Consider the following 52,029-nt stretch of genomic DNA (forward strand, 5'->3'; position numbering starts at 1 on the left):
CCTCCCCCCTCTCCCCTCGGGAAAAGTGGCGAGCCCCTCCCGCAAAAAACAGCCCCCCCCCCCCCCCCCCCCCCCCCCCCCCCCCCGCTCGTATGTCAGGTCACTTGTCCGCGCACTCCGCGCAGGTGCCGAAGATCTCGACGGTGTGGGCCACGTTCACGAAGCCGTGCTCGCTGGCGATCGTCTCGGCCCACTGCTCCACCATGGGGCCCTCCACCTCCACGGCCTTGCCGCAGACGCGGCAGACGAGGTGGTGGTGGTGGTCGCCGGTCGAGCAGCGGCGGTAGACCGTCTCGCCCTCGCTGGTGCGCAGCGCGTCCACCTCGCCCGCGTCCGCCAGGGACTGGAGCGTGCGGTAGACGGTGGTGAGGCCGACCGAGTCGCCGCGGTGCTTGAGCATGTCGTGCAGCTCCTGCGCGCTGCGGAACTCGTCCACCTCGTTCAGTGCCGCCGAGACGGCGGCCCGCTGCTTGGTCGAGCGGCCGCGTACGGGGGGTCCTGCCGTCACCACGGGGGCCTCCTTGAATGCTTGTCTGCCCCGCCATTCTGCCAGCCCCCCGTGCCCCCGCGGTCAGACCGGGATCAGACCTTCACGTCGTCGGCCGGCCGCCGGGTGGCCGGAACCGGTGCGTCGCAGTGCGCGGCGCCCGCCTCGGCGGCACGGGCCCGCCGCTTCGCCAGCGGGGCGGCGAGCAGGGTCAGCAGGACGAAGACGCCGATCGCGTACAGGACGATCGTCGCGCCGGGCGGCACGTCCTGGTAGTACGAGGTGACCGTGCCGGCGACGGTGACCGTGATGCCGGTCGCCACCGCGAGGACGAAGGTCGCGCGGAAGGACTTCGACAGCTGCTGGGCGGCCGCGACGGGCACCACCATGAGGGCGCTGACCAGGAGCAGGCCGACGACCCGCATGGCGACCGTGACGGTGACGGCGGCGGTGACCGCGATCAGCAGGTTCAGGGCGCGCACCGGCAGGCCGGTGACGCGGGCGAACTCCTCGTCCTGGCTGACGGCGAAGAGCTGCTTGCGCAGGCCGACGGTGACGAGGACCACGAAGGCGGCGAGGAGGCTGATCGCGGTGACGTCCGAGGCCGAGACCGTGGACAGCGAGCCGAAGAGGTAGGAGCTGAGGTTGGCGTTGGAGCCGGTCGGCGAGAGGTTGATCAGCAGGACGCCGCCGGCCATGCCGCCGTAGAAGAGCAGGGCGAGCGCGAGGTCGCCGCGGGTCTTGCCGTACGCCCTGATCAGTTCCATGGCCACGGATCCGGCGACGGCGACGAGGGTCGCCATCCAGACCGGGCTGGAGTTCAGCAGGAAGCCGAGGCCGACGCCGGTCATGGCGACGTGCCCGATGCCGTCGCCCATCAGCGCCTGGCGGCGCTGGACGAGGTAGATGCCGACGGCGGGGGCGGTGACGCCGACGAGGACGGCCGCGAGGAGCGCCCGCTGCATGAAGGGGAGCTGGAGGATTTCCATGGTCAGGTCGGCTTCCTCAGGTCAGCAGACCCGTACGGAGCGGCTCGCCGGCCGCGTGCGGATGGACGTGGTCGTGGCCGGGCAGCGCGTGCTGGCCCAGGGCCTCGGGCGGCGGGCCGTCGTGGACGACGCAGCCGTCGCGCAGGACGACCGCCGTGTCGATCAGCGGCTCCAGCGGGCCGAGCTCGTGCAGGACGAGGAGGACGGAGGTGCCGCCCGCGACCTGCTCGCGCAGGGTGGCGGCGAGGATCTCCTGGCTGGCGAGGTCGACGCCGGCCATCGGCTCGTCCATGATCAGCAGTTCGGGCTCGGAGGCGAGCGCGCGGGCGATCAGGACGCGCTGGTGCTGGCCGCCGGAGAGGGCGGAGACGGAGTCGCCGGCGCGGTCGGCGAGGCCGACGAGGTCGATGGCGCGCGCGACGGCGGCCTTGTCGGCCCGGGTGGCCCAGCCGAACTTCCGGCGGGAGAGCCGGCCGGAGGCGACGACCTCGCGGATGGTGGCCGGGACGCCGCTGGCGGCGGTGGTGCGCTGGGGGACGTAGCCGACGCGGGCCCAGTCGCGGAACCGCCGGCGCTCGGTGCCGAACAGCTCGATCGTGCCGCCGGTCAGCGGCACCTGGCCGATGACCGCGCGGACGGCGGTGGACTTGCCGGAGCCGTTGGCGCCGAGCAGGGCGACGACCTCGCCGCGGCCGACGGTGAGGTCCACGCCCCGCAGGACGGGCCGGGCGCCGAGGGCCGCCGTGGCCCCGCGGACGGAAAGGACGGGATCCGGGGCTGCCATGGCTCGTGCCTCCTGCTGTGCTGTGGTCACTTGGCGCCGAGCGCCTTCTGCAGCGCGGCGAGGTTCGACCGCATGACCTCGAGGTAGTCGGCGCCCCTGGACCTGTCCGTGATGCCCTCGAGCGGGTCGAGCACGTCCGTCCTGAGGCCGGTGTCGCCGGCCAGGGTCTTCGCGGTCTTGTCGCTGGCGAGGGTCTCGAAGAAGACGGTGGAGACCTTGTCCTTCTTCGCGACGTCCTGGAGTTCCTTGATGCGGGCGGGGCTCGGCTCGGACTCGGGGTCGACGCCCGTGATGCCCTCCTGCTCCAGGTGGTAGCGCTCGGCGAGGTAGCCGAAGGCGGAGTGGGTGGTGATGAAGGTGCGGGTTGCGGTGTTCTTCAGGCCGGTCTCGAACGCGGTGTCCAGGTCGGCGAGCTTCTTCACCAGGGCGTCGGTGTTCTTCTGGTAGTCGGCGGCGTGGGCCGGGTCGGCCTTCTCCAGCGCGCTGCCGACGCCCTTGGCGACCTCGGCGTACTTCACCGGGTCGAGCCAGACGTGGGGGTCGGCGCCGGCCTCGGAGCCGTGGTCGTGGCCGTGCTCCTCCTCGGCGGCGTGGTCGTGGCCGACCTCGGCGCCGTGCTGCTCGAGCGTGGTGAGGGTGGCGGCGTCGACGGTGTGCGCGACGCCGGCCTGGGCGATCGCCTCGTCGACGGCGGGCTGGACGCCCTTGAGGTAGAGGACGACGTCGGCCTCGCCGAGCGCGCCGATCTGCTTCGGCTTGAGCTCCAGGTCGTGGGGTTCGACGCCGGGCTTGGTGAGGGTGTCGACGGCGACGTGGACGCCGCCTATCTGCTCGGCCAGGAACTGCATCGGGTAGAACGACGCCACCACGTCCAGCTTGCCGCCGCTTCCCTTGCCGGCCGCGTCGGAGGTGCCGGCGCAGGCGGAGAGGGTGACGAGGCCGAGCGCGACGGCTCCGGCGAGGGCGGTGCTGGGTATGAGGCGACGTACGTTCATGACACTCATTTTCAACAAAAGTGGAAACGGTTGTCAATTGCCTTCCGGGTGGCCCCCCTCACGGGACGCGCCCGGAGCCCTCGCGCACCCCGGCCACCGAACCGATTTGATACGGGGGGTGCGGGCGCCGGTAACCTGAGGCATTCGCACTTCGTCGTCGTAATGAAGAGAGCACCGTGGCCGCCGACAAGATCGACACCATCGTCAGCCTGAGCAAGCGCCGTGGCTTCGTCTACCCGTGCAGCGAGATCTACGGCGGTCAGCGTGCCGCCTGGGACTACGGGCCGCTGGGTGTCGAGCTGAAGGAGAACATCAAGCGCCAGTGGTGGCGTTACATGGTCACCTCGCGCGAGGACGTCGTCGGCCTCGACTCGTCGGTCATCCTTGCCCCCGAGGTCTGGGAGGCGTCCGGTCACGTCGCCACCTTCACCGACCCGCTGACCGAGTGCACCTCCTGCCACAAGCGCTTCCGCGCGGACCACCTGGAGGAGGCGTACGAGGCCAAGCACGGCCGTCTCCCCGAGAACGGCCTCGCCGACCTCAACTGCCCCAACTGCGGCAACAAGGGCACCTTCACCGAGCCCAAGCAGTTCTCGGGCATGCTCTCCACGCACCTCGGCCCGACCCAGGACTCCGGCTCCGTCGCCTACCTGCGCCCCGAGACCGCCCAGGGCATCTTCACCAACTTCGCCCAGGTGCAGCTGACCTCGCGCAAGAAGCCGCCGTTCGGCATCGCGCAGATGGGCAAGTCCTTCCGGAACGAGATCACTCCGGGCAACTTCATCTTCCGCACCCGTGAGTTCGAGCAGATGGAGATGGAGTTCTTCGTCAAGCCGGGTGAGGACGAGGAGTGGCAGGAGTACTGGATGCAGCAGCGCTGGAACTGGTACACCGGCCTGGGTCTCCGCGAGGAGAACATGCGCTGGTTCGAGCACCCGAAGGAGAAGCTCTCCCACTACTCGAAGCGCACCGCCGACATCGAGTACCGCTTCTCGTTCGGCGGCAGCGAGTGGGGCGAGCTGGAGGGCGTCGCCAACCGCACCGACTACGACCTGAAGGCGCACTCCAAGGCCTCCGGCACCGACCTGACGTTCTTCGACCAGGAGGCCGGCGAGCGCTGGACGCCGTACGTCATCGAGCCCGCGGCCGGCCTCGGCCGTACGCTCCTGGCGTTCCTGCTCGACGCGTACATCGAGGACGAGGCCCCCAACGCCAAGGGCGTCATGGAGAAGCGCACCGTGCTGCGCCTCGACCCGCGCCTGTCGCCGGTCAAGGTCGCCGTCCTGCCGCTCTCGCGCAACGCGCAGCTCTCCCCGAAGGCCAAGGGCCTCGCCGCCGACCTGCGCCAGAACTGGAACATCGAGTTCGACGACGCCGGCGCCATCGGCCGCCGCTACCGCCGCCAGGACGAGATCGGCACCCCCTTCTGCGTCACCGTCGACTTCGACACCCTCGACGACAACGCGGTGACCGTGCGCGAGCGCGACACCATGAAGCAGGAGCGCGTCTCCCTCGACCAGATCCAGGGCTACCTCGGCAGCCGCCTCCTCGGCTGCTAGTCACCACGCCGCCACGCGAAAGCCCCCGGTTCCGACGCGGAACCGGGGGCTTTCCCGTGCCGTCAGGCGGCCGCGGCCGCCGCGGCGGCGTCGGCCTCCGCCTGGCGCCGGGCGCCCTCGGCGGCGCGGCGCCTGCCGAACCAGGCCGTCCAGACGCCGAGGGCGCCCAGGGCGCCGTAGATCATGACCGGGCTCAGGGTCACCATGGTCTTCGTCGGCAGGACGTAGGCCAGCCCGATCCGGACCAGCGCCTCGGTCACGTACGCCACGCCCCAGACCAGCGTCATCGTGCGCATGGTGGAGCGGAAGCCCTCGAACTGCCACATGCCGTTCCACCACGCCGTGCTCTCCGGGGTCCCGTCGGTCGCGAACTTGCGGCCGAAGTAGAACATCAGCGGGCGCGGCGCCAGCAGGGTGGCGAGGCAGAGCAGGCCGAACAGGCCCGTCACGCACGAGTCCTTGACCAGCAGCGCGCGGGCGGTGTGCGCGCCGACGAGCGAGACCACGGCCGTGATCACCAGGAAGACCAGGGTGACCAGCGCGAACTCGTCCACCTTGCGGCGCCAGGCCACCATGATCGCGGTGTCGAGGACCGGCCAGGCGCTGCTGAGGAGCAGGGCGGAGAACTCGGACCAGCCGTGGTCCTCGGTCAGCGTGTTGTACGTGAGGATCGGCGCGACGACGTTGAGACCGATGGTGAGGACCCAGCCGAGCGCGGAGGCGGCGCCTGATCGGGCCGGTGGCCTGGCGGGTGCGGACATGGTTCCCCCTGGGAGCTCTTACGGTCGAGGTGCGGGGGAACGCTAGTCACGCACCGGACAGGGAAGGGGAAACTCCAAGCCAAATGATCTTCAAGTGGGCCGGTGAGGCCGAGGGGCGCCGTGGCCCTCGCCGCTCAGGCCCGCAGCGCCCGCTGCACCAGGGAGACCACCGAGGCGAACGCGTCCTCCGCGCCCGGCTCCGACCAGTCGGCGGCGTGCGCCGGGTTGTGGAAGCGGTCCGTGGCGTCGAAGACCGCGCGGGCCGTCGCCGTCGCGTCCCGCTCCGGCTCGGCGAACCGGCCCTCCCGGCGGCCGTCCGCCAGGATCCGGGCGATCTGCTCCACGAGGTGCTCCTCGTGCCGGTCCACCACCGCGCTGTTCTCGCCGATGAGGACCTGGAAGGTGGCCATCAGCTCCGGGTCGCCGCCCGCCTTCCTCCGCTTGAGGGAGAAGAGGGCCGTGAGCCAGCCGGAGAGCCGCTCGTCCGCCGGGCCCCCAGCCTCCACGTACGGTTCCAGCGCGACGATCGTCCGCTCCAGCCACCGTTCGGTGACCGCCTCGCGCAGCGCCGCCTTCGTGCGGAAGTGGCGGTAGACGCTGCCGTGGCTGACGCCGAGCACCCGGGCCACGTCCACCACGGTCGCCTTCGCGGGACCGTAGCGTCGCAGCACCTCCTCGGTGGCTTCGAGGATGCGCTCTGCGGTCAGGGTCTCGGTGGCGGCCATGGAAGGACAGTACCCGTCAGTGCTCGCTGTCCAGGTGGGCCATCTGCGCCGCCGGGTAGCGCTCGCCGGCCGCCGCGCCCGCCGGGACGGCCTCCTCGATCGCGGCCAGGTCGGCGACGTCGAGCGTGACCTCCAGGGCACCGAGCGCCTCCGCGAGCCGCTCGCGGCTCCGGGCGCCGACCAGCGGGACGACGTCCACGCCCTGCCGCTCGCGCTGGGCCAGGACCCAGGCGATCGCCGTCTGCGCGACCGACACGCCCTTCGCCTCGGCGAGCGACCGCAGCCGGTCCACCAGGTCCAGGTTCCGCTGGAGGTTCTCGCCCTGGAACCGCGGGCTCATGCCCCGGAAGTCGCCCGGCGCCAGTGCGCGGTCCCGGCCGAAGTGGCCGCTGATCAGGCCGCGCGACAGGACGCCGTACGCCGTGACGCCGATGCCCAGCTCGCGGGCGGCGGGGAGGATCTTCTCCTCGATGGAGCGGGAGATCAACGAGTACTCGATCTGCAGGTCGGCGATCGGGGCGACGGCCGCCGCCCTGCGCAGGGTGTCCGCGCCGACCTCGGAGAGGCCGATGTGCCGGACGTGGCCCGCCTCGACCAGTTCGGCGATGGCGCCCACGGTCTCCTCGATCGGCACGTCGGGGTCGACGCGGGCGATCCGGTAGATGTCGATGTGGTCGGTGCCCAGGCGCTGGAGCGAGTACGCCGCGAAGTTCTTCACTGCCGCCGGACGGCCGTCGTAGCCGGTGAAGCCGCCTTCGACCGTGCGCAGCGCGCCGAACTTCACGCTGGTCAGGGCCTGCTCGCGGGCGGCGGCCGGTGCGCCGCGCAGGGCTTCCGCGATCAGCAGCTCGTTGTGGCCCATGCCGTAGAAGTCGCCCGTGTCGAGCAGCGTCACGCCGGCGTCCAGGGCGGCGTGGATGGTCGCGACCGACTCGGCGCGGTCGCTCTCGCCGTACAGCGCGGACATGCCCATGCAGCCGAGGCCCAGGGCGGAGACGGCGGGGCCGGTGGTGCCGAGCGAGCGGGTGGGGACGGGGTTCCGTGTCGTGGTCATGGGACAACCATGACATGTGCGATGACAGATTTCAATATTTGTCATTCGAATGGGGGTGCCCCGGGGTGCGGCCCCCTGGCGCACCAGGGCGAACGAAAACCGGATGCCCGCGGCACGGGGCCCCGGGTAGCGTCACCGGCATGTCCTCTTCGTTCTTCCAGATCTACGAGTGAGCGCGCCGAGCAGGCAGGCGACCGACCACCGCACACCCCCCTGACGGGAGAACCCATGGCCAAGCGCAACAACCTCCTCGGCGTCGGCGGACAGCGCAGGAAGCTGTCCCGCACCGACCGGCAGGGCACCGCCCAGGGCGGCTCCGCCGGCCGCGGCGCGGCCGACGAGCGCAAGCAGGAGCTGCTGGACCGGATGCGCGCCCGCACGCAGGGCACCGGCGCGGACAGCGGATCCGCCGACGCGTGACACCACCCGCACCACGGAGGGGCCCGGGGCGATCACCGCCCCGGGCCCCTCGCGTGCGCGGCGGCCCCGGCGGCCGCGAGCCCGGCACCCGCGGCCGGACGCCCCCTACGCCGCAGGCCGCGGCAGACGGACCGAGAGCGCCGCCGTCACCGCGATCATGATCAGCTGGACCAGCAGGGTCGCGACCAGCGGGGTCGCCGAACCGGCGGGGGAGGACTCGGTGAGGCCGAGGTAGAGGGAGCCCAGCGTCACCACGCCGAGGACCAGCGAGGACTGCTGCGTGGTCACCATGACGCCGCTGCCGACGCCCGCCCGCTCGGCCGGCACCTCGGAGAGGATCACCCGGAAGATCACCGGGAGCTGGAGGCCCTGCCCGAGCCCGGCGACCGCCATCCCCGGCAGCAGGAGCCCCACCGAGAGATCCGGCCAGGCGTCCCGGACCGTCAGCGCCAGCAGGCCGATCCCGAGGCCCTGGACGAGCGCGCCCGCCGTGACCACCCGCGTGCCCCAGCGCCCCACCAGCCGGGGACCCGCGAGGGAGGCCGCGAAGAACGCCAGCGCCATCGGCACCAGGGCGAGGCCCGAGGCCACCGCGCCCAGCCCCAGACCCTGCTGGAGCGCGACCGCGATCACGAACATGAAGCCGCCGAAGCCCATGCAGAGCGGCAGCAGCAGGACCAGGCCGCGGCGCAGCGAGACCAGGGCCAGCAGCCCCGGCGGGACCAGCGGGACCTCGCCCCGCCGGTCCGCCCGCCGCTCCGCCCGCCAGAACGCCGCCGCCACGAACGGGAACACGCCCAGCGAGACCCACGTCCAGGCCGGCCACCCCGCGGCCCGCCCCTCGGTCAGCGGTGCGAGCAGCGTGACCAGCGCCAGGGCGAGCAGCAGCGTCCCCGGCACGTCCACCGGCGCCGGGCGGTCCGAGCGGGTCTCCGGGACGCTCCGCGCGGCGAGCAGCAGGCCCGCGGCGGCGATGGGGACGTTCACCAGGAACACCGCCCGCCAGCCGGTGCCCGCCACGTCCGCGGCGACGAGCACCCCGCCCAGGATCTGGCCGCCCGCCATCGAGAGGCCGGCGGTCGCGCCGTACAGGCTGAGCGCCCTGGCCCGGCGCGGCCCCTCCGTCGAGGCGTGGATCGTCGCGAGCACCTGCGGCAGCATCAGCGCCGCCGCGGCGCCCTGCGCCACCCGCGCCGCCACGAGCGTCCAGGCGTCCGGCGCGACCCCGCACGCGAGCGAGGTCAGGCCGAAGGCGGCCATGCCCGCCAGGAAGAGCCGCCGCCGGCCGAAGAGGTCGCCGAGCCGGCCGCCGAGGACGAGCAGGACGGCGTACGGCAGGGCGTAGCCGGCGACGACCAGCTCCAGCAGCACCGGTCCGGCGGCGAGGTCGTGGTCGATGGCGGGCAGGGCGACGTTGACGATGAAGAAGTCGATCAGCGGCAGCGAGGCGCCGAGGAGGACCGTGAAGAGCCCCGCCGTGCCGAGCGCCGGCGGGCCGCCGCCCGGTGGGGCCTCCGTGCGGGCGGCGTGGGCCGGCGGGGCCACGGGGGCCGACCGGGTCGTCGGGGCGGTCGTACGGGCGGGGGCCGCGCCGCCGCGGCGGGAGGCGGGAGCGGGGGTGCGGCCGGGAGTCGGTGTCGTCGTCACGCGTCAGACGATCCGCCCCCGCTCAGCCTGGTACCAGAGTCTTCTTATCCTGGTACGACGAATACCTGGCAACGGGCTGACGGGCCCGGCACCCTGGGAGCGTGACGACAGCGATGACGGCGGCACCCGACACCCGGCGGCACGAGCTCGCCGCCTTCCTGCGCAGCCGGCGCGAGCGCATCGCCCCCGAGCAGGTCGGCCTGCCCCGGGGCCGCCGCCGGCGCACCCCCGGGCTGCGCCGCGAGGAGGTCGCCCATCTCTCCGCCGTCGGGGTCACCTGGTACACCTGGCTCGAACAGGCCCGGGACATCCAGGTCTCCCCGCAGGTGCTCGACGCCCTCGCGGACGCCCTCCTCCTCGATCCGACCGAGCGCAGCCACCTCTTCGCCCTGGCCGGCCAGAGCGATCCGCACCCCGGCGCCGCCTGCCCGGCCGTCACGCCCGCGCTGAGGGCGCTCCTGGAGCAGCTGGAGCCCGTCCCCGCCGCCGTCCAGAACAGCCGGTTCGACTTCCTGGCCTACAACCGCACCTTCGGGCAGCTCTTCTGCGACCTGGACGCCCGGCCGCGCGAGGACCGCAACTCGCTCTGGCTGGCCTTCACCGACGAGGACTTCCGGGCCGCGGCCACCGATCTGCCCGACCTCCTGCCCGTCCTCGCCGGGAAGTTCCGGGCCTCGATGGCCGAGCACCTGGCCGAGCCCGCCTGGAAGGCGCTGGTCCAGCGCCTGGAGGGGGCCTCGCCGGCGTTCCGGGAGATCTGGGCCCGGCACGACGTGGTCGCCCCGGGCGGCCGCACCAAGGTCATCCACAACGCCCACGTCGGCCTGCTCCGGTTCGAGCACACCAACCTGTGGCTGGGGCCGAGCACGGGCCCCCACCTCGTCACCTACGTCCCCGTCGACGCCGAGACCCGGGCCGGGGTCGAGCGTCTCCTCGACGTGGTGGCCCACGGGCGCGCGGCCCCCGCGGCTGTGAGCTCCGCCATGGCGGACGGCACGGCCGCCTGAGGCTCCCGGCGGTGCGCGACAATGGAGCGCATGACCGCGTTCACCCCTCTCGCCATCGGGCCGCACATCGTGCAGCCGCCGGTGGTGCTCGCCCCCATGGCCGGCATCACCAACGCCCCCTTCCGTACCCTCTGCCGCGAGTTCAGCGGCGGCAAGGGGCTGTTCGTGAGCGAGATGATCACGACGCGCGCCCTGGTCGAGCGCAACGAGAAGACGATGCAGCTCATCCGCTTCGACGAGACCGAGAAGCCGCGCTCGATCCAGCTCTACGGGGTGGACCCCGTGACGGTCGGCAAGGCCGTGCGGATGATCGTCGACGAGGACCTCGCCGACCACATCGACCTGAACTTCGGCTGCCCCGTGCCCAAGGTGACGCGCAAGGGCGGCGGCTCGGCCCTCCCGTACAAGCGCCCGCTGCTGCGGGCGATCCTGCACGAGGCCGTGACCAACGCCGGCGACCTGCCGGTCACGATGAAGATGCGCAAGGGCATCGACGACGACCACATCACCTTCCTCGACGCGGGACGGATCGCGGTCGAGGAGGGCGTCACGGCGATCGCCCTGCACGGGCGCACGGCGGCCCAGCACTACGGCGGCACGGCGGACTGGGACGCGATCGCGCGCCTCAAGGAGCACGTGCCGGAGATCCCGGTCCTCGGCAACGGCGACATCTGGTCGGCCGACGACGCCCTGCGGATGATGCGGGAGACGGGCTGCGACGGCGTGGTCGTCGGGCGCGGCTGCCTGGGCCGTCCCTGGCTCTTCGCCGACCTGGTGGCGGGCTTCGAGGGCACCGGCGCCTACGCGCAGCCGGGCCTGCGGGAGGTCGCGGACGCGATGGTGAAGCACGCGCGGCTGCTCGGCGAGTGGCTGGGTGACGAGGCACGCGGTGTCATCGACTTCCGCAAGCACGTGGCCTGGTACCTCAAGGGCTTCGCGGTCGGTTCGGAGATGCGCAAGAAGCTGGCGATCACCTCGTCCCTGGACGAACTGCGCGCTCAGTTGAGCGAGCTCGACCTGGACCAGCCGTGGCCGGTGGGTGCCGACGGCCCTCGGGGCCGTACGTCCGGAAACAACCGGGTTGTCCTGCCGGACGGCTGGCTGAAGGACCCGTACGACTGTGCGGGAGTGAGCGAGGACGCCGAGCTGGACACGTCCGGCGGCTGAGATCCGGCCTATCCTGGGGAGTGATCCTCGCCACCCCTGAGGGGGGTGCCGCTCACATGAGCAGGTTACGAGCGGCTGCACCGCCTGAAGGGGTGGCACTGGGTGCCACCCCTTTTGCGTTCAAGACTTGAACACACTTGCTCGAATGGATGCTCAAACGAGCGCCTTCCCGCCGATTCGAGCCAGGGAGCCTTCGGGCCGTGAAAGCGGAAGCTTCCGGTCGGTAACTTTCGAAGTGCTGGCGGACGGGTGGTTAAGACCGAGTGTCCGGTAGGCGTACCTCCCCAGAAGCCTTCGATCTGGGTATGTTCCTCGCCGTCAGGGCAGCCAACCGAGTCATCGAGGAGTCGGGACCCGTGTCGGAAAACAATGATCAGAAGTTCGTGTACGACTTCACCGAGGGCAACAGGGACCTGAAGGACCTGCTCGGTGGCAAGGGCGCGAACCTCGCCGAGATGACCAACCTCGGTCTTCCGGTCCCTCCCGGCTTCACGATCACCACCGAGGCGTGCAAGGTCTACCTCGAGAGCGGCTCGGAGCCGGTCGAGCTCCGCGACGAGGTCAGCGCGCACCTCGACGCCCTCGAGCGGCAGATGGGCAAGAAGCTCGGCCAGGCCGACGACCCGCTGCTCGTCTCCGTCCGCTCCGGAGCCAAGTTCTCCATGCCGGGCATGATGGACACGGTCCTGAACATCGGCCTCTCCGACGAGTCCGTGGCCGGCCTGGCCCGCCAGGCCGACAACGAGCGCTTCGCGTGGGACTCCTACCGCCGCCTCATCCAGATGTTCGGCAAGACCGTCCTCGACGTCGACGGCGAGCTCTTCGAGGAGGCCCTCGACGAGGCCAAGGCCGCGAAGAAGGTCGCCAGCGACACCGACCTGGACGCCGCCGACCTCAAGAAGGTCGTCAAGCACTTCAAGAAGATCGTGAAGGCCCAGACCGGCCGCGACTTCCCCCAGGACGCCCGCGAGCAGATGGACCTCGCCATCGAGGCCGTCTTCAACTCCTGGAACACCGACCGCGCCAAGCTGTACCGCCGCCAGGAGCGCATCCCCGGCGACCTCGGCACCGCCGTCAACGTCTGCTCGATGGTCTTCGGCAACCTCGGCCCCGACTCGGGCACCGGCGTCGCCTTCACCCGCGACCCCGCCTCCGGCCACGCCGGCGTCTACGGCGACTACCTGCAGAACGCGCAGGGCGAGGACGTCGTCGCCGGCATCCGCAACACCGTGCCGCTGGCCGACCTGGAGTCGATCGACAAGACGTCGTACGACCAGCTCATGCACATCATGGAGACGCTGGAGACCCACTACAAGGATCTCTGCGACATCGAGTTCACCATCGAGCGCGGCCAGCTCTGGATGCTCCAGACCCGCGTCGGCAAGCGCACCGCCGGTGCCGCCTTCCGCATCGCCACGCAGCTCGTGGACCAGGGCCTCATCGACGAGGCCGAGGCGCTCCAGCGCGTCAACGGCGCCCAGCTCGCCCAGCTGATGTTCCCCAAGTTCGACGAGGACGCCAAGGTCGAGCAGATCGGCCGCGGCATCGCCGCCTCCCCGGGCGCCGCCGTCGGCAAGGCCGTCTTCGACTCCTACACCGCGGTCAAGTGGTCCCGCTCGGGCGAGAAGGTCATCCTGATCCGCCGCGAGACCAACCCGGACGACCTGGACGGCATGATCGCCGCCGAGGGCATCCTCACCTCACGCGGCGGCAAGACCTCGCACGCCGCCGTCGTCGCCCGCGGCATGGGCAAGACCTGTGTCTGCGGTGCCGAGGAGCTGGAGGTCGACACCAAGCGCCGCCGGATGACCACCTCCGACGGCCAGGTCGTCGAGGAGGGCGACGTCGTCTCCATCGACGGCTCCACCGGCAAGGTGTACCTCGGCGAGGTCCCCGTCGTGCCGTCCCCGGTCGTCGAGTACTTCGAGGGCCGCATGCACGCCGGCGCCGACGACGCCGACGAACTCGTCGCCGCCGTGCACCGGATCATGGCCTACGCGGACCGCGTCCGCCGGCTCCGCGTCCGCGCCAACGCCGACAACGCCGAGGACGCCTCGCGCGCCCGCCGCTTCGGCGCCCAGGGCATCGGCCTGTGCCGCACCGAGCACATGTTCCTCGGCGAGCGCCGCCAGTACGTCGAGCGCCTCATCCTCGCCGACACGGACGAGGAGCGCGACGCGTCGCTGAAGGCCCTCCTGCCGCTGCAGAAGCAGGACTTCATCGAGCTCTTCGAGGCCATGGACGGGCTCCCCGTCACGGTCCGGCTGCTCGACCCGCCGCTGCACGAGTTCCTCCCCGACATCACCGAGCTGTCGGTGCGCGTCGCCCTCGCCGAGTCCCGCAAGGAGCCGCACGAGAACGACCTGCGCCTGCTCCAGGCCGTGCACCGGCTGCACGAGCAGAACCCGATGCTGGGTCTGCGCGGCGTCCGCCTCGGACTGGTCATCCCCGGCCTGTTCACCATGCAGGTCCGGGCGATCGCCGAGGCCGCAGCCCAGCGCGTCGAGGCCAAGGGCGACCCGCGTGCGGAGATCATGATCCCGCTCGTCGGCACCGTCCAGGAGCTGGAGATCGTCCGCGAGGAGGCCGAGCAGGTCATCGCCGAGGTCCAGGCGCAGACCGGCGTCGAGCTGAAGCTGGCGCTCGGCACCATGATCGAGCTGCCGCGGGCCGCCGTGACCGCCGGCCAGATCGCCGAGGCCGCGGAGTTCTTCTCCTTCGGCACCAACGACCTGACCCAGACGGTCTGGGGCTTCTCCCGCGACGACGTGGAGGCCAGCTTCTTCACCGCGTACCTGGAGAAGGGCATCTTCGGCGTCAGCCCCTTCGAGACCATCGACAAGGACGGCGTGGGCGCCCTGGTCCGCAGCGCCGTCGAGGCCGGCCGCGCCACCCGCCCCGACATCAAGCTCGGTGTCTGCGGCGAGCACGGCGGCGACCCGGAGTCGGTGCACTTCTTCCACGAGGTGGGCCTCGACTACGTCTCCTGCTCGCCCTTCCGGATCCCGGTGGCGCGCCTGGAGGCCGGCCGCGCGGCGGCCGAGGCGAAGGGCAGCGACAGCCGCTGAGCCGTGCTGAACGACGGTTCAGCAGCGGCCATCGAGTCCTGCTGAACCGGCGGTCAGGAGCGACGGTCGGGTCCTCCTGACCCCCGGTTCAGCAGCGGAACCTCAGGACCACCGGGGCCGGCGCCGGTCACTTTTCGACCCTCACCGGCGGGCGGCGGCCCCGGAATCACAGCGACGGGACGGACACCTTTGTGCAGAGGTGTCCGTCCCGTCGGCTTTCGTCCCGCTCATTTCGCGAGGCCGTCGATCGGATGTGAGTTCCTGTTCAATTGCGGCCGATTGAATTATTCGCTATTGAACTTTTCTGTTCCGCGCCGCAAAGAACGGGACGGGCGCGACCCCCGGATCCCCACCCGGAGGCCGCGCCCTTTACCGATGCCGGGCAGGTGAGCCGCAACCTCGCCGACCGCCGCCAGACGCGCAAAGCCCCCCACGGTCTTCGACACGTCACCTCGGTCCTGAAGGTTTCCTGCCCGACCCGCACAGCTTTTCGTTTCCGCCCCGATTGCCGCGATGCCTTTCAACTGTGGCTGAAACACCCTGGTAACGTGCAGTGATGCTGTGCATACTCGTTGTCGGGGGTGGTTGCGAGTGCACAGGTGGGGACGTCATGCTGCGGATTCATTTCACCGGAAACGACTTGGCGGGGGTGCGGACCGCCGCCCGGCCGGATGTTCTGTGGGAAACGATTCTCAGCTTTCACCGTTTAAGGGACCGGCGCGGACCCGTGGTCTACGGGGAATGGCGGTCGGATACCCGCACCAGACTCGGCGGTGAGACCCGGCTGCTCGCCGCGCTGGTGCCCAGCCGCGGCTATTTCCCCGACTTCCTGACGCCCGCGGAGGGCGTCAGCGGCCTCGACGAGGGGCTCCAGGCGATCCGCGCGACCGACGGCGGACGGCTCCGCGGAGAGCTCTCGCTGCTCGCCGCCGACCGCTCCGGCGGCCGGACCGTGCCCCACTCGCTGCGGGCCCTCGCCGACGGCGGAGCGGAGCCCTTCGACCGGCTCGTGGGGGCCCTGCGCGGCTACCACCGGGCCGCCATCGAGCCGTACTGGCCGCACATCCGGGCCCAGGTGGAGGCCGACCGGGCCCGGCGCGGCCGGGCCCTGCTCGACGGCGGGGCCGACGAACTCCTGGCCTCGCTGCCGCCGATGCTGCGCTGGCGGGCGCCCGTCCTGGAGGCCGACTACCCGGTCGACCGGGACGTCCACCTCGACGGGCGGGGGCTGCTGCTCCAGCCCTCCTACTTCTGCCGCGGGACCCCGGTCGTGCTGCGCGACCCCGCGCTGCCGCCGGTCCTGGTCTACCCGGTCACCCACGGCGAGGCGCCGACCGTCCGCTCGCCGGGCGGCTCCTCGCTGGCCAAGCTGGTCGGCCAGACCCGCTCCGCCGTCCTGCACGCCATCGGTGACGGCGGGACCACGAGCGAGCTCGCGCGCCGGGCCGGCGTGTCCCTCGCCTCGGCGAGCCAGCACGCGGGCGTCCTGCGGGAGGCCGGGCTCATCGCGACCCTCCGCAACGGCAACGCGGTCCTGCACACCCTGACGCCGTTGGGCGCCGCCCTGCTCGGCGGCGCCCAACGGCCGGTGGACCTGCGCTGCTACACGGGCGACTACGCCCGGAACGGGCCGGTCACCTCGTAGGTGATGCCGCCGGAGGAACTGCCGCTGGTGCCGCGCTGGCTGGAGAAGTACAGCCGTGTGCCGTCGGGGGAGAAGGCCGGCCCGGTGATCTCGGAGGAGGACTGGCCCGTGATCCGCAGGAACGGCGCGACGACGTCGTCCGGGGTGATCACGCAGATCTCCATGCTGCCGCCGTCCTCCGCGACGAACAGGTCGCCGGAGGAGGTGCCCGTGATGTTGTCCACCCCGGTCAGCGGGGCGCCGCCGCCGGTGACCAGCGAGTCGTCGTAGGCCAGCTCGTACGTCCCGGCCGCCAGGTTCACCTGCCAGACGCGGTTGTCGCCCTTGGTGGTGAACCAGACGGTGTCGTTCGCGTAGTAGCAGCCCTCGCCGCCGTTGAACCGCTTGGCGCCGGAGACCTGGTTGCGGGTGACGGTCGGGGAGCCGTCCGGGTCGGGCACGTTCTGCCAGGTGAAGGTGCCGGAGGTGGCGGTGGACGCCTTGAAGACCTGGAGGGTGCCGGAGGAGAGGTTGCCCCAGGTGGTGGGGAGGAAGCGGTAGAAGCAGCCGTCCGTCTCGTCCTCGGTCAGGTAGACCGCCTTGCGCACCGGGTCGGCCGCCGCCGCCTCGTGCTTGAAGCGGCCCATCGCGTCCCGGCGGGTCGCGGTGCCGCCCCACGGATTCGTCTCGTAGACGTAGCCCAGGGACACCTCCTCGCAGGACAGCCAGGTGTTCCACGGCGTCTTGCCGCCCGCGCAGTTCTGCCGGGTGCCGGAGAGGATGCGGTAGGCGCCGGTGACCGTGCCCGCCGCGTCGAAGCGCACCGCGCTCGCGCCGCCGCTCGGGTTGATCTCCGAGTTCGACACGTAGATCCAGCCGGTGCCGTCGACGAAGCAGGCCCCGCCGTCGGGCGCGCTGTGCCAGGCGTACGAGGTGCCGGTCACCGTCTGGCCCGACCGGGCGATCACCCGGCTGGTGAACCCGGCCGGAAGCTGGATGCCGTTCGCGTCCGCCGCGCCGAGCGCCCCGTAGGGGCCGGCTCCGGGCTGGGCCGGGGCGGCGAAGGCCGCTCCGTGCCACAGGCTGCCGCCGAAGGCGGCGACCGACGTGCCGATGACCGCTCCACGCAGGAAACTGCGTCGCTCCACGTCTCACTCCTGAGAAGGGTGGTGAACCGCCCCGCCATGCCGGTCGGCGACGGGGTCGCGCGCTTCCGGAACCTAGGAGTCTGGCGTTGACAGGGCATCAACAAGCGGTGAAGCGGAGGCGGCGGGAGCCGGGACCTTCGGCACTGGGGGAGCGCAGCCGCCCGGGGCACACTGGACGGCATGAACGCCACCCGGGACACCGCCGGCCGCGACGGGCTCCGCGGCCGTGAGGACATCGGAGGCCGCGAGGACCTCGACGTGCTGCTGCGCCGCTTCTACGGCGCCGCCTTCGCCGACCCGCTCATCGGGCCCTTCTTCACCGAGATCGCCGGCACCGACCTGGAGGTCCACCTGCCGCGCATCGCCGACTTCTGGGAGCGCGCCCTCTTCCGCACCGCCGCCTACGGGCGGGACGCGTTCGCCCCGCACGCCGCGCTCCACACCGCCCGGCCGCTGACCGCCGCGCACTTCGGCCGCTGGGTCCAGCTCTGGCACGCGAGCGTCGACGGGCTGCACCGGGGGCCGCGGGCCGAGCGGGCCAAGGCGCAGGGGGAGCGGATCGCCCTGGCGATGCTGCGGCGGCTGGCCGGGCCCGCGGCGCCGACCGGCGGCGGGGGCGGCGGGTTCGTACCGCTGGCCGCCCTGGAGCTGCGCTCCGTCGCCTGAGCGAAAAGAATTTCCCCGGAGAGCGATGAGTTCCGGGGGCGGGTCCGTCCTACCTCTCGACAGCACCGCACGATGGAGGAGAGAGCACCATGGCCCCGCAGATGATCTTCGTGAACCTGCCCGTCAAGGACGTCGACGCCAGCAAGGCCTTCTTCGAGAAGCTCGGCTACTCGTCCAACCCGCAGTTCAGCGACGACACCACCGCGTGTGTGGTCTTCAGCGACACGATCTTCGCGATGCTGTTGGAGGAGCCGAAGTTCGCTTCCTTCATGGCGCCGGGCAAGGAGATCGCCGACGCCATCCGGACCACCGAGGTGCTGGTGACGCTGAGCGCCGAGAGCCGCGCCGAGGTCGACCGGCTGGCCGACGCCGCCCTCGCCGCCGGCGGCGGCCCGGCGAAGGAGCCGATGGACCTCGGTCACATGTACGGCCGGTCCTTCACCGACCTGGACGGCCACCACTGGGAGGTCTTCTGGATGGACCCGGCGGCGGTCGCCCAGGGCTGAACCGGCGGGGGATCAGGCCGACACGCCGCCGTCGATCACCAGGTCGGTGCCGACGGCGGAGGCCGCGTCGTCCGAGGCGAGGTACAGGACGGCCGCCGCCACCTCGGCGGCGGAGGAGATGCGGCCGAGCGGCGACTGCTCCTTCATGCGGACCTCCCGCTCGGCCTCGGACTCGCCGGGCAGCAGCGACATCGAGGACTCCGAGGCTCCGGGGCTGACCGCGTTGATCCGGACCCCGTCGGCGATGTGGTCCAGGGCCGCGGCCCTGGTGAGCGCCGAGACGGCCGCCTTGGAGACCTGGTAGCCGAAGACGCCGGGGACCCGGACGTGCGGGCCCAGGTTGGACGCGATGTTCACGATGGCACCGCCGCCGTGCGCGCGCATGTGCCCCACCTCGGCCTGGAGGGCGTGCAGCGTCCCCGTCACGTTGGTGTCCAGCAGCGTCCGCCAGTCCTCCAGCGGGAAGTCGGCGGCGCTGTGTCCGCCGCGGAAGACCCCGGCGTTGTTCACGGCGACGTCGAGGCCGCCGTAGAGGGCGACCGTGCTGCGCACCAGCTCCCGGGTCGACTCGGCGCTCGCCACGTCGGCGGTGACGGCGGCCGCGGTCCCTCCGGCGGCCTCGATCAGCGCCACGGTCGCGGCGAGGGGTGCGGCGGTGCGGCCGGCGACGACGACCCGGGCCCCCTCGGCGGCGAAGGCGAGCGCGATGGCCCGGCCGAGGCCGGAGCCGGCGCCGGTGACGAGGACGGTGCGGCCGGTGAAGCGAGCGGACATGAGGGGCTCTCCCTGGAGTGGTGTGGTGAACTTGACCGTACGTTCCATAATGAGGTCCGAGAAAAGGCGCCCCGGTGGGCGCCCGTCCCTCAGTCCAGCAGGCGCAGTGCCTGTTCCGCCGCGTCCCCGACCCGTCCCGGGTCGCTCGACGCCTTGCCGACCACCCGGATGCCCTGCATCAGGACGAGCAGCATCCGTGCCAGGGCCCGCGGATCGCGGTCGGCCGGCAGCTCGCCCCCGGCGCGCGCCCGGGTGAGGGCCGCGTACAGCAGGGTCTCGATCTGCTCCCAGCTGAGCTCCACCCGGCGGGCGACCGCCGGGTCGTGCGGGCCCAGCTCCGCCGCCGAGTTGGTGACGAAGCAGCCGTTCAGCCGCTCTCCCTCGGTCGCCGCCTCGGCGGCGAAGCGGCGGACCAGGGACCGGACGGCCGGCAGGGCCGGGCCCGGCGCGGACAGCTCCTCGACGATCAGCGGGTCCCGCGTCTCCAGGTAGCGGTCCATCGCCCTCAGGTACAGCTCGTGCTTGCTCCCGAAGGTCGCGTAGACGCTCGCGCGGCCGATGCCGAGGTGCTCCACGAGCTCCGACATCGTCGTCGCCTCGTAGCCGCGCGCCCAGAACAGTTCGAGGGCTGCCTGGAGCGCGGCGTCCGGATCGAATTCCTTGGTCCTGGCCATGGCAGGACCGTACGATTATCTGGAACGATCGGTCAAGTCAGTGGCTGCGGACCGGATAGACCGCCACCGCCACCTCGTCGTCGTCCAGACAGCGGCCCGTCTCCAGGTCGAACCGCTGCTTCAGGAGCGGCGAGGCCACGAACGGCCGCCCCTCCGCCGAGCCCACGAGCCCCCGGGCGAGCACCTGCGCCCCGGTGAACGGGTCGCGGTTGTCGATCGCGTACACCCGACCCGACCGGTCGCGGAAGACCGCCGCCTGCCGGCCGTCCGGCAGGAGGGCCGCCATGCCCCGGCCCGGGGTCAGCCGGGCCTCCTCGCAGACCGTCATCCACGCGTCGGCGGCGGGGGAGAGTTCGAGCATGGCCGTGGTGCGTTCGGTGAGAGTCGTCATCGGGAGGAAGCCCCTTCCAGCGTGCTGATCGTCGGTCCGAGGGTCAGGACCGTGAGGTCCGGCTTGATCTGGTCGCGCTCCGGCACGAACCGGACCGACGGGTCCGGCGCGTCCGGGGCGTTCACGAAGGAGACGAACCGCCGCAGCCGGTCCGGGTCGTCCAGGGTCTGCGCCCACTCGTCCTGGTAGCCCTCGACGTGGGCCGCCATCAGCGCCTCCAGCTCCGCGCAGAGCCCGAGCGAGTCGTGCACCACCACGTCCTTGAGGTGGTCGAGACCGCCCTCCAGCCGCTCCAGCCAGGTCGACGTCCGCTCCAGGCGGTCCGCCGTCCGGATGTAGAACATCAGGAACCGGTCGATGAGACGGATCAGTTCGGCGTCCGAGAGGTCCTGGGCGAGCAGGTCCGCGTGGCGCGGGGTCGCGCCGCCGTTCCCGCCGACGTACAGGTTCCAGCCGTTCGCCGTCGCGATGATCCCGAAGTCCTTCGACTGGGCCTCCGCGCACTCGCGGGCGCAACCGGAGACCGCCGACTTCAGCTTGTGCGGGGCGCGCAGGCCCCGGTAGCGCAGCTCCAGCTGGATCGCCATCCGCACCGAGTCCTGGACGCCGTAGCGGCACCAGGTCTGCCCGACGCAGGACTTCACCGTGCGCAGCGACTTGCCGTACGCGTGCCCGGACTCGAAGCCCGCGTCCACCAGCCGGGTCCAGATCGAGGGCAGCTGGTCCACCCGCGCGCCGAACAGGTCGATCCGCTGGCCGCCGGTGATCTTCGTGTAGAGCCCGAAGTCCCGCGCCACCTCGCCGATCACGATCAGCTTGTCCGGGGTGATCTCGCCGCCCGGGATGCGCGGCACCACCGAATAGGAGCCGTTGCGCTGCATGTTGGCGAGGAAGTGGTCGTTGGTGTCCTGGAGCGACGCCTGCTCGCCGTCGAGGATGTAGCCGTTGTTCAGGGAGGCCAGGATCGAGCCGACGGTCGGCTTGCAGACCTCGCAGCCCTCCCCGCCCTTCGCCGCGTCCCTGCCGTGCGAGTCGAGCAGCGCCGCGAAGGAGGTCACCCGCAGGGTGCGGGCGATCTCGTACAGCTCGCTCCGGGTGTACGAGAAGCAGCCGCAGAGCCCCTTGTCCTTGGCCGCCGGGAGCAGCTTCTCGATCACCTTGACGCAACTGCCGCAGCCCGTACCCGCCTTGGTGCACTTCTTCACCTCGGGCAGCGAGGAGCACTGGCCGATCGCGTGCTTCGTGACGTTGTGGCAGGAGCAGATCACCGCGTCGTCCGGCAGCGCCGACGGGCCCAGCGCCACCGGCGCCCCCGCACCCGCCGGGAGCACCAGCTGCTCCGGCGAGACGGGCGGCACGGTGCCGGTCAGCGGGCGCAGCAGTCCGTACTGCTCGGCGTCACCGACCAGGACACCGCCGAGCAGCACCCCGTCGCCGGAGATCACCAGCTTCTTGTACACGCCCGAGCGGGAGTCCGAGTAGACGACGTCGAGGCAGCCCTCGGCCGTGCCGTGCGCGTCGCCGAAGGAGGCCACGTCCACGCCGAGCAGCTTCAGCTTGGTCGACATGTCGGCGCCGGTGAACCCGTCGCCGGCCTCCTCGGCCAGGACCGAGGCCGCCGTCTGCGCCATCTCGTACCCCGGCGCCACCAGGCCGTAGACCCGCCCGTCGGAGGCGAGCGCGCACTCGCCGATCGCGAAGACCGCCGGGTCGGAGGTGCGGCACTGCTCGTCGACCGCGATGCCGCCGCGCTCGCCGACCGTGAGGCCGCAGTCGCGGGCCAGCTGGTCGCGCGGGCGGACGCCCGCCGAGAACACCACCATGTCCGTGGCGAGTTCGGAACCGTCCGAGAGCCGCATCCCCGTCACGGCGCCGTCGGCGGTCACGACCTCCTGCGTGCCCGTCCCGGTGTGGACGCTCAGCCCCATCCGCTCGATCGTCCGCAGCAGGGCCGCGCCGCCGCCCTCGTCGACCTGCACCGGCATCAGCCGCGGCGCGAACTCCACCACGTGCGTGTCGAGTCCGAGCCCCTTGAGCGCGCCCGCCGCCTCCAGGCCGAGCAGACCGCCGCCGACGACCGCGCCGGTCGTCGCCGTCTTCGCGTACTCCTCGATCGCGAGCAGGTCCTCGATCGTGCGGTAGACGAAGCAGCCGCGCGCGTCCTTGCCCGGCACCGGCGGGACGAAGGGGTAGGAGCCGGTGGCCAGGACGAGCGCGTCGTAGGCGAAGACCCGCCCGGAGCGGGCGGTGACCGTGCGGGCCTCCCGGTCCACCGACTCGCCCGGGTCCCCGACGTACAGCTCGATGCCGTGCTTCTCCATGAACCCGGCCTCGACCATCGACAGGTCGTCGGGCGTCCGGCCCGAGAAGTACGAGGTCAGCTGCACACGGTCGTAGGCCGGGCGGGGCTCCTCGCAGAGGACCACGATCCGGGCCCGCTCGGTGACGCCACGGTCGGCGAGGGCCTCCAGGAACCGCTGGCCGACCATTCCGTGGCCGACCAGGACGATCGTCGGGGTGTGCGCGGTCATGTCAGCGCTCATGTCAGGAGCCTCCGTCGTGGGTGAGCAGGTGGAGCAGGGGGGCGTCGGGAAGGGCTTCGTCGCCCTCCCACGCCTGGGCGAGCGAGCCGACCGCGGCCAGATCGCCGAGGAGGACGCCCCCGACGAGCCGGTCACCGCGGACGACGACCTTGCGGTAGGCGCTGCGCGTCGCGTCGGTCAGCTGGACGACGTCGTCGCCCGGCCGGGCCGTGACCTCGCCGAACGCGGCGAGGTCCAGCGGCTGCGCACCGCCGAGCGTGAGCCGGGTGAGCGCCCGGGTCCCGGTGTAGCGGGCGGTGGCCGCCGCCGGGGCGGCGGCCGTCTCCGCCAGGAGCAGGTCGGCGAGCACGTCGGCCTGTTCGAGGGCCGGCCCGGCGAGCCCGTAGTTCCGTCCGCCGTGCTCCGCGCAGTCGCCGACCGCGTGGATGTACGGGTCGGAGGTCCGCAGCTCGTCGTCGACCACGATCCCGCCGGCGACGTCGAGCCCCGCCTCCCGGGCCAGGGCCACCCGGGGGCGCACCCCGCAGGCCAGGACGACGACCTGGGCGTCGAGCACGAAGCCGTCGGCGAGTTCGACCGCCGTGACCGCCCCGTCCCGCTGCCGCAGCCCGCTCACCCGGCACTCCGTGTGCACCTCGACGCCGAGGGACTCGACGTGCTCCCGCAGGAGCGCCGACGCGTGGACGTCGAGCTGGCGCTCCATCAGCCGCTCGCCCTGCTGGGTGAGGACGACCTCCGCGCCGAGCGCCGCCAGCGCCCTGGCCGCCGAGACCCCGAGGAGCCCGCCGCCGATGACGACCGCCCGCACGCCCGGCCGGACCACGGAGCGCAGCTCCAGGCAGTCGTCGAGCGTGCGGAAGGGGTGGACGCCCTCCGGCAGCGCCGCCCCGCGCAGTCCGCGCAGCGGCGGCAGCACCGGGTTGGAGCCGGTGGCCAGGACCAGCCGGTCGTAGCCGACGAGCGAGCCGTCCGCGCAGGCGACGGTCCGTGCCGCACGGTCGATCCGCACCGCCCGGACCCCGAGCCGGACCGGCTCGCGGGCCTCCGGCAGGGCGATCACCTCGGGGGCGTACCGTCCGGCGAGGACGTCGGCGAGCAGCACCCTGTTGTAGGGTGCGTGCCGCTCCTCGCCGAGGAGGGTGACGGGCAGGCGCTGGGCGAGCCGGGCGCCCGCCGTTCCGCCCCCGACCACCACGATCCGTGTACTCATACCCGGAAGAGTGCGCGGCCGGTGTTTCCCGACGGCATCCCGACTGTTTCCCGTACGGAACGCTGATCTCCGTCCCCGGCCCGGCGCGCTGTGAGGGACCGGAAGCATTAACCGGCGGTCAGCCTCGGCTCAAGCCCGCCTTAAGGATGCGGGGGACCGGACTGAGCTGCGGATTCCCGTATACGGACGGACCTAGGGTGCCGGATGTGACCACCGAGGCCAGCCACCACCCCCTCTACGTGCCGCTGCGCACCGAGCCGTCCCCCGCGCCGGAGGCCGCCCCGGCGCCCGGCCCGGGCCCCCGTCCCGCCCCGGCGCCCGCGCCCCACCCCGTCCCGGCGCTCAGGCTCGCCCCCGAACGGCTGCGGAACGCGATCCTCGCCGGCGCCGGAGCCCTCGCCCTCCTCTGGGGGGTCCAGGCCCGCCCCTCCGCCCGCCTCGACGCGCTGTTCGCGACCGGCGCCCACCTCACCGGCCTCCTCGCCGGATACGGCGTCCTCGTCCTCCTCCTGCTCATGGCCCGGATACCGGCCGTCGAGCACGGCGTCGGCGCCGACCGGCTCGCCCGGTGGCACTCCCGCGGCGGACGGCACGTCCTCGGCCTCATCGGCGCCCACGCCGTCCTCGCCCTCTGCGGCTACGCCGTCCACACGGGCACCGACCTCGTCACCGCCACCGACGGCCTCCTCTCCTACGGGGCCATCGCCGCGGCCACCGCCGGCACCGGTCTCCTCGTCGCCGTCGGCGTGACCTCCGCCCGCGCCGTCCGCGGCCGCGTCCGCCACGAGACCTGGCGGGCCGTCCACCTCGGCGCCCTCCTCGCCGCCGCCCTCGGCTTCGTCCACCAGCTCGCCGGCCCCGACCTCGCCTCCAGCCTCCTCACCCGCTGGCTCTGGTCGATGGCCCACGCCACCGTCGCCGTCCTCCTCCTCTGGTACCGGCTCGTCGTCCCCGTACGGGCCGCGCTCCGCCACGACCTGCGGGTCGTCGAGGTGCGCGGCGAGGGGCCCGGCGTCTTCTCCGTCCTGGTCCGGGGCAGGGGAGTGGCCCGGCTCCACGCCGAACCCGGCCAGTTCTTCCGCTGGCGCTTCCTGCGCCGTGGCCTCTGGGCGACCGCCCTGCCCTTCTCCCTCTCCGCGCCCGTCCGCGACGACACCCTGCGGATCACCGTCAAGGCGCTCGGCGACCACACCCGCCGCATCCGGCGGCTGCGCCCCGGCACCCGGGTCCTGGCCACCGGCCCGTTCGGTGCCCTCACCGCCCACCGCCGCACCCGCCGCAAGGTCCTGCTCCTCGCCGGCGGCGTCGGCATCACCCCGATGCGCGCCCTCTTCGAGACCCTGCCCGGCGGGCCCGGCGACCTCACCCTCCTCTACCGCGCCTCCGACGAGACCGGGCTCGTCCTGCGCGCCGAACTGGAGGCCATCGCCCGCGAACGGCGGGCCGCCCTGCACTTCCTGCTCGGCCCCTCGGACGGCGCCTTCGACCCCCTCGCGCCCCGCGCCCTGCGCCACCTCGTGCCCGACATCGCCGCCCACGACGTCTACCTGTGCGGCCCGCCCGCCATGGCCCGGGCCGCGACCGACTCCCTGATCCGGGCCGGCGTGCCGGCCTCCCGCATCCACAGCGAGGACTTCGACCATGCCTAGACACGGCGCCGCGCGCGTCTCCCCGGTCCAGCGGACCCGCCGCCGGCTCGCGGCCGGACTCCTCGGCGCCGGGGCGCTCGCCGCGACCCTCCTCACCGCCTCCGTCACGCCCGCCGCGCCCCCGGCGCCCGACCGCGAACCGGGCGCGGCAACCTCAGAGCTAGCTCAACGATGAGGGGATCGATGGACGGGCCATCCATCTTCTCCCTAGGCTCACGGCCATGCCCGAGATATCGCTGACCACCCTTGTCCTGCTGTGCCTCGCCGCGCTCGTGGCGGGCTGGATCGACGCCGTGGTCGGCGGCGGTGGACTGCTCCTGCTGCCCGCCCTCCTCCTCGGGGTCCCGCACGTGCCGGCCTCGCACATCCTCGGCACCAACAAGGCCGTCGCCATCGTGGGCACCACCGGGGCCGCCGTCACCTACGTCCGCAAGGCGCCCGTGCAGGTCTGGACGGCGGTGCGGATCGGGCTCGCGGCGCTCGCCGGCTCCATGGGAGGCGCCTTCTTCGCGGCCGGCATCAGCAGCGAGGTGCTGCGCCCGGTGATCATGGTGGTGCTGCTCGCGGTCGCCGCGTTCGTGATGCTGCGGCCGTCCTTCGGCGCGATGGCCGCGGGGGCGGACCGGGCGCCGCTGACCCGGGCCCGGATCGTCACCGCGATCGTGGTCGTCGGCGGCGGCATCGGCTTCTACGACGGCCTGTTCGGCCCGGGCACCGGCACCTTCCTCGTCCTGGCGCTGACGGCCGTGCTCCACCTGGACCTGGTGACGGCCTCCGCGACCGCCAAGATCGTCAACGTGTGCACCAACGCGGGCGCCCTCGCGATGTTCGCCTACCAGGGCAGCGTCTACTGGCAGCTGGCCGCCGTCATGGCCGTCTTCAACCTGGCGGGCGGCATGGTCGGCGCGCGGATGGCCCTGAGCAAGGGCGCCGAGTTCGTCCGCGGGGTCCTGCTCGTCGTGGTCCTCTCGCTGGTCGCGAAGCTCGCCTTCGACCAGTGGGCGTGACGCCCGGGGCTACCGCACCCCGATCAGATGGCCGAAGGCGACCACGTTCCCCTGGTAGCCGTTCTTCTTCGAGAAGCCGCCGCCACAGGTGATCACCCGGATCTCGGCGCGGTCCGCCTCGTCGTAGACCTTGTCGTTCGGGAAGTCGGCGTTGCCGTAGACCTCGACCGCGTCGACGGTGAACACGGCGGTCCGGCCGTCCTCGCGGTCTACCTCGATCCGGTGGCCCTTCTTCAGCGCGCCCAGCGTGTAGAACACGGCGGGGCCGTCGGCGTTGTCGACGTGGCCCGCGACGATCGCGGTGCCCTTCGCGCCGGGCGTGGTGCCGTTCTCGTACCAGCCGGCCATGTTCCGGTTCCCGGCCGGCGGCACGTCGAGGGCGCCGTTCTCGCCGATGCCGAGCCCCATCATCGGGGTGTCGACGTCGGTCTCCGGGATGCGCAGCCGCACGGGCGCCGACGGCGGCAGCGGATCGGCGGCCGCGTCGGTGTGCACGCTCGGCCCGGCGGCGAACGCCTGGGCGGCCGACGGCACGGGCGGGGTGACGTTCTCCGAGCCGTTCTGGACGAGCCAGAGTCCGACGCAGGCGGCCACGGCTATGCCCCAGCCCTTGGTCCTGTTGCTCACCTGGAATCCTTCGCAGTCCCGTGCGGCGTGCCGCGTGTGGCCCTGCCCCCGCCGAGCCGTGTTCGGGCGCTCGGCGGGGGCAGGGCGGGCGGTGCTCTCAGTGCCCCCGCGCGCCGCTCGCCCGGCGACGCAGGAGCAGGGCACCGCCGACGGCAGCCGCGGCCAGCACCGCCGCGCCCGCCGTGACCTGGGCGGTGTCGGGGCCCACACTGCCCCCGACACCGGTCTGTACGTGCCCGCTCGGGCTCCGGTGCTTGACGATCAGGTCGCCCCGGGCCGTCTTGCCGTTGTCGCAGGCCACGCCGATCCAGTACGAGCCGGCCTTGACGTGCTCCGGCACCCTGAACTGCCCGACCACGACCTCCTTGTGCGTGCTCGGGTTCAGCTGGAACTCGCCCGCGCCGAGCGAGTTCGCGTCACCGACCCCGTGCCCGTGCTTGCCGCAGGCGAGGGTGTTGACGGTGACGGTGGTGCCGGGCGACGCGGTCGACGGGTAGATCTCCAGAGACTCGGAGCCGTCGTTGTTCGCGTACGCTCCGGGGGCGGCGAACACCCCGAGTGCGAGGACCGTCAGCGCGGTACCGGTGAACAGGCGGGCAGTGGTGCGCATGGGGATCCTCCGGGGCGCGCGAGCGGTCATGCCGGGCGGTCCTCCCGGGAGGGACATCCCGGCATCGGACCTTCTGTGACCGAGATAAAGGCCGCGCCGCGCCGCCCGCCTGCTGATGGAGCGTCAGGATTACTCCGTCCGATACGGCGTGTCGACTGGAGCCCGCTCGTTTCCGCAGCTCAGGGCCCTTTTCGAGGTGACGGCGGACACGCCGTGCCGAACGGGTGACCCGCAGCCGCCGGACGCCCGCGCCCGCTAGCCGGTCCCGGTCAGCCCGCCGATCGCCGCCACGGCCCACTCCTGCGTCCCCGCCGCCGTGCCGGCCACCACCCCGGTGGCCACCGGGGCGAGGACGCCCCGCAGGCCGGCCAGCGCGCGCCGCAGCCGGCCCGGCTCCACGGGCTCAGGCCCCGTGATCTCCGCCAGTACCTCCTCGGCCGCCTCCTGGGCGTCCTGGCGGTCCTGCTCCGCCAGCCCGGCCCCGGGGAGCCGGCGGAGGATGTCGCCCACCCGCTCGGCGAGCTCCTCGTACCCGGGCGCGACGCCGCCGTCGGCCCGCTGGTTCTGGGTGACGGTCTCGTTGTTCCAGGCGAACTGGGAGTGGGAGACGGCGCCGTGGAAGACCGGTCCGCCGTCACGGGGGGTGTCCTGGGGCTCGTTCATCGGGAAGAGTCGTCTCCTTCGGTCCGCAGATGCTGGCTGACGTGGTCGTTGTCCCAGGCGAACTGGGCGTCGTGGACGTCCCCGTGGATCACCGGTCCGAGGAAACGGTTGACGATCGTCGGGGCCGCTGCGGCCGGCGGCTCGGTCCGGTGGACCACCCGGAGCGCCGAGCGCAGCCCGACCAGGTCGACCCGGCCGTTGTGCACGACCGCCGCGCCCCGCTCCCCGCTCACCGAGCACTCCGCGAGGCGTCCGCTGCTCTCCTCCTGGAAGACCGCCCCGGCGACCGCGCAGTCGGCGAAGTCGCTCCGCTCGACGTCCAGGTGGGCGGAGTCCTTGGCGGAGATCCCGACCCCCTCGGAGCCGGTGACGGTGAGGTTCCGGGCGAGGAGCCGGCCGTTGCCGATCCCCCCGACCCCGCCGCCGGTCACCGCGCGGACGTCGCAGTCGTACACGAAGAGCTGGGCGTCCTCGGCCACGCCGAAGCCGACCGGGCCGCGCTCGGCCGTCACGCGCCGCAGGGTCACCCGCGACTGTCCGGCGGCCGTCACCGCGGGCAGACGGAAGTCGCGGAACGCCGTGTCGGCGAGGTCGGCGGTGGTGCCGCCGTCGCCCCGGGTGTCCAGGCCGGTCGGGCAGCGCTCCACGCGCAGGTGCTCGAACACGCCCCGGGACCCGTCCCAGACCCGCAGCGCGCTGCCCGTCAGGTCCTCGACCGTGCTGTGGACGAACCGGCCCCGGGCGCCCGCGGTCACCGCGATCCCGACGTTCCCCCGGGTGACCCGGCAGCCGTGCACCTCCGGCGCGCCGCCGTCGGTGGCGAACACCGCGACGTTCCCCGCGTCGAGGACCTCGCAGTCCTCGAACCGCCCCCTGGCGTCGGTCTGGACGTTGATGCCGGTGTCCCGGCAGCCGGCGAGGACGCAGCCGCGCACCACCGGATCCGCCCCGCTCGCCGCCGCGATCCCGTGCCGCGCGTCGGTGACGCGCGTGCGGTCGACGGAGCCCCGGGACTGCTCGATGAACATGATCCCCTCCGCGTGCACGGCGGTGATCGCGCAGTCCGCCACCGTCAGGTGCGCGCCGGTGTCCGCCATGAGCGCGGCCCGCCCGGTGCCGGTGAGCTCGCAGCCGACGACCTCCGCCTGCGCGTCGCTGACCCGCAGGCCGTGGATCCGGCTGCCCTCGATCCTGCTGGCGCCGACCCGGACGCGCGCGCCGGCGACGACGGCGACCGCGTTGTCCGCGGCGCCGGTGAAGCGGCACCGCTCGACGAGCCCCGTCGCCCCGGAGAACAGCGTCCGGCCGTGCGCGACCGCGCTGTCCCGCAGGGTGACGGAGGCGTGCGGCCCGGCGTGCAGGGCGACGCCTCCCGTCGCCCGGATCGCGGTGTGCTCCAGCGTCAGGGTGCCCGCCGGGCAGGAGACGGCGTCCGCGTCGCGGCCGACCAGGGTGAGCCCGTGGACCCGGACCTGTCCGCTCGCCTCCAGGGCGGCGCCCCGGTGGGGGCCGACCACGACCGTCCCCGGGCCCTCGGCGGCGACCAGCGAGACCTCGCCGCGGACGACGAGCGTCTCCTCGTACCGTCCGGGCGCGATCTCGATCAGCGCGGGCCGGCCCCGCCGGGCCGCCGCCTCCAGCGCCGCCGAGACGGCGTGGTGGGCCCTGCGGCCCCCACCCGGTGAGACGACGTACCTCACGACCATGCCGATCCCCCGACCGTCCTCGTCCTACAGCGCGTCCCACTCCACGGAGTCGTACGCCGAGTACACCCGCCCCATGAGCTCCTCGTCCACCGGGAGGACGAACTCGTCGATCCCCGTGACAGGCGCGAGGGAACGGGAGTTGGTGACGAGCGCGGCCCGGTAGCCCGCGACGTCGGCCAGGTGGACCGGACGCCGCACCGACGGCAGCCGGGCCGCCAGCAGGGACATGGCGATGCCCGCCAGGCAGGGCGCGGACGGCCAGACCAGCGAAGTTCCGTCCCAGAAGGCGATGTTGGTGATGGCCCCCTCGGCGATCTCGCCCTGCGGGGAGGTCAGCACGGCCTCGTCGAAGCCGGCGCGCACGGCCGCCTCGCGGTGGTAGCTCTGGCCGAAGCCGCCCAGGTGCTTGATGTGCGGGGCGGGGCGCCAGTACGCGACGGAGGCCAGCCGCTGAGGCGCGCCGGGGCCGTCCGGGGCGGGCGCGGCGACGGTCACCGCGACGCGGACGCCCGGGTAGGCGTACACCCGCAGCGAGGCGTCGCGCTGCCCGGCCCGCTCCAGCGCCCCGGTGGCCAGGGCGCGGACCTCCCCGCCGTCGAGCCCCCGGCCGAAGAGCTCGCGGTTCGCGCGGTCGAGGCGGGCCAGGTGCCGGTCGAGCCCCTTCACCCGGCCGTCCCGCACCTGCATCGCCGTGAAGTGGCCGAAGCCCGTCATGACGGCGGCCAGCACCTCCGGGTCGGCCACCGGGGCGCCGTCGATCTCGATGTGCGCGGGCGGAGTCGTCATGCCCTCACCGTACGTGCCGGAAAACGGCCCCGGGAGAGCGCTTGACCTCAACCAAACTTGAGGTACCACGATCATCCGCATGGACCTCACCGACACCACCGCGCCCGCCGCCGCGCCGGCCCCCCTGACCCTCGCCCTGATCGTCGCCAGCGACCGCGAAGGCCGCTTCGGGCCCGTCGTCGCCGACTGGTTCCGCTCCCGGCTCGCCGAGCGCGAGGACTTCACCGTGACCGTCGTCGACCTCGCCGGGACCGACCTCCCGACCTCCCTCTCCCCGAACCCCTCCCCGGAGGTCCGCGCCGCGCTCGCCACCATCTCCCCGCGGCTGGCCGAGGCCGACGCCTTCGTCGTCCTCACCCCCGAGTACAACCACTCCTTCCCCGCCTCCCTCAAGAACCTCATCGACCGCCACTACACCGAGTGGCAGGCCAAGCCCGTCGGCTTCGTCTCCTACGGCGGCATCTCCGGCGGACTGCGCGCCGTCGAACAACTCCGTCAGGTCTTCGCCGAGATGCACGCCGTGACCGTCCGCGACACCGTCTCCTTCCACCACGCCCACGGCCAGTTCGACGACCGGGGCGAGCACCGGGACCCGGCCGCCGCCGACGGCGCGGCCAAGGTCCTCCTCGACCAGCTCGGCTGGTGGGGCCACGCCCTGAGGAACGCCAAGTCCGTCCGCCCGTACGGCTCGTGAGGACACCCCGCCATGCTGCTGCGGCTCCTCGCCCCCCGCCTCAGGCCCCACGCCCCCCTCCTCGCCCTGCCGGTCGCCCTCCAGCTCGTCCGGACGCCTACGGAGTGCCCGGCGAGGTCTCCCGCGAGCGGATCGTCGAGGCCGCGCGCGCCGACCGCTTCGTCCGCACCCTCCCCGACGGCGACGACACCGTCCTCGACGAGGACGGCGGCGGCCTGAGCGCCGGAGAGGAACAGCTGGTCACCCTCGCCCGCGCCTTCCTCTCCGACCCGGTGATCCTCGTCCTCGACGAGGCCACCGGCTCCGTCGACACCCGCACCGAACTCCGCGTCCAGCAGGCCGTGGCCTCACTGCGGGCCGGCCGCCAGCTTCGTCGTGGCCCACCGGCTCTCCACGATCCGGGACGCCGACACGATCCCGGTCAGGGAGGACGGGTCGATCGCCGAGCAGGGCGGCCACGAGGAACTCCGCGCCGCCGGGGGCGCCTACGCCCGGCTGCACGCGGCCCCGTTCGCCCGTACGGTGGAGACGTGATCGTCACCGTCACCACCACCATCGACACGCGCGCCAAGGCCGACGCCCTGGCGCGCGGCGCCGTCGAGGCCCGGCTCGCCGCCTGCGCGCAGGTCACCGGCCCCGTCACCTCCGTCTACCACTGGCGGAACGCGATCGAGACCGCCGAGGAGTGGCAGGTGGTTCTCAAGACCACCGAGGCCCGCTACCCGCTCCTGGAGGCGCACCTCCTCGCCGCCCACGACTACGAGACGCCCGAGATCGTCGCCACCCGGGTGACCCGGGTCGCCGAGGGGTACGCCCGCTGGGTCGAGCGGGAGACCTCGGCGACGGCGCCGGCCGAGGAGCTCGCGCACGCCGGCGACGAGCTGCCGTTCTTCGTCTACGGGACGCTGCGCCCGGGCGCGTACAACCACGACCGGTTCCTCGCCGGCCGGATCGGCGGCGAGGCGGACGCCGTGCTGCACGGAGCGGTCCTGCACGACGGACCCGGCTATCCCTATGTCGTCCCGGCCGAGCGCGGCGAGGTGGTCGGCACCCTGCTCACCCCCGCCGAGGGCGCCTACGGCGAACTCTTCGGCCTCCTCGACCGCCTCGAACTGCCCGTCGGCTACGAGCGGGTCGCCAAGGACGTCGTCCGGGCGCGGGACGGCGCCCGGGTCTCCGCCTGGGTCTTCCTGGCGGCGCCGGACGCGCCCCTCGGCCCCGTCATCGAGAGCGGCGACTGGTTCGACCGCTAGGGCCTGTCGTCACCATCCCCCCTGCCCCGCGACGCCTGGCACGCCGCAGGGCCGCCCTTCGGGCAACGAGGGGATGGTGACGACAGGCCCTAGCCGACGTCACGCCCGCTCCAGGCGCACCGCGCACACCTTGAACTCCGGCATCCGGGAGACCGGGTCCAGCGCCGGGTTCACCAGGGTGTTCGCCCGGCCCTCGCCCGCCCAGTGGAACGGCATGAAGACGGTGTCCGGCCGGATCGACGCCGTGATCCGCGCCGGGGCGACGGCCCGCCCGCGCCGCGAGACCACCGCGAGCCGCTCGCCCTCGGCCACCCCGAGCCGCTCGGCGAGCCGCGGGTGGAGCTCCACGAAGGGGCCGGGCGCCGCCGCGTTCAGCTCGTCGACCCGCCGGGTCTGGGCCCCGGACTGGTACTGGGACACGACCCGGCCGGTGGTGAGGACCACCGGGTACTCGGCGTCCGTCTCCTCGGCCGCCGCCCGGTGCACCACCGGCACGAAGCGGGCCCGTCCGTCGGGGGTCGCGAACCGGTCGAGGAAGAGCCGCGGGCTGCCCGCGTGACCCTCGTCCGGGCAGGGCCAGAAGACGCCCTGCTCCTCCTCGATGCGGCGGTAGCTGATGCCCGCGTAGTCGGCGGGACCGCCCGCCGAGGCGCGGCGCAGCTCCTCGAAGACCTCCTCGGGGTCGGCCGGGAAGCCCTTCTCCCAGCCGAGCAGCCCGGCCAGCGCGTGCAGCACCTCCAGATCGCTCCGGACGCCCGCGGGCGGGGTGAGGGCGCGGCGGCGCAGCAGCACCCGGCCCTCCAGGTTCGTCATGGTGCCGGTCTCCTCGGCCCACTGCGTCACGGGCAGGACCACGTCGGCGATTTCGGCGGTCTCGGAGAGCACGACGTCGGCGACGGCGAGGAAGTCCAGCGACCGCAGCCGCCCCTCGACGTGCGCGGCGCGGGGCGCGGAGACGACCGGGTTGGAGCCCATCAGCAGCAGCGCCCTCACGTCGCCGCCGAGCGCGTCGAGGAGCTCGTAGGCGCTCCGGCCGGGGCCCGGCAGCGACTCGGGCGGGACGCCCCAGACCCCGGCGACGTGCGCGCGGGCGGAGGGGTCGTCGAGCTTGCGGTAGCCGGGGAGCTGGTCGGCCTTCTGGCCGTGCTCGCGCCCGCCCTGGCCGTTGCCCTGGCCGGTGAGGCAGCCGTAGCCGCTGAGCGGCCGGCCGGCCCGGCCGGTGGCGAGGCAGAGGTTGATCCAGGCGCCGACGGTGTCGGTGCCCTTGGACTGCTGCTCGGGGCCGCGCGCGGTCAGGACCATGGCGTTCTCGGCGTCGCAGAACATCGCGACGGCCTCGCGCAGCCGCGGCACGGACACCCCGGTGATGCGCTCGACCTGTTCGGGCCAGTGGGCCATCGCCCCGGCGCGGGCCGCGGCCCAGCCGTCGGTGCGCTCCTGGACGAAGGTCTCGTCGACCCGGCCCTCGGCCACCACCAGGTGGAGCATGCCGAGCGCGAGCGCCAGGTCGGTGCCGGGGCGCGGGGCGAGGTGCAGGTCGGCCTGTTCGGCGGTGCGGGTGCGGCGCGGGTCGACGACGATCAGCTTGCCGCCGTTCTCCCGGAGTTCGGTGAGGTAGCGCAGGGCGGGCGGCATCGTCTCGGCGAGGTTGGAGCCGACGAGGATCACGCATCCCGTCCGCGGGACGTCCTCCAGCGGGAAGGGGAGTCCCCGGTCGAGGCCGAAGGCCCGCTGGTGGGCGGCGGCCGCGGACGACATGCAGAAGCGGCCGTTGTAGTCGATCTGCGAGGTGCCGAGCACGAGCCGGGCGAACTTGCCCAGGGTGTAGGCCTTCTCGTTGGTGAGACCGCCGCCTCCGAAGACCCCCACGGCATCGGGACCGTGGTCGGCGCGGGTCCGGCGCAGCCCGTCGGCGACGGCGGCGAGCGCCTCCTCCCAGGTCGCGGGCCGCAGGGCCCCCGTGTCAGGGCATCGGACCAGGGGCTCGGTGAGCCGGACCCGGGAGGAGAGTACGGAGGGGGCGGTGCGGCCCTTGCCGCACAGCGCGCCCCGGTTGACGGGGAAGTCGGTCCGCTCGACCACCTCGGCGGGCAGCTCCGGGGCGCCGGTGGGGCGGAGCGACATGCCGCACTGCAGGGCGCAGTAGGGGCAGTGGGTGGGGACCGTGGTGGCGTCGGGCATGCGGCCAGCATGGGTCCGCCGTGTTACGCGGGGCGGCGCCGCGTATTACGGGCGCGGTGCTCTCCGCTCCGTTCACGGCCGGCCGCGGGGTGAGGCCGGCGCCTCGGCCCGGGCGGCGGCGAGCGCCTCCGTGACGCCCTTCTCGGTGGGGCCGAGGAAGCGCGGGTCGGGGCGCAGGCCCGCGTCGAGGGCGGCCTTGCCGGCCGCGAAGAGCTCCCTGGTGGTGCCGTAGTACCAGGTGACGTCGTGGGGTTCGGGGACCCCGACGCCGTACGCGTCGACGCCGGCCCGCCCGCAGAGGGCGACGGCCCGCTTGATGTGGAAGTCCTGGGTGACGAGGACGGCGCGGTCCACCCCGAAGACCCTGCGGGCGCGGACGCAGGAGTCCCAGGTGTCGAAGCCCGCGTAGTCGCTGACGATCCGGCCGTCCGGCACCCCGCGCGCGGTGAGGTAGGCGCGCATGGCGCTCGGCTCGTCGTATGCGGTCCTGCTGTTGTCGCCGGTGACGAGCAGGACCCGCACCTTGCCGGTCCGGTACAGCTCGGCGGCGGCGTCGAGCCGGTGCGCGAGGTACGGGGTGGGGCGTCCCTTCCACAGGCCGGCGCCGAAGACGACGGCGACGTCGCGGGCGGGCACGTCGGCGGTGGTACGGAGCTTCCCGGCGGCTGCGGTGTGCATCCAGGTGACGGGCAGGAGCGCCAGGACGGCGCCCAGCATCACGGCCTGGACGGTGCGGCGGCGGGCCCGGGTGGTGCGGGGGAAGAACCGGGTGAGCCGTGCCGGCATGCGGGAACCTCCGGGGGAGTGCGGTCGGTGAGGGGCTGTCACCCCGTCCGACGCGGCTCGGCGGCGTTCGGTTCGCCCGGCGCCCGGTGTGTTCCGTACAGCACACCGGCCAGGACCAGGCCGAGCAGCATCCCGCACAGCTGGGCGACGGCGTAGGCGGGCACCGACGCGGGCGCGATGCCGGTGAACGAGTCGGAGAACGCGCGGCCGAGGGTGGCCGCCGGATTGGCGAAGGAACCGGAGGAGGTGAACCAGATCGCGGCGCCGATGTAGCCCGCGACGGCGAGGGGTGCGAGCCCGGGGCGGCCGATGTGGCGCAGGCCCTGGACCACCAGCACGAGCCCCGCCGTGGCGACCGCCTCCCCGAGCAGCAGGTGCAGCGCCGAGCGCGGCTCGGTGGCCCACGCGCCGGGCGCCCGCCCGAACATGGCCTCGGCGAGGACGGCCCCGGCGACGGCGCCGGCCAGCTGGGCGGCGATGTAGGCGAGGGCCTCGCGCCCGCCGCGCTCGGGGCGCCTCGACCACCACTCGGAGAGCGTCACGACGGGGTTGAAGTGGGCTCCGGAGAGCGGGCCGATCAGGGCGATGAGCAGGCCGAGGCCGAGCGCGGACGCGGCGGCGTTGGCGAGCAGCCGGACGCCGATGTCCTGGCTCAGGGAGTCGGCGCGGATGCCGGAGCCGACGACGACGGCGACGAGGGCGGCGGTGCCGATGAACTCGGCGGCGGCGCGCCGGGGGAGCGCGGGCGGGGACATTCTCATAGTGGAAAAGATATTCCGTGATTCGGAATGAAAAAAGAGGGGAGGGGAAGGGGCGCCCGCCCGTACGATCCGCTCATGATCGTCAGTGATGTCCTCGGGGAAGCCGTCCGCAACAACGCCGCCTGGTGCCAGACCATGTGCCGCGCCCACGGCCTGCCCGGCACCTTCGGCCCCCGCGCCTGGACCAACGGCGGCCGGACCCCGCTCTACTACCCCGACGCCGTCACCCTCACCGAGGACGCCACGGCCGAGGACGTCCTCACCGGCATCGACCGCAGCACCCCCGGAGCCTCCGTCAAGGACAGCTTCGCCCGCCTCGACCTGGCCGCCGAGGGCTTCCGCCTCCTCTTCGAGGCCCAGTGGATCCACCGCCCCGCCGGACTGTCCGGCCTCCCGCTCACGGCCGGCCACCGCCCCGTCCGCACCCCGGCGGAACTCGCCGCCTGGGCCCTCGCCTGGAGCGACGGCGACGCCGAGGAGGCGGCCCTCTTCCGCCCCGGACTGCTCGACGACCCGGACACCCTCGTCGTCGCCGTGCACGCGGTCGACGGCCGGATCCTCGGCGGCGCCGTCCTCAGCCTGGGAGAGCGCGTCACCGGCGTCTCCAACCTCTTCACCACCGGCGACACCGACCCCTCCCTCGCGTGGGCGGCCGCCCTGGCCGCCGCCCCCGCCGACCGCCCCGTCGTCGGCTACGAGTCCGGCGACGACCTGACCGCCGCCCTCGCGGCCGGCTTCACCACGACGGGCCCCCTCCGGGTCTGGCTGGACGCGTAGCGCTCCGGTCGCCCGCGGCGGCTCACACCGCCGCGGGCGCGAACCGGTGCAGTTCGTCCGCCCCGGGCTGCACGACCCCGTAGCTGTTCTCCGGCACCTCGTTCCACGCCCCGGGCAGGTCGCCCAGCGGCTCGGAGACGACGAGCCGGGTCTCCCCGGACACGTGCTCCAGGAACCCGAGGTCGGGGTGGAGCCTGCGCAGCGCCTCCACCCGGCTGCTGTAGAACAGCGAACGCGACGCCCGCGCGGTGGAGTAGCGGAAGGCCCAGACCCGCTCGCCGTCGGTGAGGGCCAGCGTCATCTGGAGGGGATGCTCGACCCCGTGCGCCCGGCCGACCCGCTCCACGACGCCCGCCATCGCGGCCACGGCCGTCGGCGGATCCCGGTCGAGCCCGAAGGTCAGCGCCAGGTAGAACATCAGCTCGGAGTCCGTCGTCCCCTCGATGTCCGCGTAGAGCCCGGGATCCACGAGCATCGCGAGGTCGCGGCGCATCAGCGGGAACCCGTCGATGGCGCCGTTGTGCATGAACATCCAGCGGCCGTGCCGGAACGGGTGGCAGTTCGACTGCTGCACGGCCGACCCCGTCGACGCCCGGATGTGGGCGAAGAACAGCGGCGACCGCACGTGGTCCGCCAGCTCCCGCAGATTGCGGTTGTTCCAGGCCGGCCCGACGTCCCTCAGCAGCGCGGGCGTGGAGTTCTCCGCCGAGTACCAGCCGACGCCGAACCCGTCGCCGTTGGTGGTCTCCACCCCGAGCTTCGCGTGCAGGCTCTGGTCGATCAGGGAGTGGGCCGGCCGGTACAGGATGGTGTCGAGCAGCACCGGCGTACCCCAGTACGCGAGCCAGCGGCACATGCGTGATCACCTGGATCCCTGCCGGCCCCGCGGACGCCGTCACGCGCCCCGTCCGGCCCTCCCATTCTGGGTGCCCTCCCCGCCGGATGCCACACCTGCGCACCCCGCGGGACCGGGCTGGCAGACGCCGGCCCGGCCACGTGAGGCGGCGGCAAAGACACGTCACGCGTCCGAAACGGCGAGGCAACGCGCCCCCGGAAGGATCGGCGCATGACGGAGCCGGACAGCACGTTCGCCGACACCGCCGGGTTGCTCGGCAGGATCGCCGGACAGCTCGCGGACCAACTGGCCCAGGTGCGTCCGTACGGCCGTCCGCAACGGAAGCCAGAGGTACCGGAGACACCCCGGACGTCCGGGAAGCACGGCCGTCATCGGACGCCCGCGACACCCGCGGCGACAGAGAAGCACGACGAGGAGGCAGGCCCACCCATGCACGTCCCCGCCCACCCCGCACGGACCCGCCCCGGGCCCGCCCGCGCCGCCGCCGCCCCGGCCGCACCCGCTCCCACCCTGGTCGCCGTCGGTCACGGCAGCCGCGACCCGCGGGCCCGGGCCACGCTCGGCCGCCTCCTCGACCGGGTCCGCGAACTGCGGCCCGGCCTCGACGTCCGGCTCGCCCACATCGAGCTGAACGCGCCGCTGCTCGACGACACCCTGGGGCGGCTCGCGGACGAGGGCCGGGAGGCCGTCCTCGTCCCGCTGCTCCTCGCCCCCGGCCACCACGTGACCCACGACCTGCCGGCCGCCGTCGCCGCCGCGCCCGCCCTCCGGGCCCGGGTCGCCGCACCGCTCGGCGCGCACCCGCTGCTGGTCGAGGCGCTGGCGGGCCGGCTCGCCGAGGCGGGCTGGACGCCCGAGGACGGCCGCTCCGCCGCCACCGGCGTCGTCCTGGCCTCGGCCGGCTCCCGCGACCCCCGGTCGGGAGCCGAGACCCGCCGGATCGCCGCCCTGCTCGGCGAGCGCCTCGGCGGCGTCCCCGTCGTCCCCGCGTACGCCTCCGCCGCCACGCCCACCGTCGCCGAGGCCGTGCGCGCCCTGACCGCCCGCGGCCGCCACCGGGTCGCCGTCGCCTCCTGCTTCACCGCCCCCGGCCTCTTCGCCACCCGCGCCGCCGCCCACGCCCCCTGGATCGCCGCCGACCCGCTCGGCGCCCACCCGGCCCTGGCCCGTCTCGTCCTGCACCGCTACGACCGCGCCCGCCCGCCCCGCACCACCACCCCCACGCGGGAACTCGCCTCCATCTGAGCGCTTCTGTCGGTCCCTCCGGTTACCGTCGACGCATGGAAGGCACCACGGACACCCCAGGACAGGACACCACCACCGACACCCCGGGCTACGACTCCGCCGCGACCGGACGATGGGCCCCCGAGCCGGACAAACGCCCCGGCCGCACCGCCTTCCAGCGCGACCGGGCCCGCGTCCTGCACTCCGCCGCCCTCCGCAGGCTCGCCGGGAAGACCCAGGTCGTCACCCCCGGTACCCGCAGCCACGCCTGGGACGCCAGCCCCCGCACCCGCCTCACCCACTCCCTGGAGTGCGCGCAGGTCGGCCGGGAGCTGGGCGCCGCCCTCGGCTGCGACCCCGACCTCGTCGAAGCCGCCTGCCTCTCCCACGACATGGGCCACCCGCCGTTCGGGCACAACGGCGAGCAGGCGCTCAACGACGTCGCCGAGGACTGCGGCGGCTTCGAGGGCAACGCCCAGTCGCTCCGCCTCCTCACCCGCATCGAGCCCAAGCGCTTCGTCAAGGACGCCGACGGCGAGCTCGTCAGCGTCGGCCTCAACCTCACCCGCGCCGCCCTCGACGCCGCCACCAAGTACCCCTGGACGCGCGGCGCCCACCCCGCGGACCCCGGCTCGCCCAAGTTCGGCGTGTACGAGGACGACCTGCCCGTCTTCGCCTGGATCCGGCAGGACGCCCCCGCCCACCGCACCTGCTTCGAGGCCCAGGTCATGGACTGGTCCGACGACGTGGCCTACTCGGTCCACGACTTCGAGGACGGCCTGCACGCCGGCCACATCGACCCCAACCTCCTCCTCGCCGAACCCGAGCGCGCCGACGTCTTCGCCGTCGCCCTCGGCCGCTACGTCCCGGCGGACACCGACCCCGAAGAGCTCGCCGAGGCCCTCGACCGGCTCGTCGACCAGGAGTGGTGGCCGCACGGCTACGACGGCTCGGCCGTCGCCCAGGCCCGGCTGAAGGACGCCACCAGCCAGCTCATCGGCCGCTTCTGCCTCGCCGCCGAGGGAGCCACCCGCGGCAGGTACGGGACCGGCCGCCTCACCCGCTACGGCGCCGAACTCGTCGTCCCCCGCGAGGCGCGCAACGAGTGCGCGGTCCTCAAGGCCGTCGCCGACCGGTACGTGATGCAGCGCGCCGAACAGGAGGCCCTCCGCGCCGACCAGCGTGTCGTCGTCGCCGAACTCGCCGAGGCCCTCGTCGCCCGCGCCCCCGACGGCCTCGAACCCCAGTTCCGCGCCGCCTTCGACACCGCCCCCGACGACCGGGCCCGCAAGCGCGTCATCATCGACCAGATCGCCAACCTGACCGACGCCTCCGCCCGCGCCCTCCACGCCCGGCTGCACCGCCACGCCGCGTAGGTCCTCTTCCCTCACCCCCCTCCGTGCGGGACGCTCGCATGCACGCCCCGAGCCGGAACGGCCCGACGAACGCCCTGGGGCGTAGGTTGGAAGCGGTCGCAAAGAGGAGGAAACGACGTGGTCGACGCAGATCAGACCTTTGTCATCGTCGGCGGGGGCCTGGCAGGGGCCAAAGCGGCGGAGACCCTGCGCGCCGAGGGGTTCAACGGCCGGGTGATCCTCATCGGCGACGAACGCGACCACCCCTACGAGCGCCCACCCCTCTCGAAGGGCTACCTCACCGGCGCCAAGGAGCGCGACGGCGTCTTCGTCCACGACGCCGCCTGGTACGCGGCGAACGACGTCGAGCTGCACCTGGGCCAGTCCGTCACCGCCGTCGACCGCGAGGCCCGCACCGTGCGCCTCGGCGACGGCACCGTCATCCGCTACGACAAGCTGCTCCTCGCCACCGGCGCCGAGCCCCGCCGCCTCGACGTCCCCGGCACCGAACTCGCCGGCGTCCACCACCTGCGCCGGCTGGCCCACGCCGACCGGCTCCGCCAGGTCCTCGCCGGCCTCGGCCGCGACAACGGCCACCTGGTGATCGCCGGCGGCGGCTGGATCGGCCTGGAGGTCGCCGCCGCGGCCCGCGGCTACGGCGCCGAGGTCACCGTCGTCGAGGCCGACCCCACCCCGCTCCACCGGGTCCTCGGCCCCGAGCTCGGACAGCTCTTCGCCGACCTGCACACCGACCACGGCGTCCGCTTCCACTTCGGGGCCCGGCTCACCGAGATCGTCGGCCAGGACGGCATGGTCCTCGCCGTCCGCACCGACGACGGCGAGGAGCACCCGGCGCACGCCGTCCTCGCCGCGATCGGCGCCGCCCCCCGCACCGTCCTCGCCGAGAACTCCGGGCTCGCCCTCGTCGACCGCGCCGACGGCGGCGGCATCGCCGTCGACGAGTCGCTGCGCACCTCCGACCCCGACATCTACGCGGCCGGGGACGTGGCCGCCGCCCTCCACCCCCGCCTGCACACCCGGCTCCGCGTCGAGCACTGGGCCAACGCCCTGAACGGCGGCCCGGCCGCCGCCCGCGCCATGCTCGGACAGCACGTCTCGTACGACCGCGTCCCGTACTTCTTCTCCGACCAGTACGACCTGGGCATGGAGTACTCGGGCTGGGCGCCCCCCGGCAGCTACGACCAGGTGGTGGTCCGCGGCGACACCGGAAAGCGCGAGTTCATCGCCTTCTGGCTGAAGGAGGGCCGGGTCCTGGCCGGCATGAACGTGAACGTGTGGGACGTCACAGGCCCCGTCCAGGACCTCATCCGGGCCCGTACGGCCGTGGATCCCGAGGCCCTCGCCGACCCCTCCGTCCCCCTGGAGTCCCTCCTCTGACCCCCGCCGCCCCCGCCGTCCCCGCCACCGCCGGGACGGCGGGAGGGCCGGCCCCCCGGACCCCCGGCCGCGGGCTCTCGGGGGCGACCCCCGGACCCCCGGCCGCGGGCTCTCGGGGGCGACCCCCGGACCCCCGTACACTTCATGCGTGGCAGGCAGGATCAACGATGACGACGTGAAGGCGGTACGGGACGCGGTCCCGATCGACGCCGTCGTGTCCGAGTACCTCCAGCTGCGCAACGCGGGCGGCGGGAACCTCAAGGGACTCTGCCCCTTCCACGACGAGAAGTCGCCCTCCTTCCAGGTCAGCCCCGGCAAGGGACTCTTCCACTGCTTCGGCTGCCAGGAGGGCGGGGACACCATCGCCTTCGTGATGAAGATCGACCACCTCTCCTTCTCGGAGACCGTGGAGCGGCTCGCCGCGAAGGCCGGCATCACCCTGCGGTACGAGGAGGGCGGCTACAACCCCGGCCACCAGCGCGGGGAGCGCATCCGCCTCGTCGAGGCGCACAAGGTCGCCGCCCAGTTCTACATCGACCAACTCGGCTCGGCCGAGGCCGAGATCGGCCGCGCGTTCCTCGCCGAGCGCGGCTTCGACCAGGCCGCCGCCGAGCACTTCGGCGTCGGGTACTCCCCGGCCGGCTGGGACCACCTCACCCGCTTCCTGCGCGGCAAGGGCTTCTCCGACAAGGAGCTGATCCTCTCCGGCCTCTCCCAGGACGGCCGCCGCGGCCCCATCGACCGCTTCCGCGGCCGCCTCATGTGGCCCATCAGGGACGTCGGCGGCGAGGTCGTCGGCTTCGGCGCGCGCAAGCTCCGCGACGACGACAACGGCCCCAAGTACCTCAACACCCCCGAGACGCCGATCTACAAGAAGTCCCAGGTGCTCTACGGCATCGACCTGGCGAAGAAGGACATCGCCAAGGTCAGCCGGGCCGTCGTCGTCGAGGGCTACACCGACGTCATGGCCTGCCACCTCGCCGGCGTCACCACCGCCATCGCCACCTGCGGCACCGCCTTCGGCGGCGACCACATCAAGATCCTCCGGCGCCTCCTCATGGACAACGGCTCGGCCCGGGTGATCTTCACCTTCGACGGCGACGCCGCCGGCCAGAAGGCCGCCCTCCGCGCCTTCGAGGACGACCAGAAGTTCGCCGCCGAGACCTACATCGCCATCGCCCCCGACGGCATGGACCCCTGCGAACTCCGGCTCGCCAAGGGCGACGCGGCCGTCGCCGAACTCGTCCAGCCGCGCACCCCGCTCTTCGAGTTCGCCCTCCGCCAGATCGTGAAGCGCTACGACCTGGAGACCCCCGCCGGCCGCGCCGCCGCCCTCGACGAGGCCGCCCCCGTCGTCGCCCGGATCAAGAACATCGGCGCCCAGCACGAGGTCGCCGTCCAGCTCGCCGGCATGCTCGGCATCCTCGACACCCAGTTCGTCGTCAAGCGGGTCGCCCAGCTCGCCCGCTGGGCCCGCGACCGCGGCGGCAAGGGCCCCGCGCCGCAGCCGGCCCCGCAGCGCGGCTACGACACCCCGGCCCCCGCCGCCGTCCCCTCCGGGCCCGCGCTCAACCTGCGCAGCCCCGCGCACCGCACCGAGCGCGAACTCCTCAAGCTCGCCCTCCAGCGCCCCGAACTGGTCTCCCCGGCCTTCGACGCGTACGGCATCGACGAGTTCACCGCCCCGCCGTACGCCGCCGTCCGCCAGTGCGTCCAGGACGCGGGCGGCGCCACCGGCGCCCCGTCCGACTACCTCGCCACCGTCCGCGAGGCCGCCCCCAACGACACCGTCCGCGCCCTCGTCACCGAACTGGCCGTCGAGACGATCTTCGCCAAGACCGTCGACGAGGCGTACGCCGGGGACCAGCTCGTCACCGTCCGGCTCCGCGCCGTCGACCGCCGCATCCGCGACGTCCAGGGCACCCTCGCCCGGCTCGGCGCCCACGGCGACCCCGAACAGCTCTCCGCCGTCCAGAACGAGCTCTGGGTGCTCACCCAGTACGGCCAGTCCCTCCGGAACAACGGCGCCGCCGCACTCTGACCCTCGGTCACGGTCCGGACTCAAAAAGTCACCGCACGCCCCTCGTGGCGGCGATGTGTCGTACCCCACACTGGGTGACGGTGCCGTTCCGCCCCACCTGGAGGTCGCCCGCCGTGCAGACCGAGATCCAGACCACCGAACCGGACGAGCAGGCCGAACTCCCCGAGATCCCGGTCCAGCGGCGCCGGACCGACTCCGGCGGCAACGGGCCCTCATCCGACCTCTTCCGCCAGTACCTCCGCGAGATCGGCCGCATCCCGCTGCTCAGCGCGGAGGAGGAGGTCGAACTCGCCCGCCGCGTCGAGGCCGGACTCTTCGCCGAGGAGAAGCTCGCCAACACGCCCGACCTGGACTCCCGGCTCGCCGGCGACCTCGACCGGATCGTCGTCCTCGGCAGGATCGCCAAACGGAAGCTGATCGAGGCCAACCTCCGTCTCGTCGTCTCCGTCGCCAAGCGGTACGTCGGCCGCGGCCTCACCATGCTCGACCTCGTCCAGGAGGGGAACCTCGGACTCATCAGGGCCGTCGAGAAGTTCGACTACGCCCGCGGCTACAAGTTCTCCACCTACGCCACCTGGTGGATCCGCCAGGCCATGTCCCGCGCCCTCGCCGACCAGGCCCGGACCATCCGCGTCCCCGTGCACGTCGTCGAACTCATCAACCGCGTCATCCGCGTCCAGCGACGCATGCTCCAGGAGCGCGGCTACGAGCCCACCGCCGAGGAGGTCGCCGCCCAGCTCGACGTGGCCCCCGAACGCGTCGGAGAGGTCCTCCGCCTCGCCCAGGAGCCGGTCTCCCTGCACGCCCCCGTCGGCGAGGAGGAGGACGTCGCCCTCGGCGACCTCATCGAGGACGGCGACGCCGCCTCACCCGTCGAGTCCGCCGCCTTCCTGCTGCTCCGCCGCCACCTGGAGGACGTCCTCTCCACCCTCGGCGAGCGCGAGCGCAAGGTCGTCCAGCTCCGCTACGGGCTCGACGACGGCCGGCCCCGCACCCTGGAGGAGATAGGCCGCATCTTCGGCGTGACCCGCGAACGCATCCGCCAGATCGAGTCCAAGACCCTCACCAAGCTCCGCGACCACGCCTACGCCGACCAACTGCGCGGCTACCTCGACTAGTCGGTCCCGCGGCCCGTGCCGCACGGGGTGCGGCACGGGCCACGGGCCGGGCCGGATCAGTCGACCTCCGCCACCGCCTGGGCGAACTGCGCCGCGTACAGCCGGGCGTAGGTGCCCCCGGCCGCCAGCAGCTCGGTGTGGGTGCCCTGTTCGACGATCGAGCCGCTCTCCATCACGAGGATGACGTCGGCGTCCCGGATCGTGGAGAGCCGGTGCGCGATCACGAACGAGGTGCGGCCGTGGGCGAGCCGGGCCATCGCCTTCTGGATGAGCACCTCGGTGCGGGTGTCGACGGAGCTGGTGGCCTCGTCGAGGACGAGGATCACCGGGTCGGACAGGAACGCCCGGGCGATGGTGATCAGCTGCTTCTCGCCCGCGCTGACCCCCGCCCCGTCGTCGTCGATGACCGTGTCGTAGCCGTCGGGCAGGGTGCGGACGAAGCGGTCGGCGTGCGCGGCCCGCGCGGCCTCCTCGATCTCCTCCCGCGTCACCTCGCGGGTGGCGCCGTACGCGATGTTCTCCGCGATGGTGCCGCCGAAGAGCCAGGTGTCCTGGAGGACCATGCCGATGCCGGCCCGCAGCTCCTCGCGGGTCATCCGCGCGACGTCGACCCCGTCGAGGGTGATCCGGCCGCCGGTCACCTCGTAGAACCGCATGAGCAGGTTCACCAGGGTCGTCTTGCCGGCGCCGGTGGGGCCGACGATCGCGACCGTCTGGCCGGGCTCGACGGTGAGCGACAGGTCCTCGATGAGCGGCTTGTCGGCCTCGTAGCGGAAGGACACGTCCTCCAGGGCGACCTTGCCCTTGAGGTCGGCCGGCTTCTCGCTGCGCGGCGCGTCCGGAGCCTGCTCCTCGGCGTCGAGCAGCTCGAAGATCCGCTCGGCCGAGGCCACGCCCGACTGCACCAGGTTCGCCATCGACGCGACCTGCGTCAGCGGCATGGAGAACTGGCGCGAGTACTGGATGAACGCCTGGACGTCACCGATGGAGAGCGTGCCGCTCGCCACCTTCAGACCGCCGACGACGGCCACCAGGACGTAGTTGAGGTTGGAGACGAAGAGCATCACCGGCTGCATCACGCCGCTGTTGAACTGCGCCTTGAACCCGGCCTCGTACAGGGCCTCGTTCTGCTCGCGGAAGTCGTTCGCGGACTCCTCCTGCCGGCCGAAGACCTTCACCAGGGCGTGCCCGGTGTACATCTCCTCCACGTGCGCGTTGAGCGTGCCGGTGGACTTCCACTGCTGGACGAAGTGCGGCTGCGAACGCTTGCCGATCCTCGCCGCCACGAAGACCGACACCGGCACCGTCACCAGCGCCACCAGGGCGAGCAGCGGCGAGATCCAGAACATCATGCCGAGCACGCCGACGATGGTGAGCAGCGAGTTGACCAGCTGTCCCATCGACTGCTGGAGCGTCTGCGAGATGTTGTCGATGTCGTTGGTCGCCCGGGACAGCACCTCGCCGCGCTTGGCCCGGTCGAAGTACGACAGGGGCAGCCGCGCCAGCTTCGTCTGGACGTCCTCCCGCATCCGGTAGACCGTGCGGTTGATCACCTTGATCGACATGCGGGTCGAGACCAGCATGAGCAGGCCCGCCGCCACGTACACCGCGAGGACCACGAGCAGCACCTCGCCGACGGCGGAGAAGTCGATGCCCCGGCCCGGGGTGAAGTCGACCCCGGACAGCATGTCCGCCATGCCGTCGTCACCGGCGGCGCGGAGGTGCGCGAGCGCCTCCGCCTTCGTCCCGCTCTCGATCTGCCGCCCGACGACGCCCGCGAAGACGAGGTCGGTCGCCCTGCCGAGGATCTTCGGGCCGACCACGGAGGCCGCCACCGACAGCACGCCGGCGAAGAGCATCACCCACAGGGGTCCGCGCTCGGGGGCCAGCTGCCGCAGCAGCCGCTTGCCCGAGCCCTTGAAGTCCATCGACCGCTGGTCGGGGCCGCCACCGGCCATCATGCGTCCACCAGGACCGGCCATCAGGCTGCCTCCGCCTCGGTCAGCTGGGAGAGCACGATCTCCCGGTACGTCTCGTTGTCCTCCATCAGCTCCCGGTGCCGTCCGGTGCCGACGACGCGGCCCTCGTCGAGGACGACGATCCGGTCGGCGTCCCGGATGGTGGAGACGCGCTGGGCGACGATCACCACGGTCGAGTCCGCCGTCTCGCGGGCCAGCGCGCCGCGGAGCAGCGCGTCCGTCTCGTAGTCGAGCGCGGAGAAGGAGTCGTCGAAGAGGTAGATCTCCGGCCGCTGCACCAGCGTCCGCGCGATCGCGAGCCGCTGCCGCTGGCCGCCGGACACGTTGGTGCCGCCCTGTGCGATCGGGGCGTTCAGCCCGGCCTCCAGCTGCCGCACGAAGTCGGCTGCCTGGGCGACGTCGAGGGCGTGCCAGAGTTCTTCGTCGGTGGCGTCGGGGCGGCCGTAGCGGAGGTTGGTGGCGACGGTGCCGGAGAAGAGGTAGGGCTTCTGGGGGACGAGGCCGACGGTGCGGGCCATGAGTGCCGGGTCGAGGGTGCGGACGTCGACACCGTCGACGAGGACCTGTCCTCCGGTGGCGTCGAAGAGGCGGGGGACGAGGCCGAGGAGGGTGGACTTGCCGCTGCCGGTCGAGCCGATGATCGCGGTGGTCTCGCCGGGCCGGGCGACCAGGGCCACGTCCGTGAGGACCGGCTCCTCCGCCCCCGGATAGCGGAAGTCCGCGTTCCTGACCTCCAGGTGGCCGCGCCGGTCGAGCGTCGTCACCGGCTCGGCCGGCGGCACGACGCTGGACTCGGTCGAGAGGACCTCCTCGATGCGCTCGGCGCACACCTCGGCCCGCGGCACCATCATGAACATGAAGGTGGCCATCATCACGGCCATCACGATCTGCATCAGATAGGCGAGGAAGGCGGTCAGCGCGCCGATCTCCATCCCGCCGCTGTCGATGCGGTGCGCGCCGAACCACACGACGGCCACGCTGGAGATGTTCACCACGGTCATCACGACGGGGAACATCAGCGCCATCAGCCGGCCGGTCGACATCGACACGTCCGTCAGCTCGGCGTTGGCCCCGCGGAAGCGCTCCTCCTCGTACCCGTCCTTCACGAAGGCGCGGATGACCCGGTTGCCGGTGATCTGCTCGCGCAGCACCCGGTTCACGGTGTCCAGCCGCACCTGCATGGTGCGGAACAGGGGCCGCATCCGCCGCACGATCAGCGAGACCGAGACGGCGAGGACCGGGACCACCGCGAGCAGCACGGCGGAGAGCGGCACGTCCTGGCCCAGGGCCATCACGATGCCTCCGACGCACATGATCGGCGCCGACACCATCAGGGTGAAGCCCATCAGGACCAGCATCTGGACCTGCTGCACGTCATTGGTCGTACGGGTGATCAGCGACGGCGCGCCGAAGTGGCCGAGCTCCCGCGCGGAGAAGGACTGCACCCGGTCGAAGACCGCGCCGCGCACGTCGCGGCCGAGCGCGGACGCCGTGCGGGCGCCGTGGTACACGGCCCCGATGTTGCAGACGACCTGCACGACGGAGACGCCGATCATCAGCGCGCCGAACCGCAGGATGTAGCCGGTGTCCCCGTTCACGACACCGTTGTCGATGATGTCGGCGTTCAGGGTCGGCAGGTAGAGGCTCGCGCAGGTCTGCAGGAACTGGAGCAGGACGAGCAGCGCGATGGGTTTTCGGTAGGGCCGCAGGTGGGTTCGGAGAAGTCTTATGAGCACGGCTCCTACTATCGCCCGCGGCCCCGAGGCGTTACGACTCCGTTTCGGGGTCCGCGGCAAGCCCTGGGGAAGACTTTACGAACCGCGTCCGCGGAGCCCCTACGCGCCGAACGCGCCCGGGTGGATCTGCTCCCGGGTCGCCACGTACTGCTGCCGCACCGCCTGTCCCGCCGCCAGCTCGTCGCCCGGCTCCAGGACCTGCGCGGCCGCGCCCTGCCACGCCGGGGGAGTGGCCGGCGACAGCGTGCCGCGGGCCGCCCCGAGCGCCCAGGCGGCCTGCCGGGCCGCGCCGAGCGCCGCGTAGTCGGCCGGCTGGGGGACGACGACCTGGGCGCCGAGCAGGGCCGGCGCCAGCGCCTGCACGGCCGGCAGCGCGCCCGCCGCGCCGAGCAGGAAGATCCGCCGTACCTCGACGCCCCGCCCGCGCAGCACGTCCAGCGCGTCGCCCAGCGCGCAGATCATCCCCTCGAACGCCGCCCGGGCCAGGTGCTCGGGCTTCATCGACTCGCGCCGCAGTCCGCAGAGCGTGCCCGCGGTGTGCGGGAGGTTCGGGGTCCGCTCGCCCTCCAGATAGGGCAGCAGGACGAGGCCGGAGGCGCCCGGGGTCGACTTCATGGCCAGCGCGGAGAGCTCTTCGAGGGACTCGGTGCCGAGCATCTCGGCGGTGCCGCGCAGCGCCCGCACCGCGTTGGAGGTGTGGACCACGGGCAGGTGCATCCCGGTGGCGTCGGCGAACGAGGTGATCATGCCGCCGGGGTCGGCGAGGGCCTCGTGGTGGACGGCCATCACGGAACCGGAGGCGCCGAGCGAGACGACCGCGTCGCCGAGCCCCAGGCCGAGGCCGAGGGCGGCGGCCATCGTCTCGCCGGTGCCGGCGGAGATCAGCAGCCCCTCGGGGGTGGTGCCGGCCGCCTCGGCCGGACCGAGGACCTCGGGCAGCACGGCCTGGTGGCCGAGGGCCAGTTCCACCAGGTCGGGGCGGTAGGAGCCGGTGCGGGCCGACCAGTAGCCGGTGCCGGAGGCGGCGCCGCGGTCGGTGGTGCGGCGGGCGGGCCGGCCCAGCAGCTGCCAGACCAGCCAGTCGTGCGGCTGGAGGATCATCGCGACCCGGCGGGCGTGGTCGGGCTCGGTCCTGGCCAGCCAGCGCAGCTTGGCGACGGCCTGCCCGGGGCCGGGCACGGAGCCGACGGCCTCGGCCCACGCCTGGCGCCCGCCCAGGGACTCGACGAGGTCGGCGGCGGCCACCTGGGCCCGCTTGTCGTTGCGGACGAGCGCGGGCCGCACCAGACCGCCCTGCGCGTCGAGCGGCACGAGCCCGTGCTGCTGCGCGGAGACGCCGATGGCCTCCACGCCCTCCAGGATCCCGCCGGTGGCGGCCTCCCCGAGGGAGAGCAGCCAGGACTGCGGATCGACGTCCACGGCCTTCGGTTCACCGGGATGGGGTGCGTACCCCTGGCGCAGTACGGCACCCGTGTCCGTGTCACAGACGACGATGCGTGTGAACTCAGCAGAGCTGTCCAGTCCGGCGACTATCCCCATGACACATGATTCTGCCGCACGCGGGCCCCTCAGGTGTTGCTGGTGCCCCAGTCGTCCTCGTCGACCCGGCCGTTCGACCGGCCGCGTCCACGCAGCGACGGCACCCGGTCGGTGACCGAGGACGGCAGCCGGTCGCCGACCTTGTCGCCCACCAGGTGCGCCGCCTTGCCCGCGGCCTGGCGTCCCGTCTGCGCGGCCGACTCGGCGGCGTTGCGGACGGCCGGGTTCCGCGAGAAGTCCTTCGCGGACTTCTTCATCTGCTCGTAGCGCTCGCGTCCTGCCCGCGTACCCACCACGTAACCGAGGGCGAGGCCCACGACGAAGGTCAGCTTGTACCGCACGGCTGCGATCCTTCCCTGGAGGTCCTGGGGATACCGATTGGCGGAGCACCCCCCTGCTTGCGCTAATGTATGTCTCGCAGCGAACGAGCGCCCTCCCGGTTCAGCCGGACTGGGTACGTTCGGTGCAACGCAGCAATCCCCTGTAGCTCAATTGGCAGAGCAGCCGGCTGTTAACCGGCAGGTTACTGGTTCGAGTCCAGTCGGGGGAGCGCGATCCCCTGTAGCTCAATTGGCAGAGCATTCGGCTGTTAACCGGAGGGTTGCTGGTTCGAGTCCAGCCGGGGGAGCCACCTGGAAGAGGACCCTTCGGGGTCCTTTTTCGCGTTCCCGGGAACCACGCGTCGCCCCGCGCTGTCTTCATGGTCGGCAGAGCCGATCTTCCGGAGCAGGAGATCGTATGAGCGGCTATGCTGCGGCAGAAGGCGCGCACACATGTACGCGCCTCACCGTTCGGGGCGGTAGCTCAGCCGGTTAGAGCAGCGGACTCATAATCCGTCGGCCGTGGGTTCGAGTCCCACCCGCCCCACCACGGGATCGTGGACGCAGGAAGGTTTTACCTCCCGGCGGTCACCTCCACCGTGCACGCGGACCGGGTTGCCGCGTCGGCGCGACACGCCGAGGTCACCCGGACGCACCACATCGCACGTACGGCCGCGGGGGGGGGGGGGGGGGGGGGGGGGGGGGGGGGGGGGGAGGGGGGGGGGGGGGGGGGGGGGGGGTGTGGGTGGGGGTTCTCGTTGAGT

General features: G+C 73.1%; 44 protein-coding genes, 3 tRNA genes and 2 pseudogenes. 22 read left to right on the forward strand and 27 right to left on the reverse strand.

Features of this window, described 5'->3' with window-relative positions:
• Window positions 1-100 precede the first annotated feature (100 nt).
• The 4 genes from ACZ60W_RS30575 to ACZ60W_RS30590 all read right to left on the reverse strand — a co-directional run bounded on the left by ACZ60W_RS30575 (window position 101) and on the right by ACZ60W_RS30590 (window position 3,255).
• Window positions 101-511, reverse strand: a complete 411-nt coding sequence (locus ACZ60W_RS30575; RefSeq protein WP_469758641.1) for a Fur family transcriptional regulator — start codon at window positions 509-511, stop codon at window positions 101-103.
• A 71-nt stretch (window positions 512-582) separates the two neighbouring features.
• Window positions 583-1,476 (reverse strand): metal ABC transporter permease, encoded by an 894-nt coding sequence (locus tag ACZ60W_RS30580; protein ID WP_469758642.1) that lies wholly within the window; start codon window positions 1,474-1,476, stop codon window positions 583-585.
• A 16-nt stretch (window positions 1,477-1,492) separates the two neighbouring features.
• The gene (locus tag ACZ60W_RS30585; RefSeq protein ID WP_469758643.1) at window positions 1,493-2,260 is read right to left on the reverse strand and encodes a metal ABC transporter ATP-binding protein; all 768 of its coding nucleotides are present in this window, start codon (window positions 2,258-2,260) and stop codon (window positions 1,493-1,495) included.
• A 26-nt stretch (window positions 2,261-2,286) separates the two neighbouring features.
• Window positions 2,287-3,255, reverse strand: a complete 969-nt coding sequence (locus ACZ60W_RS30590) for a metal ABC transporter substrate-binding protein (protein WP_469758644.1) — start codon at window positions 3,253-3,255, stop codon at window positions 2,287-2,289.
• Window positions 3,256-3,431: 176 nt separating this feature from the next.
• Between ACZ60W_RS30590 and ACZ60W_RS30595 the strand changes: the two genes are divergently transcribed.
• Window positions 3,432-4,814 (forward strand): glycine--tRNA ligase, encoded by a 1,383-nt coding sequence (locus tag ACZ60W_RS30595; protein ID WP_469758645.1) that lies wholly within the window; start codon window positions 3,432-3,434, stop codon window positions 4,812-4,814.
• A 62-nt stretch (window positions 4,815-4,876) separates the two neighbouring features.
• Here the strand turns inward: ACZ60W_RS30595 and ACZ60W_RS30600 are convergent, their stop codons facing one another.
• The 3 genes from ACZ60W_RS30600 to ACZ60W_RS30610 form a co-directional block, all read right to left on the reverse strand.
• A complete protein-coding gene (locus ACZ60W_RS30600; RefSeq protein WP_469758646.1) occupies window positions 4,877-5,575 on the reverse strand; it encodes a VC0807 family protein in 699 nt (232 codons plus the stop codon).
• A gap of 134 nt (window positions 5,576-5,709) precedes the next feature.
• Complete coding sequence (locus ACZ60W_RS30605) at window positions 5,710-6,300, reverse strand: TetR/AcrR family transcriptional regulator (protein ID WP_469758647.1); 591 nt, start codon at window positions 6,298-6,300, stop codon at window positions 5,710-5,712.
• A gap of 16 nt (window positions 6,301-6,316) precedes the next feature.
• Complete coding sequence (locus ACZ60W_RS30610; RefSeq protein WP_469758648.1) at window positions 6,317-7,354, reverse strand: aldo/keto reductase; 1,038 nt, start codon at window positions 7,352-7,354, stop codon at window positions 6,317-6,319.
• A gap of 228 nt (window positions 7,355-7,582) precedes the next feature.
• Between ACZ60W_RS30610 and ACZ60W_RS30615 the strand changes: the two genes are divergently transcribed.
• The gene (locus ACZ60W_RS30615; RefSeq protein ID WP_469758649.1) at window positions 7,583-7,774 is read left to right on the forward strand and encodes a DUF6243 family protein; all 192 of its coding nucleotides are present in this window, start codon (window positions 7,583-7,585) and stop codon (window positions 7,772-7,774) included.
• A gap of 105 nt (window positions 7,775-7,879) precedes the next feature.
• On the opposite strand, the gene ACZ60W_RS30620 is transcribed toward ACZ60W_RS30615, so the two are convergent.
• Window positions 7,880-9,319, reverse strand: coding sequence for an MFS transporter (locus ACZ60W_RS30620; protein ID WP_469758680.1), 1,440 nt, complete (start codon window positions 9,317-9,319; stop codon window positions 7,880-7,882).
• A gap of 215 nt (window positions 9,320-9,534) precedes the next feature.
• Here ACZ60W_RS30620 and ACZ60W_RS30625 point away from each other — a divergent pair, with 215 nt between their 5' ends.
• From ACZ60W_RS30625 to ACZ60W_RS30640, 4 genes are all read left to right on the forward strand, one after another.
• Window positions 9,535-10,428 carry an MmyB family transcriptional regulator gene (locus ACZ60W_RS30625; RefSeq protein WP_469758681.1) on the forward strand — a complete coding sequence of 298 codons (894 nt, stop codon included), beginning with the start codon at window positions 9,535-9,537 and terminating at the stop codon, window positions 10,426-10,428.
• 30 nt (window positions 10,429-10,458) lie between these two features.
• Entirely contained in the window at window positions 10,459-11,595 is a 1,137-nt protein-coding gene (gene dusB / locus ACZ60W_RS30630) for a tRNA dihydrouridine synthase DusB (RefSeq protein WP_393642401.1), read from the forward strand.
• A 356-nt stretch (window positions 11,596-11,951) separates the two neighbouring features.
• The gene (gene ppdK, locus ACZ60W_RS30635) at window positions 11,952-14,663 is read left to right on the forward strand and encodes a pyruvate, phosphate dikinase (RefSeq protein ID WP_469758650.1); all 2,712 of its coding nucleotides are present in this window, start codon (window positions 11,952-11,954) and stop codon (window positions 14,661-14,663) included.
• Window positions 14,664-15,273: 610 nt separating this feature from the next.
• Window positions 15,274-16,308, forward strand: coding sequence for an ArsR/SmtB family transcription factor (locus ACZ60W_RS30640; protein WP_469758651.1), 1,035 nt, complete (start codon window positions 15,274-15,276; stop codon window positions 16,306-16,308).
• Here ACZ60W_RS30640 and ACZ60W_RS30645 read toward each other — a convergent pair.
• Window positions 16,278-17,435: an alkaline phosphatase PhoX gene (locus ACZ60W_RS30645; protein ID WP_469758652.1), complete on the reverse strand. Its 1,158-nt coding sequence runs from the start codon at window positions 17,433-17,435 to the stop codon at window positions 16,278-16,280. The two genes, ACZ60W_RS30640 and ACZ60W_RS30645, sit on opposite strands and share 31 nt — an antisense overlap.
• 180 nt (window positions 17,436-17,615) lie before the next feature.
• Between ACZ60W_RS30645 and ACZ60W_RS30650 the strand changes: the two genes are divergently transcribed.
• Window positions 17,616-18,101, forward strand: a complete 486-nt coding sequence (locus ACZ60W_RS30650; RefSeq protein ID WP_469758653.1) for a group III truncated hemoglobin — start codon at window positions 17,616-17,618, stop codon at window positions 18,099-18,101.
• An 89-nt stretch (window positions 18,102-18,190) separates the two neighbouring features.
• Complete coding sequence (locus ACZ60W_RS30655; protein WP_469758654.1) at window positions 18,191-18,607, forward strand: VOC family protein; 417 nt, start codon at window positions 18,191-18,193, stop codon at window positions 18,605-18,607.
• A gap of 12 nt (window positions 18,608-18,619) precedes the next feature.
• On the opposite strand, the gene ACZ60W_RS30660 is transcribed toward ACZ60W_RS30655, so the two are convergent.
• From ACZ60W_RS30660 to ACZ60W_RS30680, 5 genes are all read right to left on the reverse strand, one after another.
• Complete coding sequence (locus ACZ60W_RS30660) at window positions 18,620-19,381, reverse strand: SDR family NAD(P)-dependent oxidoreductase (RefSeq protein WP_469758655.1); 762 nt, start codon at window positions 19,379-19,381, stop codon at window positions 18,620-18,622.
• An 89-nt stretch (window positions 19,382-19,470) separates the two neighbouring features.
• A complete protein-coding gene (locus tag ACZ60W_RS30665; RefSeq protein WP_469758656.1) occupies window positions 19,471-20,055 on the reverse strand; it encodes a TetR/AcrR family transcriptional regulator in 585 nt (194 codons plus the stop codon).
• A 37-nt stretch (window positions 20,056-20,092) separates the two neighbouring features.
• Window positions 20,093-20,446: a nitrite reductase small subunit NirD gene (nirD, locus tag ACZ60W_RS30670; protein ID WP_469758657.1), complete on the reverse strand. Its 354-nt coding sequence runs from the start codon at window positions 20,444-20,446 to the stop codon at window positions 20,093-20,095.
• Window positions 20,443-22,989, reverse strand: coding sequence for a nitrite reductase large subunit NirB (gene nirB, locus ACZ60W_RS30675; protein WP_469758658.1), 2,547 nt, complete (start codon window positions 22,987-22,989; stop codon window positions 20,443-20,445). The genes nirD and nirB overlap by 4 nt, the downstream gene beginning before the upstream one ends.
• 1 nt (window position 22,990) lies before the next feature.
• The gene (locus tag ACZ60W_RS30680; protein ID WP_469758659.1) at window positions 22,991-24,199 is read right to left on the reverse strand and encodes an NAD(P)/FAD-dependent oxidoreductase; all 1,209 of its coding nucleotides are present in this window, start codon (window positions 24,197-24,199) and stop codon (window positions 22,991-22,993) included.
• A 374-nt stretch (window positions 24,200-24,573) separates the two neighbouring features.
• Here ACZ60W_RS30680 and ACZ60W_RS30685 point away from each other — a divergent pair, with 374 nt between their 5' ends.
• Complete coding sequence (locus tag ACZ60W_RS30685; protein ID WP_469758682.1) at window positions 24,574-25,848, forward strand: ferredoxin reductase family protein; 1,275 nt, start codon at window positions 24,574-24,576, stop codon at window positions 25,846-25,848.
• Between the two features lie 221 nt (window positions 25,849-26,069).
• The gene (locus tag ACZ60W_RS30690) at window positions 26,070-26,855 is read left to right on the forward strand and encodes a sulfite exporter TauE/SafE family protein (RefSeq protein WP_469758660.1); all 786 of its coding nucleotides are present in this window, start codon (window positions 26,070-26,072) and stop codon (window positions 26,853-26,855) included.
• A 9-nt stretch (window positions 26,856-26,864) separates the two neighbouring features.
• Here the strand turns inward: ACZ60W_RS30690 and ACZ60W_RS30695 are convergent, their stop codons facing one another.
• From ACZ60W_RS30695 to ACZ60W_RS30715, 5 genes are all read right to left on the reverse strand, one after another.
• Window positions 26,865-27,482, reverse strand: a complete 618-nt coding sequence (locus tag ACZ60W_RS30695; RefSeq protein WP_469758661.1) for a class F sortase — start codon at window positions 27,480-27,482, stop codon at window positions 26,865-26,867.
• Window positions 27,483-27,579: 97 nt separating this feature from the next.
• Window positions 27,580-28,092, reverse strand: coding sequence for a hypothetical protein (locus ACZ60W_RS30700; RefSeq protein ID WP_469758662.1), 513 nt, complete (start codon window positions 28,090-28,092; stop codon window positions 27,580-27,582).
• 255 nt (window positions 28,093-28,347) lie between these two features.
• Window positions 28,348-28,755: a hypothetical protein gene (locus ACZ60W_RS30705; protein ID WP_469758663.1), complete on the reverse strand. Its 408-nt coding sequence runs from the start codon at window positions 28,753-28,755 to the stop codon at window positions 28,348-28,350.
• A complete protein-coding gene (locus tag ACZ60W_RS30710; protein ID WP_469758664.1) occupies window positions 28,752-30,461 on the reverse strand; it encodes a right-handed parallel beta-helix repeat-containing protein in 1,710 nt (569 codons plus the stop codon). The genes ACZ60W_RS30705 and ACZ60W_RS30710 overlap by 4 nt, the downstream gene beginning before the upstream one ends.
• Before the next feature lie 24 nt (window positions 30,462-30,485).
• Entirely contained in the window at window positions 30,486-31,247 is a 762-nt protein-coding gene (locus tag ACZ60W_RS30715) for an aminotransferase class IV (RefSeq protein WP_469758665.1), read from the reverse strand.
• A gap of 79 nt (window positions 31,248-31,326) precedes the next feature.
• Here ACZ60W_RS30715 and ACZ60W_RS30720 point away from each other — a divergent pair, with 79 nt between their 5' ends.
• The 3 genes and pseudogenes from ACZ60W_RS30720 to cutA form a co-directional block, all read left to right on the forward strand.
• On the forward strand, window positions 31,327-31,941 hold the full coding sequence (locus ACZ60W_RS30720; RefSeq protein WP_469758666.1) for an NADPH-dependent FMN reductase: 615 nt from the start codon (window positions 31,327-31,329) through the stop codon (window positions 31,939-31,941).
• Between the two features lie 95 nt (window positions 31,942-32,036).
• Window positions 32,037-32,475, forward strand: a pseudogene (locus tag ACZ60W_RS30725) (ATP-binding cassette domain-containing protein); the annotation flags it as partial.
• Between the two features lie 17 nt (window positions 32,476-32,492).
• A pseudogene (gene cutA / locus ACZ60W_RS30730) lies at window positions 32,493-33,194 on the forward strand (divalent cation tolerance protein CutA); the annotation flags it as partial.
• Window positions 33,195-33,293: 99 nt separating this feature from the next.
• Here the strand turns inward: cutA and ACZ60W_RS30735 are convergent.
• The 3 genes from ACZ60W_RS30735 to ACZ60W_RS30745 form a co-directional block, all read right to left on the reverse strand.
• Window positions 33,294-35,375, reverse strand: coding sequence for a molybdopterin oxidoreductase family protein (locus ACZ60W_RS30735; protein ID WP_469758667.1), 2,082 nt, complete (start codon window positions 35,373-35,375; stop codon window positions 33,294-33,296).
• 72 nt (window positions 35,376-35,447) lie between these two features.
• On the reverse strand, window positions 35,448-36,161 hold the full coding sequence (locus tag ACZ60W_RS30740; RefSeq protein WP_469758668.1) for a SanA/YdcF family protein: 714 nt from the start codon (window positions 36,159-36,161) through the stop codon (window positions 35,448-35,450).
• Window positions 36,162-36,199: 38 nt separating this feature from the next.
• Window positions 36,200-36,922 (reverse strand): aquaporin, encoded by a 723-nt coding sequence (locus ACZ60W_RS30745; RefSeq protein ID WP_469758669.1) that lies wholly within the window; start codon window positions 36,920-36,922, stop codon window positions 36,200-36,202.
• A gap of 75 nt (window positions 36,923-36,997) precedes the next feature.
• Between ACZ60W_RS30745 and ACZ60W_RS30750 the strand changes: the two genes are divergently transcribed.
• Complete coding sequence (locus ACZ60W_RS30750) at window positions 36,998-37,699, forward strand: hypothetical protein (protein WP_469758670.1); 702 nt, start codon at window positions 36,998-37,000, stop codon at window positions 37,697-37,699.
• A gap of 22 nt (window positions 37,700-37,721) precedes the next feature.
• Here ACZ60W_RS30750 and ACZ60W_RS30755 read toward each other — a convergent pair whose 3' ends face one another.
• Entirely contained in the window at window positions 37,722-38,555 is an 834-nt protein-coding gene (locus ACZ60W_RS30755) for a class II glutamine amidotransferase (protein ID WP_469758671.1), read from the reverse strand.
• A gap of 429 nt (window positions 38,556-38,984) precedes the next feature.
• Here ACZ60W_RS30755 and ACZ60W_RS30760 point away from each other — a divergent pair, with 429 nt between their 5' ends.
• The 5 genes from ACZ60W_RS30760 (at window position 38,985) to ACZ60W_RS30780 (ending at window position 45,691) form a co-directional block, all read left to right on the forward strand.
• Entirely contained in the window at window positions 38,985-39,800 is an 816-nt protein-coding gene (locus ACZ60W_RS30760; protein WP_469758672.1) for a sirohydrochlorin chelatase, read from the forward strand.
• Window positions 39,801-39,835: 35 nt separating this feature from the next.
• Entirely contained in the window at window positions 39,836-41,155 is a 1,320-nt protein-coding gene (locus ACZ60W_RS30765; protein WP_469758673.1) for a deoxyguanosinetriphosphate triphosphohydrolase, read from the forward strand.
• Window positions 41,156-41,272: 117 nt separating this feature from the next.
• A complete protein-coding gene (locus tag ACZ60W_RS30770; RefSeq protein ID WP_469758674.1) occupies window positions 41,273-42,532 on the forward strand; it encodes an NAD(P)/FAD-dependent oxidoreductase in 1,260 nt (419 codons plus the stop codon).
• Between the two features lie 148 nt (window positions 42,533-42,680).
• The gene (gene dnaG / locus ACZ60W_RS30775) at window positions 42,681-44,573 is read left to right on the forward strand and encodes a DNA primase (RefSeq protein WP_469758675.1); all 1,893 of its coding nucleotides are present in this window, start codon (window positions 42,681-42,683) and stop codon (window positions 44,571-44,573) included.
• A complete protein-coding gene (locus ACZ60W_RS30780; RefSeq protein WP_469758683.1) occupies window positions 44,516-45,691 on the forward strand; it encodes an RNA polymerase sigma factor in 1,176 nt (391 codons plus the stop codon). Before dnaG ends, ACZ60W_RS30780 begins: the two co-directional genes overlap by 58 nt.
• Window positions 45,692-45,747: 56 nt before the next feature.
• Here ACZ60W_RS30780 and ACZ60W_RS30785 read toward each other — a convergent pair whose 3' ends face one another.
• From ACZ60W_RS30785 to ACZ60W_RS30800, 4 genes are all read right to left on the reverse strand, one after another.
• Window positions 45,748-47,673 carry an ABC transporter ATP-binding protein gene (locus tag ACZ60W_RS30785; RefSeq protein WP_469758676.1) on the reverse strand — a complete coding sequence of 642 codons (1,926 nt, stop codon included), beginning with the start codon at window positions 47,671-47,673 and terminating at the stop codon, window positions 45,748-45,750.
• Complete coding sequence (locus ACZ60W_RS30790) at window positions 47,673-49,406, reverse strand: ABC transporter ATP-binding protein (RefSeq protein WP_469758677.1); 1,734 nt, start codon at window positions 49,404-49,406, stop codon at window positions 47,673-47,675. The genes ACZ60W_RS30785 and ACZ60W_RS30790 overlap by 1 nt, the downstream gene beginning before the upstream one ends.
• Window positions 49,407-49,505: 99 nt before the next feature.
• Window positions 49,506-50,945: an FGGY family carbohydrate kinase gene (locus ACZ60W_RS30795; RefSeq protein ID WP_469758678.1), complete on the reverse strand. Its 1,440-nt coding sequence runs from the start codon at window positions 50,943-50,945 to the stop codon at window positions 49,506-49,508.
• Window positions 50,946-50,974: 29 nt separating this feature from the next.
• Window positions 50,975-51,286 (reverse strand): YtxH domain-containing protein, encoded by a 312-nt coding sequence (locus tag ACZ60W_RS30800; protein WP_469758679.1) that lies wholly within the window; start codon window positions 51,284-51,286, stop codon window positions 50,975-50,977.
• Window positions 51,287-51,422: 136 nt separating this feature from the next.
• Here ACZ60W_RS30800 and ACZ60W_RS30805 point away from each other — a divergent pair.
• The 3 genes from ACZ60W_RS30805 (at window position 51,423) to ACZ60W_RS30815 (ending at window position 51,815) form a co-directional block, all read left to right on the forward strand.
• Window positions 51,423-51,495 (forward strand) — tRNA-Asn (locus ACZ60W_RS30805).
• Between the two features lie 5 nt (window positions 51,496-51,500).
• Window positions 51,501-51,576, forward strand: a tRNA-Asn gene (locus tag ACZ60W_RS30810).
• A gap of 162 nt (window positions 51,577-51,738) precedes the next feature.
• A tRNA-Ile gene (locus ACZ60W_RS30815) sits at window positions 51,739-51,815 on the forward strand.
• Window positions 51,816-52,029: the final 214 nt, after the last annotated feature.

It is taken from the genome of Streptomyces sp. NPDC104202, from assembly GCF_055584185.1.

What these genes read in the sequence shown, in the direction of transcription:
- nirB (WP_469758658.1), bottom strand. Translation starts at nt 22,989, where the DNA reads ATGAGCGCTGACATGACCGCGCACACCCCGACGATCGTCCTGGTCGGC.
- ACZ60W_RS30625 (WP_469758681.1), top strand. Translation starts at nt 9,535, where the DNA reads ATGACGGCGGCACCCGACACCCGGCGGCACGAGCTCGCCGCCTTCCTG.
- ACZ60W_RS30655 (WP_469758654.1), top strand. Translation starts at nt 18,191, where the DNA reads ATGGCCCCGCAGATGATCTTCGTGAACCTGCCCGTCAAGGACGTCGAC.
- ACZ60W_RS30715 (WP_469758665.1), bottom strand. Translation starts at nt 31,247, where the DNA reads ATGACGACTCCGCCCGCGCACATCGAGATCGACGGCGCCCCGGTGGCC.
- ACZ60W_RS30615 (WP_469758649.1), top strand. Translation starts at nt 7,583, where the DNA reads ATGGCCAAGCGCAACAACCTCCTCGGCGTCGGCGGACAGCGCAGGAAG.
- ACZ60W_RS30700 (WP_469758662.1), bottom strand. Translation starts at nt 28,092, where the DNA reads ATGCGCACCACTGCCCGCCTGTTCACCGGTACCGCGCTGACGGTCCTC.
- nirD (WP_469758657.1), bottom strand. Translation starts at nt 20,446, where the DNA reads ATGACGACTCTCACCGAACGCACCACGGCCATGCTCGAACTCTCCCCC.
- ACZ60W_RS30765 (WP_469758673.1), top strand. Translation starts at nt 39,836, where the DNA reads ATGGAAGGCACCACGGACACCCCAGGACAGGACACCACCACCGACACC.
- ACZ60W_RS30755 (WP_469758671.1), bottom strand. Translation starts at nt 38,555, where the DNA reads ATGTGCCGCTGGCTCGCGTACTGGGGTACGCCGGTGCTGCTCGACACC.
- ACZ60W_RS30690 (WP_469758660.1), top strand. Translation starts at nt 26,070, where the DNA reads ATGCCCGAGATATCGCTGACCACCCTTGTCCTGCTGTGCCTCGCCGCG.
- ACZ60W_RS30600 (WP_469758646.1), bottom strand. Translation starts at nt 5,575, where the DNA reads ATGTCCGCACCCGCCAGGCCACCGGCCCGATCAGGCGCCGCCTCCGCG.
- ACZ60W_RS30665 (WP_469758656.1), bottom strand. Translation starts at nt 20,055, where the DNA reads ATGGCCAGGACCAAGGAATTCGATCCGGACGCCGCGCTCCAGGCAGCC.
- ACZ60W_RS30740 (WP_469758668.1), bottom strand. Translation starts at nt 36,161, where the DNA reads ATGCCGGCACGGCTCACCCGGTTCTTCCCCCGCACCACCCGGGCCCGC.
- ACZ60W_RS30745 (WP_469758669.1), bottom strand. Translation starts at nt 36,922, where the DNA reads ATGAGAATGTCCCCGCCCGCGCTCCCCCGGCGCGCCGCCGCCGAGTTC.
- ACZ60W_RS30680 (WP_469758659.1), bottom strand. Translation starts at nt 24,199, where the DNA reads ATGAGTACACGGATCGTGGTGGTCGGGGGCGGAACGGCGGGCGCCCGG.
- ACZ60W_RS30720 (WP_469758666.1), top strand. Translation starts at nt 31,327, where the DNA reads ATGGACCTCACCGACACCACCGCGCCCGCCGCCGCGCCGGCCCCCCTG.
- ACZ60W_RS30585 (WP_469758643.1), bottom strand. Translation starts at nt 2,260, where the DNA reads ATGGCAGCCCCGGATCCCGTCCTTTCCGTCCGCGGGGCCACGGCGGCC.
- ACZ60W_RS30760 (WP_469758672.1), top strand. Translation starts at nt 38,985, where the DNA reads ATGCACGTCCCCGCCCACCCCGCACGGACCCGCCCCGGGCCCGCCCGC.
- ACZ60W_RS30605 (WP_469758647.1), bottom strand. Translation starts at nt 6,300, where the DNA reads ATGGCCGCCACCGAGACCCTGACCGCAGAGCGCATCCTCGAAGCCACC.
- ACZ60W_RS30660 (WP_469758655.1), bottom strand. Translation starts at nt 19,381, where the DNA reads ATGTCCGCTCGCTTCACCGGCCGCACCGTCCTCGTCACCGGCGCCGGC.
- ACZ60W_RS30735 (WP_469758667.1), bottom strand. Translation starts at nt 35,375, where the DNA reads ATGCCCGACGCCACCACGGTCCCCACCCACTGCCCCTACTGCGCCCTG.
- ACZ60W_RS30705 (WP_469758663.1), bottom strand. Translation starts at nt 28,755, where the DNA reads ATGAACGAGCCCCAGGACACCCCCCGTGACGGCGGACCGGTCTTCCAC.
- ACZ60W_RS30610 (WP_469758648.1), bottom strand. Translation starts at nt 7,354, where the DNA reads ATGACCACGACACGGAACCCCGTCCCCACCCGCTCGCTCGGCACCACC.
- ACZ60W_RS30580 (WP_469758642.1), bottom strand. Translation starts at nt 1,476, where the DNA reads ATGGAAATCCTCCAGCTCCCCTTCATGCAGCGGGCGCTCCTCGCGGCC.
- ACZ60W_RS30795 (WP_469758678.1), bottom strand. Translation starts at nt 50,945, where the DNA reads ATGGGGATAGTCGCCGGACTGGACAGCTCTGCTGAGTTCACACGCATC.
- ACZ60W_RS30710 (WP_469758664.1), bottom strand. Translation starts at nt 30,461, where the DNA reads ATGGTCGTGAGGTACGTCGTCTCACCGGGTGGGGGCCGCAGGGCCCAC.
- ACZ60W_RS30590 (WP_469758644.1), bottom strand. Translation starts at nt 3,255, where the DNA reads ATGAACGTACGTCGCCTCATACCCAGCACCGCCCTCGCCGGAGCCGTC.
- ACZ60W_RS30650 (WP_469758653.1), top strand. Translation starts at nt 17,616, where the DNA reads ATGAACGCCACCCGGGACACCGCCGGCCGCGACGGGCTCCGCGGCCGT.
- ACZ60W_RS30640 (WP_469758651.1), top strand. Translation starts at nt 15,274, where the DNA reads ATGCTGCGGATTCATTTCACCGGAAACGACTTGGCGGGGGTGCGGACC.
- ACZ60W_RS30750 (WP_469758670.1), top strand. Translation starts at nt 36,998, where the DNA reads ATGATCGTCAGTGATGTCCTCGGGGAAGCCGTCCGCAACAACGCCGCC.
- dusB (WP_393642401.1), top strand. Translation starts at nt 10,459, where the DNA reads ATGACCGCGTTCACCCCTCTCGCCATCGGGCCGCACATCGTGCAGCCG.
- ACZ60W_RS30785 (WP_469758676.1), bottom strand. Translation starts at nt 47,673, where the DNA reads ATGGCCGGTCCTGGTGGACGCATGATGGCCGGTGGCGGCCCCGACCAG.